51 protein-coding genes and 1 riboswitch (2 of these 52 cut by a window edge) are annotated in these 55,979 nt (G+C 72.7%); of the genes, 18 read left to right on the forward strand and 33 right to left on the reverse strand.

The annotated features are described in order from the left end of the window. The 5 genes from ggt to ACIP37_RS09990 form a co-directional block, all read right to left on the reverse strand. Positions 1-511, reverse strand: the 5' portion of a protein-coding gene (gene ggt, locus ACIP37_RS09970) for a gamma-glutamyltransferase (RefSeq protein WP_400805039.1). The gene continues 1,283 nt to the left of window position 1, outside the view; the window shows 511 of its 1,794 coding nt (coding positions 1-511); it begins with the start codon at positions 509-511; its stop codon lies off the left edge, out of view. 114 nt (positions 512-625) lie between these two features. After that, positions 626-1,732 (reverse strand): ROK family glucokinase, encoded by a 1,107-nt coding sequence (locus ACIP37_RS09975; RefSeq protein WP_400805037.1) that lies wholly within the window; start codon positions 1,730-1,732, stop codon positions 626-628. Continuing rightward, entirely contained in the window at positions 1,729-2,595 is an 867-nt protein-coding gene (locus ACIP37_RS09980) for an ATP-binding cassette domain-containing protein (RefSeq protein WP_400805035.1), read from the reverse strand. The genes ACIP37_RS09975 and ACIP37_RS09980 overlap by 4 nt, the downstream gene beginning before the upstream one ends. Continuing rightward, the gene (locus ACIP37_RS09985; protein WP_363579215.1) at positions 2,592-3,623 is read right to left on the reverse strand and encodes an ABC transporter permease; all 1,032 of its coding nucleotides are present in this window, start codon (positions 3,621-3,623) and stop codon (positions 2,592-2,594) included. The genes ACIP37_RS09980 and ACIP37_RS09985 overlap by 4 nt, the downstream gene beginning before the upstream one ends. Then, positions 3,620-4,639, reverse strand: coding sequence for a sugar ABC transporter substrate-binding protein (locus ACIP37_RS09990; protein WP_400805033.1), 1,020 nt, complete (start codon positions 4,637-4,639; stop codon positions 3,620-3,622). Before ACIP37_RS09990 ends, ACIP37_RS09985 begins: the two co-directional genes overlap by 4 nt. A 312-nt stretch (positions 4,640-4,951) precedes the next feature. Between ACIP37_RS09990 and ACIP37_RS09995 the strand changes: the two genes are divergently transcribed. After that, the gene (locus ACIP37_RS09995) at positions 4,952-6,097 is read left to right on the forward strand and encodes an alpha/beta hydrolase-fold protein (RefSeq protein ID WP_363579219.1); all 1,146 of its coding nucleotides are present in this window, start codon (positions 4,952-4,954) and stop codon (positions 6,095-6,097) included. 104 nt (positions 6,098-6,201) lie between these two features. Here the strand turns inward: ACIP37_RS09995 and ACIP37_RS10000 are convergent, their stop codons facing one another. After that, positions 6,202-7,794: a PucR family transcriptional regulator gene (locus ACIP37_RS10000; protein WP_363579221.1), complete on the reverse strand. Its 1,593-nt coding sequence runs from the start codon at positions 7,792-7,794 to the stop codon at positions 6,202-6,204. Between the two features lie 450 nt (positions 7,795-8,244). On the opposite strand from ACIP37_RS10000, the gene ACIP37_RS10005 reads away from it, so the two are divergent. The 5 genes from ACIP37_RS10005 (at position 8,245) to ACIP37_RS10025 (ending at position 15,211) form a co-directional block, all read left to right on the forward strand. Continuing rightward, positions 8,245-9,132 carry a xanthine dehydrogenase family protein subunit M gene (locus ACIP37_RS10005; protein WP_371520765.1) on the forward strand — a complete coding sequence of 296 codons (888 nt, stop codon included), beginning with the start codon at positions 8,245-8,247 and terminating at the stop codon, positions 9,130-9,132. Further along, a complete protein-coding gene (locus ACIP37_RS10010; protein ID WP_350875362.1) occupies positions 9,129-9,617 on the forward strand; it encodes a (2Fe-2S)-binding protein in 489 nt (162 codons plus the stop codon). Before ACIP37_RS10005 ends, ACIP37_RS10010 begins: the two co-directional genes overlap by 4 nt. Continuing rightward, complete coding sequence (gene pucD, locus ACIP37_RS10015; protein ID WP_400805030.1) at positions 9,614-11,983, forward strand: xanthine dehydrogenase subunit D; 2,370 nt, start codon at positions 9,614-9,616, stop codon at positions 11,981-11,983. The genes ACIP37_RS10010 and pucD overlap by 4 nt, the downstream gene beginning before the upstream one ends. Positions 11,984-12,335: 352 nt before the next feature. After that, positions 12,336-13,838 (forward strand): NCS2 family permease, encoded by a 1,503-nt coding sequence (locus ACIP37_RS10020; protein ID WP_363579227.1) that lies wholly within the window; start codon positions 12,336-12,338, stop codon positions 13,836-13,838. Between the two features lie 116 nt (positions 13,839-13,954). Further along, entirely contained in the window at positions 13,955-15,211 is a 1,257-nt protein-coding gene (locus ACIP37_RS10025; RefSeq protein ID WP_400843593.1) for an XdhC family protein, read from the forward strand. Between the two features lie 9 nt (positions 15,212-15,220). On the opposite strand, the gene ACIP37_RS10030 is transcribed toward ACIP37_RS10025, so the two are convergent. The 13 genes from ACIP37_RS10030 to ACIP37_RS10090 all read right to left on the reverse strand — a co-directional run bounded on the left by ACIP37_RS10030 (position 15,221) and on the right by ACIP37_RS10090 (position 30,369). Continuing rightward, complete coding sequence (locus tag ACIP37_RS10030) at positions 15,221-15,841, reverse strand: LysE family translocator (RefSeq protein WP_400805026.1); 621 nt, start codon at positions 15,839-15,841, stop codon at positions 15,221-15,223. A 34-nt stretch (positions 15,842-15,875) separates the two neighbouring features. Then, complete coding sequence (locus ACIP37_RS10035; protein ID WP_400805024.1) at positions 15,876-16,214, reverse strand: PIN domain nuclease; 339 nt, start codon at positions 16,212-16,214, stop codon at positions 15,876-15,878. Positions 16,215-16,288: 74 nt separating this feature from the next. Next, positions 16,289-18,109: an SDR family oxidoreductase gene (locus ACIP37_RS10040; protein WP_400843596.1), complete on the reverse strand. Its 1,821-nt coding sequence runs from the start codon at positions 18,107-18,109 to the stop codon at positions 16,289-16,291. Next, complete coding sequence (locus tag ACIP37_RS10045; RefSeq protein ID WP_400805020.1) at positions 18,106-18,969, reverse strand: M24 family metallopeptidase; 864 nt, start codon at positions 18,967-18,969, stop codon at positions 18,106-18,108. The genes ACIP37_RS10040 and ACIP37_RS10045 overlap by 4 nt, the downstream gene beginning before the upstream one ends. Positions 18,970-18,996: 27 nt before the next feature. Then, positions 18,997-20,082, reverse strand: a complete 1,086-nt coding sequence (locus tag ACIP37_RS10050; protein WP_363579241.1) for a PDR/VanB family oxidoreductase — start codon at positions 20,080-20,082, stop codon at positions 18,997-18,999. A 116-nt stretch (positions 20,083-20,198) separates the two neighbouring features. Then, positions 20,199-21,131 carry a metal-dependent hydrolase gene (locus ACIP37_RS10055; RefSeq protein WP_363579243.1) on the reverse strand — a complete coding sequence of 311 codons (933 nt, stop codon included), beginning with the start codon at positions 21,129-21,131 and terminating at the stop codon, positions 20,199-20,201. 266 nt (positions 21,132-21,397) lie between these two features. Further along, positions 21,398-22,177, reverse strand: a complete 780-nt coding sequence (locus ACIP37_RS10060; RefSeq protein ID WP_063350013.1) for an IclR family transcriptional regulator — start codon at positions 22,175-22,177, stop codon at positions 21,398-21,400. A gap of 326 nt (positions 22,178-22,503) precedes the next feature. Next, positions 22,504-23,964, reverse strand: a complete 1,461-nt coding sequence (locus ACIP37_RS10065; RefSeq protein WP_363579244.1) for a catalase — start codon at positions 23,962-23,964, stop codon at positions 22,504-22,506. Positions 23,965-24,065: 101 nt separating this feature from the next. Further along, positions 24,066-25,325, reverse strand: a complete 1,260-nt coding sequence (alc, locus tag ACIP37_RS10070) for an allantoicase (protein WP_363579246.1) — start codon at positions 25,323-25,325, stop codon at positions 24,066-24,068. Between the two features lie 9 nt (positions 25,326-25,334). After that, the gene (gene allB, locus ACIP37_RS10075) at positions 25,335-26,738 is read right to left on the reverse strand and encodes an allantoinase AllB (protein WP_400843599.1); all 1,404 of its coding nucleotides are present in this window, start codon (positions 26,736-26,738) and stop codon (positions 25,335-25,337) included. 198 nt (positions 26,739-26,936) lie between these two features. Beyond that, positions 26,937-28,079, reverse strand: coding sequence for a glycerate kinase (locus tag ACIP37_RS10080; RefSeq protein ID WP_363630688.1), 1,143 nt, complete (start codon positions 28,077-28,079; stop codon positions 26,937-26,939). A 425-nt stretch (positions 28,080-28,504) separates the two neighbouring features. Next, on the reverse strand, positions 28,505-29,392 hold the full coding sequence (locus ACIP37_RS10085; protein ID WP_400805016.1) for a 2-hydroxy-3-oxopropionate reductase: 888 nt from the start codon (positions 29,390-29,392) through the stop codon (positions 28,505-28,507). A 125-nt stretch (positions 29,393-29,517) separates the two neighbouring features. After that, positions 29,518-30,369, reverse strand: coding sequence for a TIM barrel protein (locus ACIP37_RS10090; RefSeq protein ID WP_400843602.1), 852 nt, complete (start codon positions 30,367-30,369; stop codon positions 29,518-29,520). Between the two features lie 224 nt (positions 30,370-30,593). On the opposite strand from ACIP37_RS10090, the gene ACIP37_RS10095 reads away from it, so the two are divergent. From ACIP37_RS10095 to ACIP37_RS10125, 7 genes are all read left to right on the forward strand, one after another. Then, positions 30,594-30,839, forward strand: a complete 246-nt coding sequence (locus ACIP37_RS10095) for a thiamine-binding protein (RefSeq protein ID WP_079136014.1) — start codon at positions 30,594-30,596, stop codon at positions 30,837-30,839. Continuing rightward, positions 30,836-31,216, forward strand: a complete 381-nt coding sequence (locus tag ACIP37_RS10100; protein WP_363579254.1) for a helix-turn-helix domain-containing protein — start codon at positions 30,836-30,838, stop codon at positions 31,214-31,216. The genes ACIP37_RS10095 and ACIP37_RS10100 overlap by 4 nt, the downstream gene beginning before the upstream one ends. Positions 31,217-31,466: 250 nt before the next feature. Further along, the gene (gene uraD, locus ACIP37_RS10105; RefSeq protein ID WP_400805011.1) at positions 31,467-31,970 is read left to right on the forward strand and encodes a 2-oxo-4-hydroxy-4-carboxy-5-ureidoimidazoline decarboxylase; all 504 of its coding nucleotides are present in this window, start codon (positions 31,467-31,469) and stop codon (positions 31,968-31,970) included. Positions 31,971-32,088: 118 nt separating this feature from the next. Beyond that, positions 32,089-32,424 (forward strand): hydroxyisourate hydrolase, encoded by a 336-nt coding sequence (uraH, locus tag ACIP37_RS10110; RefSeq protein WP_363579258.1) that lies wholly within the window; start codon positions 32,089-32,091, stop codon positions 32,422-32,424. Between the two features lie 32 nt (positions 32,425-32,456). Further along, the gene (gene pucL / locus ACIP37_RS10115; RefSeq protein WP_400805009.1) at positions 32,457-33,377 is read left to right on the forward strand and encodes a factor-independent urate hydroxylase; all 921 of its coding nucleotides are present in this window, start codon (positions 32,457-32,459) and stop codon (positions 33,375-33,377) included. Positions 33,378-33,651: 274 nt separating this feature from the next. Next, positions 33,652-35,115, forward strand: coding sequence for a nucleobase:cation symporter-2 family protein (locus ACIP37_RS10120; protein ID WP_363630695.1), 1,464 nt, complete (start codon positions 33,652-33,654; stop codon positions 35,113-35,115). 68 nt (positions 35,116-35,183) lie between these two features. Then, positions 35,184-36,569: an 8-oxoguanine deaminase gene (locus tag ACIP37_RS10125; protein WP_400805007.1), complete on the forward strand. Its 1,386-nt coding sequence runs from the start codon at positions 35,184-35,186 to the stop codon at positions 36,567-36,569. A 287-nt stretch (positions 36,570-36,856) separates the two neighbouring features. On the opposite strand, the gene ACIP37_RS10130 is transcribed toward ACIP37_RS10125, so the two are convergent. Together ACIP37_RS10130 and aceB are read right to left on the reverse strand one after the other, a co-directional pair. Further along, entirely contained in the window at positions 36,857-37,243 is a 387-nt protein-coding gene (locus ACIP37_RS10130) for a gamma-glutamylcyclotransferase (protein ID WP_363579264.1), read from the reverse strand. Positions 37,244-37,396: 153 nt separating this feature from the next. Beyond that, a complete protein-coding gene (aceB, locus tag ACIP37_RS10135; RefSeq protein WP_400805006.1) occupies positions 37,397-39,049 on the reverse strand; it encodes a malate synthase A in 1,653 nt (550 codons plus the stop codon). 188 nt (positions 39,050-39,237) lie between these two features. On the opposite strand from aceB, the gene ACIP37_RS10140 reads away from it, so the two are divergent. Both ACIP37_RS10140 and ACIP37_RS10145 read left to right on the forward strand, forming a co-directional pair. Then, positions 39,238-40,035, forward strand: a complete 798-nt coding sequence (locus ACIP37_RS10140; RefSeq protein ID WP_363579268.1) for an IclR family transcriptional regulator — start codon at positions 39,238-39,240, stop codon at positions 40,033-40,035. A gap of 349 nt (positions 40,036-40,384) precedes the next feature. Further along, positions 40,385-40,870 (forward strand): hypothetical protein, encoded by a 486-nt coding sequence (locus ACIP37_RS10145; protein WP_400805004.1) that lies wholly within the window; start codon positions 40,385-40,387, stop codon positions 40,868-40,870. A gap of 19 nt (positions 40,871-40,889) precedes the next feature. Here ACIP37_RS10145 and ACIP37_RS10150 read toward each other — a convergent pair whose 3' ends face one another. Both ACIP37_RS10150 and ACIP37_RS10155 read right to left on the reverse strand, forming a co-directional pair. Continuing rightward, positions 40,890-42,242 carry a hypothetical protein gene (locus ACIP37_RS10150; RefSeq protein ID WP_400843606.1) on the reverse strand — a complete coding sequence of 451 codons (1,353 nt, stop codon included), beginning with the start codon at positions 42,240-42,242 and terminating at the stop codon, positions 40,890-40,892. A gap of 2 nt (positions 42,243-42,244) precedes the next feature. After that, positions 42,245-42,411: riboswitch (cyclic di-AMP (ydaO/yuaA leader) on the reverse strand. A gap of 234 nt (positions 42,412-42,645) precedes the next feature. Further along, on the reverse strand, positions 42,646-43,983 hold the full coding sequence (locus ACIP37_RS10155; protein WP_400805000.1) for an esterase/lipase family protein: 1,338 nt from the start codon (positions 43,981-43,983) through the stop codon (positions 42,646-42,648). 209 nt (positions 43,984-44,192) lie between these two features. Here ACIP37_RS10155 and ACIP37_RS10160 point away from each other — a divergent pair, with 209 nt between their 5' ends. Then, the gene (locus ACIP37_RS10160) at positions 44,193-44,522 is read left to right on the forward strand and encodes a MoaF-related domain-containing protein (RefSeq protein ID WP_063349998.1); all 330 of its coding nucleotides are present in this window, start codon (positions 44,193-44,195) and stop codon (positions 44,520-44,522) included. Between the two features lie 93 nt (positions 44,523-44,615). Here the strand turns inward: ACIP37_RS10160 and ACIP37_RS10165 are convergent, their stop codons facing one another. Together ACIP37_RS10165 and ACIP37_RS10170 are read right to left on the reverse strand one after the other, a co-directional pair. Further along, positions 44,616-45,758 carry an alpha/beta hydrolase-fold protein gene (locus ACIP37_RS10165; protein ID WP_363627546.1) on the reverse strand — a complete coding sequence of 381 codons (1,143 nt, stop codon included), beginning with the start codon at positions 45,756-45,758 and terminating at the stop codon, positions 44,616-44,618. 204 nt (positions 45,759-45,962) lie between these two features. Further along, complete coding sequence (locus tag ACIP37_RS10170; RefSeq protein ID WP_400804997.1) at positions 45,963-46,583, reverse strand: TetR family transcriptional regulator; 621 nt, start codon at positions 46,581-46,583, stop codon at positions 45,963-45,965. A gap of 142 nt (positions 46,584-46,725) precedes the next feature. On the opposite strand from ACIP37_RS10170, the gene ACIP37_RS10175 reads away from it, so the two are divergent. Continuing rightward, positions 46,726-47,490 carry an SDR family oxidoreductase gene (locus tag ACIP37_RS10175; RefSeq protein ID WP_363579279.1) on the forward strand — a complete coding sequence of 255 codons (765 nt, stop codon included), beginning with the start codon at positions 46,726-46,728 and terminating at the stop codon, positions 47,488-47,490. Between the two features lie 374 nt (positions 47,491-47,864). Here ACIP37_RS10175 and ACIP37_RS10180 read toward each other — a convergent pair whose 3' ends face one another. The 6 genes from ACIP37_RS10180 to ACIP37_RS10205 all read right to left on the reverse strand — a co-directional run bounded on the left by ACIP37_RS10180 (position 47,865) and on the right by ACIP37_RS10205 (position 52,667). After that, entirely contained in the window at positions 47,865-48,401 is a 537-nt protein-coding gene (locus ACIP37_RS10180; RefSeq protein WP_363627547.1) for a GNAT family N-acetyltransferase, read from the reverse strand. A 95-nt stretch (positions 48,402-48,496) separates the two neighbouring features. Then, positions 48,497-49,489, reverse strand: a complete 993-nt coding sequence (locus ACIP37_RS10185; RefSeq protein ID WP_363579283.1) for a phosphotriesterase — start codon at positions 49,487-49,489, stop codon at positions 48,497-48,499. Then, positions 49,486-50,070 carry a carboxymuconolactone decarboxylase family protein gene (locus ACIP37_RS10190; RefSeq protein WP_363627548.1) on the reverse strand — a complete coding sequence of 195 codons (585 nt, stop codon included), beginning with the start codon at positions 50,068-50,070 and terminating at the stop codon, positions 49,486-49,488. Before ACIP37_RS10190 ends, ACIP37_RS10185 begins: the two co-directional genes overlap by 4 nt. 17 nt (positions 50,071-50,087) lie before the next feature. Then, positions 50,088-50,714 (reverse strand): DUF4865 family protein, encoded by a 627-nt coding sequence (locus ACIP37_RS10195; protein WP_400843698.1) that lies wholly within the window; start codon positions 50,712-50,714, stop codon positions 50,088-50,090. Between the two features lie 126 nt (positions 50,715-50,840). Then, entirely contained in the window at positions 50,841-51,407 is a 567-nt protein-coding gene (locus ACIP37_RS10200) for a TetR/AcrR family transcriptional regulator (RefSeq protein WP_363579286.1), read from the reverse strand. A 240-nt stretch (positions 51,408-51,647) separates the two neighbouring features. Continuing rightward, positions 51,648-52,667, reverse strand: coding sequence for an LLM class flavin-dependent oxidoreductase (locus tag ACIP37_RS10205; protein WP_400804994.1), 1,020 nt, complete (start codon positions 52,665-52,667; stop codon positions 51,648-51,650). 381 nt (positions 52,668-53,048) lie between these two features. On the opposite strand from ACIP37_RS10205, the gene ACIP37_RS10210 reads away from it, so the two are divergent. Next, a complete protein-coding gene (locus ACIP37_RS10210; protein WP_363579290.1) occupies positions 53,049-54,038 on the forward strand; it encodes an aldo/keto reductase in 990 nt (329 codons plus the stop codon). A gap of 115 nt (positions 54,039-54,153) precedes the next feature. Here ACIP37_RS10210 and ACIP37_RS10215 read toward each other — a convergent pair whose 3' ends face one another. Then, the gene (locus ACIP37_RS10215; protein WP_363579292.1) at positions 54,154-55,227 is read right to left on the reverse strand and encodes an LLM class flavin-dependent oxidoreductase; all 1,074 of its coding nucleotides are present in this window, start codon (positions 55,225-55,227) and stop codon (positions 54,154-54,156) included. A gap of 3 nt (positions 55,228-55,230) precedes the next feature. Continuing rightward, positions 55,231-55,979, reverse strand: partial view of an ABC transporter substrate-binding protein gene (locus ACIP37_RS10220; protein ID WP_400804992.1) — the 3' portion only. Its footprint extends 157 nt past the window's final position; only the last 749 of its 906 coding nucleotides appear in the window; its start codon lies beyond the right edge, outside the window; it ends in the stop codon at positions 55,231-55,233.

The raw sequence follows: 55,979 nt of genomic DNA on the forward strand, positions 1-55,979 counted from the left end.
GCTCGGCGGGTTCGAGGGCGTCGGCGAGCGTGCGGGTGCCCCACTGGCGCAGGGCGGTGTCCCAGGTGGCGGCGGTGCCGGGGACGCCGACGGACAGGCCGCTGGTGACGGCGTCGGCGAAGGCCAGCGGCTTGCCGTCCTCCAGGAACAGCCCGCTGTCGGCGGTGCGGCCGGCCACCTCGCGGCCGTCGATGGTGTGCACCCGGCCGCTGGCGTGGTCGTAGTAGACGAAGTACCCGCCGCCGCCGATGCCGGAGGAGTAGGGCTCGGTGACGCCGAGGGCGGCCGCGGTCGCGACCGCCGCGTCGACCGCGTTGCCGCCCTTGCGCAGCACCTCGATGCCGGCCGCGGTGGCGTCGGCGTCGACGCTGGCCACCGCTCCGCCCCGGCCCACCGCCTCGGGGGCCTTCGGCGGCGGGGCCGCCCCCGCCGCCCCGGCCGGCCCGGCGCAGGACCAGACCAGGGCGGTGGCGAGCAGCAGCGGTGGTGCGATACGGGCCAGAGCCCTCATCCGAGTCCTCCTGAGTCGACGTCAACTCCGTTGTCTCACAGGAGGCATGATCCCGACAATCACACCGCACCGCTACCAACCGGTAGTTGACGGAACCGAATCAGGCGAAAGGGCTCAGACGCCGCTGCGCTCGACCCGGCGCCGCTTGATGGTGCGGAACCGGCGGGCGACCTGCCGGGCGAGGTCGGCGGCGCCGACCAGGCCGGCCTCGTTGCCGAGTGCGGCGTGCACGATGCTGGCCTCGGGCCGGAAGCCGCGCCCGGTGAGGGTACGACGGAAGGTGTCCCGGGCCGGGCCGAGCAGCAGGTCGCCGGCCTCGGAGACGCCGCCGCCGATGACGAAGCGGCCCGGGTCGAGCGCGGCGGCCAGGTTGGCGATGCCGACGCCGAGCCAGGTGCCGACCTCGTAGAGCAGTTCGGTGGCGGTCGGGTCGCCGGCCCGGGCGGCCTCGGTGACCAGCGGTCCGGTGATGCCCTCGACGGTGCCGCCGGCCCGGGCGAGCAGCGTCTGCACCACCGGGGACTCCTCGGCGACGAGTTCGCGGGCGTCGCGCACCAGCGCGTTGCCGGAGGAGTACTGCTCCCAGCAGCCGCGGTTGCCGCACGGGCAGCGGTGGCCGCCGGGCAGCACCTGCATGTGGCCGAACTCGCCCGCCAGGCCGTACTTGCCGCGGTCGACGTAGCCGTCGCGGACGACGGCGCCGCCGATGCCGGTGCCCAGGGTGAGCATCACCATGTGGTCCTCGCCGCGCCCGGCGCCGAAGCGCCATTCGGCCCAGGCGGCGGCGTTGGCGTCGTTCTCGACGATCACCGGGAAGCGCAGCCGCTCGCTGAGCGCCTGCTGGAGCGGCTCGCCGCGCCAGTTCAGGTGCGGGGCGAACAGCACCGTGGAGCGGTCGGCGTCGACCCAGCCGGCCGCGCCGATGCCGACGGCGTGGACGTCGTGCCGGTCGGCGAGCTCCAGCACCAGGTCGACGATGACGTTCTCGACGACCTTGGCGCTCTTGCTCTTGTCGGGGGTGTCGGTGCGCAGCTTCTCCAGCACCTTGCCCTCGCCGTCCACCACTCCGGCGACCACCTTGGTGCCGCCGATGTCGACGCCGATGGTGGGCAGTCGCAGTATCCCGGCGGGCAGGGCGCGGCGGCGGCGCTCGGCACGGGGGCCGAGGCCGAGCAGGGTGGGCAGGACGGCCGGCCGGGTGCTGCCTTGGGGGCTGGTCACGGCTGCGGACGCTCCTCACGGGGCTCGGGGTCAGGACGGGGCTGGGGGTCGGTGCGGGGCTGGGGTTCGGTGCGGGGCTGGGGTTCGGTGGGCCGGGCCAGCTCGTGCGAGAGCTCGGCGAGGTCGGAGCCACCGGCCATCTCGGTGGTGAGCTGTTCGAGGCCGATCTCGGCGCGCGGGTGGCTGCCGGCCATCCGGCCCCGCTTGAGCAGGGTGAAGTGGTCGCCGACCAGGTACGCGTGGTGCGGGTTGTGGGTGATCAGGACGACCCCGAGCCCGGCGTCGCGGGCGGCGGTGACGTACTTGAGCACCACTCCGGACTGCTTGACGCCGAGCGCCGCGGTCGGCTCGTCCAGGATGAGCACCTTGGCGCCGAAGTGCACGGCCCGGGCGATCGCCACGCACTGGCGCTGGCCGCCGGAGAGGGTGCCGATCGGGCGGTCCACGTCGTGCAGGTCGATGCCCATCCGGGCGAGCGCCTCGCGGGTGGTGGCGCGCATCGCCTCGGCGTCCAGGCGCAGGCCGCCCCAGCGGCGGTGGCCCTGCTCGGAGCCGAGGAAGAAGTTGCGCCAGACCGGCATCAGCGGGACGACGGCGAGGTCCTGGTAGACGGTGGCGATGCCGCGGTCCAGGGCCTGGCGCGGGGAGTCGAGCCGGACCTCCTCGCCGCCGACGGTGTAGGTGCCCTCGTCGTGCTGGTGCAGCCCGGAGATGATCTTGATCAGGGTGGACTTGCCGGCGCCGTTGTCGCCGAGCACGCAGCTGATCTCGCCGGCGTGCAGGGTGAGCGAGACGTCCTGGAGGGCGCGGACGGTGCCGTAGCTCTTGCCGACGCCCTCCAGGGCGAGCAGTTCGGTCTTCATCGGGGCCCCCGTTCGGCCTGGCGCTTGACGTACGCGTTCAGCAGGGCGGCGAGCAGCAGCATCGCGCCGAGGAAGAACTTGAACCAGTCCGGGTTCCACTGGGCGTAGATGATCCCCTTGCTGGCCATGCCGAAGATCAGCGCGCCGAGCGCGGAGCCGACCACCGAGCCGTAGCCGCCGGTGATCAGGCAGCCGCCGATGACGGCCGCGACGATGTAGATCAGCTCGTTGCCGACGCCCTCGCCGGACTGCACGGTGTCGAAGGAGAACAGCAGGTGCTGGCCGAGCACCCAGGCGCCGAAGCCGACACCGAGGTAGAGCAGGGTCTTGGTGCGGGCGACCGGCACGCCGACCGCGCGGGCGGCGTCCGCGTCGCCGCCGACGGCGAAGATCCAGTTGCCGAAGCGGGTGCGCAGCAGCACCCAGCTGCCGACCGCGAGCAGGCCGAGCCACCACCAGACGGTGGCCTTGATCGTCAGTCCGCCGACGGTGACCTCGGAGGCGAACAGCCAGCGGCAGGAGGCGAAGCCCTCCATGTCGGAGATCGGCCTGGTGGAGACGGTGCCGGAGACCAGCTTGGTGACGCCGAGGTTGGCACCGGTCAGCATCAGGAAGGTGCCGAGGGTGACGATGAAGCTGGGCAGCCGGGTGCGGCCGAGCATCCAGCCGTTGAAGGCGCCGACGGCCAGGGTGACGGCGAGCGAGACCAGCACGCCGACCCAGGTCACCGCGGTGAACTGGTAGGAGACCATCGAGGAGGTCAGCGCGGCGGTGGTGACCAGCACGCCCGCCGACAGGTCGAACTCGCCGCCGATCATCAGCAGCGAGACCGGGACGGCCATGATCCCGATGGTGGACGCCGCGTAGAGCACGGTGCCCAGCGAGGAGACCCGCAGGAAGGGTTCGGCGGCCACCGCGAAGACGGTGAACACCGCGACGGCGGCGATCAGCGAGCCGAGCTCGGGGCGGGCGAGGAGGCGGCGCAGCGCGGCCGGGCGGTCCTGGGCGAGGACGTCGGTGGTGCTCACCTGGTCCCCCTCGCGACGTACTCGGCGAGCGCGTCGGCGTCGTCCTTGGTCAGGATCTGCGGGCCGGTCGCGACGGGCTTGCCGCCGCCGAGCATGTCCAGGTTGGACTTGTACAGCCAGAGCAGGTCGACGCCCTCGTAGCCCTGGAGGTAGGGCTGCTGGTCGACGGCGAAGCCCACGGAGCCGGACTTGAGTCCGGCCACCACCTGCGGCCCCAGGTCGAAGGTGTCGAGCTCGACGGCGCGGTGGACGTCCTGGACGGCCTGGAGGCCGGTGGCGGCCACCGGGCCGGAGAGGGTGAGCACGGTGTCGATGGCCGGGTCGGCCTGGAGCTTGGCGGAGATCGCGGCGCGGGCGTCGGGCATGTTGACGCCGTCCACGTACAGCACCTGGAAGGCGCCGCCGGCCTTGGACTGGGCGCCGGAGCAGCGCTGCTCCTGGCCGATGTTGCCCTGCTCGTGGATGACGCAGAGCACGTTCTTGCGGCCGCGGCCGGCCAGCTCGGCGCCGGCCGCCTGGCCGGCGGTGGACTCGTCCTGGCCGATGTGGGTGAGCGCGCCGAACTTGGCGGAGTACTCCTGGCCGGAGTTGACGGTGATCACGGGGATGCCGGCGGCCTTGGCCTTGCCGAGGACGTCGGCCATGGCGTCGCCCTTGGCGAGGGTGACCAGCAGGCCGTCGACCTTCTGGTCGATGGCGGCCTGGACGAGCTGGACCTGGTTCTGGGTCTGCGCGTCGTTGGAGTACAGGAAGGTGATGTTGTCCTTGGCGGCGGCCTGCTCGGCACCCTTGCGCACGCTGTCCCAGAAGGCGTCGCCGGCCCCGGCGTGGGTCACCATGGCGACCTTCCAGCGCGGGGTGGTGACGGCGCTGCCGCCGGCGGCCGACGCCTTGGCGCGGGCCTCCTCGGCGCGGCGGCCTCCGGTACTGCTGCAACCGGCCGCGGTGACCGCGAGTGCCAGGAGGGCGCAGACGGGCCAGAAACGGCGGGACGGGCGAAAGCGGGTTGTGCTCATCCCCATAGTCTCTCTGGCCGGGCGGCACGTGGATGACACCGCCTCGCCCGGCGGCGCCCGCGACGCGGGAGGTAAGGTGCCCCGGGGGACCTTCCTGGAAGTTCGCTGGACATCTCGTCCGGACGACGGCCGTCCGGGTGGCAGACTTAGCGCCGACCCGAAACAGGAACATCACAGGAAACGTGATGTTCCTCTCAGGTTCCGCACAGATTCGGATGGCAACCGATCATCGGTTCCGCGCCGTCCAATGCCATTGGAGTGCGTTCGGGCGAGTGGGGCCCGGGCGGCCAGCAACCCGGATACGAGAACTCGATGCAACTGACAGGTACGCCATTCTTCATCCTCACCGTCATCCTGGTGCCGGTGTCCATCGCGGTGGCGCTCCTGTACTGGAGCAAGGTCCGCGGGCCGAACCCGGTGCGGATCCTGTCCAGGCTCGTCATGATCATGTTCTGCCAGATCACGGCCGTGCTGATGGTCTTCGTGATGGTCAACAACGCCAACCTGATCTACGGCAACTGGGACGACCTGCTCGGCACCGGTGACCACGTCCGGGCCGTGCCGCAGGTGGCGCCGGCCGACCAGGGCGCTTCGGGCAAGGAGGGCGCCGGCCAGGGCGGCGGCGACGCGGCCAAGCAGCCGCCGAAGGCGCTCCAGAAGTTCGCCGGCGTGGGCGACCCGGCGGTGCCCGGCGACGTCCAGAAGACCGAGCTCAAGGGCCAGGTGTCCGGGGTCGACGGCGAGGTGCTGGTCTGGCTGCCGCCGCAGTACAACGACCCGGCGTTCAAGGACAAGAAGTTCCCGGTGGTCGAGCTGATCCCGGGCTACCCGGGCTCCTCCTCCACCTGGTACGGCACCCTCAAGGTCTCCGAGCAGCTCAAGCCGCTGATGCAGCAGGGCAAGGTCTCCCCGTTCATCCTGGTCTCGCCGCGCACCCTGCTCCTCGGCAACCACCAGGACGCCGGCTGCACCGACATCCCCGGCAAGATCAACGCCGACGCCTGGCTCACCCGGGACGTCCCGCAGATGATCATGGACAACTTCCGCGCCGACCCGTCCCCGGACCGCTGGGGCATCGCCGGCTACTCGGCCGGCGCCCACTGCGCGGCCAAGCTGTCCCTGGCGCACCCCAACCGGTACCGGGCCGCGATCTCGATGTCCGGCTACAACGACCCGGCGTCCGAGAGCGACTCCCTGGTCGGCAAGGACCCGAAGCTGCGCGAGGCCAACAACCCGGTCAACATCCTCAAGAGCGCCCAGCAGCCGCCGAAGGTCAGCCTCTACATCAGCGGCAAGAAGGGCGACGGCCTGGAGGACGGCCAGGCGATCGCGGCGGCAGCCAAGGAGCCGACCAAGGTCCAGGTCCAGGAGAGCAACGGCCCGCACACCACCGAGCTGTGGAAGACCATGGTGCCGAGCATCTTCGAGTGGATGACCTCGGTCATCCCGCCGCAGTAGTCCCACGCAGTAGTCCCAAGCAGTAACGATCATGCAGGAGGGGCCCGCCGCGAGTGCTCGCGGCGGGCCCCTCCTGCGTGGGGCACGGCTCTCAGGCCCGGCCGTCAGGCCAGTTCGAGCGCCAGGTAGAAGTCCACCCGGTCCTCCAGCCGGGAGAGGTCACGGCCGGTCAGCTCCTCGATCCGGCCGATCCGGTAGCGCAGGGTGTTGACGTGGACGTGCAGCTGCGCGGCGCAGCGCGTCCAGGAGCCGTCCGAGCGCAGGAACGCCTCCAGGGTGCGGACCAGGTCCGCCTGGTGCTCGATGTCGTACGCGATCACCTTGTCCAGCAGCCGGCCGCGGAAGGCGCGGCGGACCTCGTCCGGGACGGCCGCCAGCAGCAGCACGTGCGAGGCCAGCTCCTCGGGGCCCGCCACGCAGACCCGGCCGACCCGGGCGGCGGCGATCCGGCGGGCGTGCCGGGCCTCCTCCAGGGCGCCGCGCAGGCCGCCGGCCTCGGAGGCGGGGGCGGAGACGCCGAGGGTGATCCGGCCCTCCGAGCCGAGGCCCGCCTCCAGCGGGGCGAGCAGGTCGCGCAGGGTCTCGGCGGGCACCGGGCCGTCCAGGGCGGGCAGCACCACGACGGCGCCGGCGCCGGCCCCGGCGACCAGCGCGCGGTCGGTGGTGCCGCCCAGCGCCTCCTCCAGGACGGCGCGCACCACACCCTCGGGCAGGCCGGTGCCCTCGGCGCTGAGCACCAGCCAGGACCCGTCCTGGGCCTGGGGTTTGGGCTCGACGCTCTCGTAGCGGGCGGCCATCGCCGAGGAGGCGTACAGGGTGCGGCTGATCTCGGCCGGATCGGCGTCGCGCTGGAGCAGGGCCAGCACCTCGTCGGCGAGGCGACGGCGCAGCCGGCGGCCCTCGTCGCGGCGGTGGCGCTCGGCGGCGACCAGCCGGGCCAGGTTCTCGGCGAGCTGCTGGCGCTTGGTGGTCCACTCGGTGACGTCGCCGGCCACCGCGAGCACCCAGTCGGCCAGCGGCGCCTGGTGGTCGGCCGAGGCCGGGGCGGGCAGCAGCGAGTAGGAGCCGCCGGCCAGGCGGGCCCGGTGCGGGGGGCGGCGGCGCTGGCGCTGGGCGCCGAGGTGGGCGCGGACCAGCTGGTCGCGGTCCTCGGCCGGGAGGCGGTCGGCGGGGCCGGCGATCACCGCGCCGGTGGGGGTGAGCACCCAGCAGTCGAGGTCGAGGTCGCCGCCGAGCAGGTCCAGCACCGCGTCCAGGCCGCCGCCGCCGGCCGCCGAGACCAGCAGGCGGTGCCGGTCGACGAGGGCGGCGAGGTCGGCGGCGCGGTCGGCGGAGACCTGGCGGCCGATGAACTCGGTGACGGTGCCGAAGGCGATGTCGTCGGGGACGGCCAGCAGCGGCATCCGGTGCCGTCGGCAGGCCTCCACCAGGTCCTCGGGCACCGGACCGACCTCGGCCTCGCCGGCCGCCAGGGCGACCGCGCCGCCGGCCACGATGGTCCGCACGAACCGCTCGGAGTCGGCCGGGGCGGTGCGCCACAGCATGCCGGTGAGCACCAGCTCGCCGCCGTGCAGGTAGCGGCCGGGGTCGTGCAGGTCCGTGGTCATGACACCGCTGACCTGCCGGTCCAGCTCGTCCTCGGCCGCGAGCAGGCGCAGTCGCGGGGCGCCGGGGGCGAGCAGGTCACGGACACGCATCCGCGGACTCCTAACGGGGGCTGAGGGTGGGACGGGGCTGGGGGTGGGCCGAACGGGGGAGGCCCGGGCGTTCGGTCGGGGGTCACAGTGTGCCCGAACATCCGTACTTGTCGTCACGTCCGGGCGGGCGACCGGATCACGGGCCCGTCGCTTGCGAATCACGGCCGGATTACGGTCGTAGGTAGCACCTGGTGAACACCTGGGCTGCGCATTCCTCTCCTTAGAGGAACGTACAGGATGCCGGGCGGGAGCACAGCCGGGGCTTCATGCCATCGGTGACTGCCAGTGGGCCCCGTCCCGGCGGTTCACTGGGCGACACGCCGCCGGACGCAGCCCGGTGACCGGGGCCCGACGCGGAGGCGACGAAGCGGTTGGTTGAGAGGTCCGAACACCGAGTTCCGGGCACTGTGCCCACCCGTCCGGCAGGCGACGACTTGAGGAGACACCCGCATGGAGTTCCTTCGGCCCGCTACCTGGGACGAGGCACTCGCGGCGAAGGCCGAGTACCCGACCGCGCTGCCCATCGCGGGCGGTACGGACGTCATGGTCGAGCTGAACTTCGACGTGCACCGGCCATCCGCGATTCTCGATCTGAACCGCATCACCGAGCTCACCCAGTGGTCGAACGACGACGGCGTCGTCAGGCTCGGCGCCTCCGTCCCCTACTCCCGGATCATCGACGAGCTGTCCGGGCCGCTGCCCGGGCTCGCGCTGGCGGCCCACACCGTCGGCTCCCCGCAGATCCGCAACCGCGGCGGCGTCGGCGGCAACCTCGGCGCGGCCTCCCCGGCCGGCGACTCCCACCCGGCGCTGCTGGCGGCCGGCCGGGACGTCCTGGTCGAGGCCGCCTCCGTGCGCGGCACCCGGCTGATCCCGATCGACGACTTCTACGTCGGCGTGAAGCGCAACAGCCTGGAGGCCGACGAGCTGATCCGGGCCGTGCACATCCCGGTGGCGGACGGCCCGCAGCAGTTCTCGAAGATCGGCACCCGCAACGCCATGGTGATCGCGGTCTGCGCCTTCGGTTTCGCCCTCCACCCGAAGAACGGCACCGTCGGCACCGGCATCGGCTCGGCCGCCCCCACGCCGCGCCGCGCCGTCGAGGCCGAGGAGTACCTGGCGGGCGTGCTCGCCGAGCGCGGCCTCTGGGAGTCCGGCGACCTGCTGGGCGCCGAGGTGGTCCAGCGCTTCGGCGAGCTGGTCAAGGCCGCCGCCTCGCCGATCGACGACGTCCGGGGCACCGCCGACTACCGCCGGCACGCGCTGGCCGTGATGGCCCGCCGCACCCTCACCTGGACCTGGAACGACTACAGCAAGCAGATCAGGAGCGCGGCATGAGGGTGACTTTCACCGCCAACGGCAAGCCGGTCGAGGCGGACGACGTCTGGGAGGGCGAGAGCCTCCTGTACGTGCTGCGCGAGCGGGTCGGCCTGCCGGGCTCGAAGAACGCCTGCGAACAGGGCGAGTGCGGCTCCTGCACGGTCTACCTGGACGGCGTGCCGGTCTGCAGCTGTCTGGTCGCGGCCGGCCAGGTGCAGGACCGCGAGGTGCGCACGGTCGAGGGCCTGACCGGGGAGAACGGCGAACTGGGCCTCGTCCAGCAGGCGTTCATCGATGCCGGCGCCGTCCAGTGCGGCTTCTGCACCCCCGGCCTGCTGGTGCAGACCGACGCGCTGCTGGAGCGGGACGCCCAGCCGAGCGACAACGACATCCGCGAGGCGCTGTCGGGCAACCTCTGCCGCTGCACCGGCTACGAGAAGATCATGGACGCGGTGCGGCTGGCGTCCGCCCGCACGTGCGCCGGAAAGGCCGTGTCGCAATGACCACCCGCACCATCCAGGGTCAGAAGAACCTCCAGGACATCCGGCAGGCCAGCAAGGACGGCATCGGCGGCTCGCCGCTGCGCCCGGACGGCCACCTCAAGGTCAAGGGCGAGTTCGCGTACTCCTCCGACATGTGGCACGAGGACATGCTCTGGGGCATGGCGCTGCGCTCGCCGCACCCGCGCGCCACCATCCTGTCGGTGGACATCTCCGAGGCGCTCAAGGTGCCCGGCGTCTACGCCGTCCTCACCCACCAGGACATCCCCGGCGCGAAGTACTACGGGCTGGAGATCCAGGACCAGCCGGCCCTGGCCATCGACAAGGTCCGCTACCACGGCGAGGCGATCGCCCTGGTCGCGGCCGACCACCCGGAGACCGCCCGCCGCGCGGTGAAGAGGATCAAGGTCGAGTACGAGGTGCTCACCCCGATCGTCACCGAGGAGCAGTGCCTCGACCCCGCCACCCACGGCTACGTGCACGAGCCGCACGAGTACAAGTCGCACGGGTACGGCAACATCTGCCACGAGCAGCGGCTGGTCTCCGGCCTCGGCGTCACCGACGAGGTCCGCGCGCTCGCGGACGTCATCGTCAGCGGCGACTACGAGGTCGGCATGCAGGACCAGGCCTTCCTCGGCCCCGAGTCCGGCCTCGCGGTGCCCGCCGAGGACGGCGGCATCGACCTCTACATCGCCACCCAGTGGCTGCACGTCGACCGCCAGCAGATGGCCCCGGTCCTCGACCTGCCCGAGGAGAAGGTCCGGCTCACCCTGGCCGGCGTCGGCGGCGCCTTCGGCGGCCGCGAGGACCTGTCGATGCAGATCCACGCCTGCCTGCTGGCCCAGCACACCGGCAAGCCGGTCAAGATCGTCTACGCCCGCGACGAGTCCTTCTTCGGCCACGTGCACCGCCACCCCGCCAGGATGCACTACGAGCACGGCGCCACCCGCGACGGCAAACTCGTCTTCGCCGACTGCCGGATCGTGCTCGACGGCGGCGCGTACGCCTCCGCCTCGCCCGCCGTGGTCGGCAACGCGGCCTCGCTCGGGCACGGCCCGTACGTGATCCCCAACGTGCGGATGCACGCCATCGCGCTCTACAGCAACAACCCCTCCTGCGGCGCCATGCGCGGCTTCGGCGCCGTCCAGGCCGCGTTCGGCTACGAGTCGCAGATGGACAAGCTGGCCGCCGAACTCGGCATGGACCCGGTCGAGTTGAGGCAGCTCAACGCCATGTCGGAGGGCGACCGCATGCCCACCGGCCAGCAGATCGACTCGCCCGCCCCGGTCGCCGAACTGCTGCGGCGCGCCAAGGAGATGCCGCTGCCGCCGCCGCTGGACACCGAACACCCGGACGTGCGCCAGCTCCCCGGGGCGCTGTCCAACACCTCGCACGGCGAGGGCATCGTGCGCGGCGTCGGCTACTCGGTCGGCATCAAGAACGTCGGCTTCTCCGAGGGCTTCGACGACTACTCCACCGCCCGGGTGCGCCTGGAGGTGATCGGCGGCGAGCCCGTCGCCATAGTCCACACCGCAATGGCGGAGGTCGGCCAGGGCGGCGTCACCGTGCACGCCCAGATCGCCCGCACCGAGCTGGGCGTCGAGCTGGTCACCATCCACCCGGCCAACACCGAGGTCGGATCGGCCGGTTCGACCTCCGCCTCGCGCCAGACGTACATGACCGGCGGCGCCGTGAAGCTGGCCGCCGAGGCGGTCAGGCGGGCGCTGATCGAGAAGGGCCGCCGCCGCTACGGCTGGACCCACGGCGACATCACGCTGATCGCCGGGAAGGTCGTCTCGGAGAGCGCCGGCGTGCTGGTCCCCATGGTCGACCTGCTCGGTGACGAGGCCATCGACCTCACCCGCGAACACCACCACCGCCCGACCGTCCCCTTCGACAAGGAGACCGGGCAGGGCTTCGGCCACGTCCAGTACACCTTCTGCGCCAACCGCGCGGTGGTCGACGTGGACGTCGAACTGGGCCTGGTCAAGGTCGTCGAGCTCACCGCCGTCCAGGACGTCGGCAAGGCGCTCAACCCGCTCTCCGTCGTCGGCCAGATCCAGGGCGGCTGCACCCAGGCGCTCGGCCTCGCCGTGATGGAGGAGATCATCGTGCGGGACGGGAAGGTGCGCAACGCCTCCTTCACCGACTACCTGATCCCCACCATCCTCGACACCCCGCCGATCCCGGTGGAGATCCTCGAACTGCCCGACCCGCACGCCCCGTACGGGCTGCGCGGCGTCGGCGAAGCCCCGACCGTCTCGGCGACGCCGTCGATCGTGGCCGCCATCCGCAACGCCACCGGCCTGGCCCTCAACCGGATCCCGGTCCGGCCCGAGCACCTCACCACGGAGGCCCCCGGGGCCTGACGCCCCCGGAGCCCGCGAGCTCCCCGGGCTTCAGGCCCCGGGGAGCAGGAGAACCTCCCCGGGCTCCAGCGACGGGGAGCAGGAGAACCTCCCCGGGGCGGCGACCGTCTTCCCCGCCGCCCCGGGGCCGCTCCACCGCGCCCCCACTCGCGTGCACCGCCCAACGGCACGCGACCGCACCATCCCGCTGCCTCTCCCACGCCGGGGTTCTGCAGCGGTGCGCACCACCCACGCACCGCAGGCACCGCCACAGTGCGCCCAGTGAGTCGAGCAGTCCCCCTGCGCCAACCTCGTTGACTGGCAGTCAGGTCGGCTCGCCCACCCCAACCCCCTTTGACACTTGGGAGTGGACATGACCCGGATCCCCACGGAACACAGCCCCACGGAACCCGGCCCCACGGAAGAAAGACCCGCCGAGGACGACACCGCCACGCCGGCCCCGGCCCCGGCCCCCGCACCGAAGAACGCACTGGACGCGTACTTCAAGATCACGGCCCGGGGATCGACCTTCGGCAATGAGATCCGCGGCGGCCTCACCACCTTCATGGCGATGGCCTACATCGTGCTGCTCAACCCGATCATCCTGAGCGGCGCCGACGTCAACGGCCTCAAGCTGGACCACGCGCAGCTCACCACCGCGACCGCGCTCGCCGCCGCCGTCACCACGATCCTGATGGGCGTGGTCGGCAACGTCCCCCTGGCGGTCGCCGCCGGGCTCTCCGTCTCCGGCGTGATCTCCGCGCTGGTGGTGCCGCACACCACCTGGCCCCAGGCCATGGGCCTGTGCGTGATCTACGGCCTGCTGATCGTCCTGCTGGTCGTGTCCGGGCTCCGCGAGAAGATCATGAACGGCATCCCGCTGCCGCTCAAGCACGCCATCACCATCGGCATCGGCCTCTTCGTCTCGCTGATCGGCCTGGTCAAGGCCGGCTTCGTGCACACCGGCGGCCCCACGCCGCTCGCGCTCGGCCCCTTCGGCGAGCTGGCCGGCTGGCCCGTCCTGGTCTTCTGCCTCACCGTGCTGACGATCTTCGTGCTGCTGGCCCGCAACGTCCGCGGCGCGATCCTGATCGGCATCGCCGGCGGCACCGTGGTGGCCTTCGTCATCAACGCGGTCGCCGACCTCCCCGCGAAGACCTGGGTCAGCTCCGCCCCGGTGTGGCCGGGCAGCCCGGTCTCCGCGCCCGACTTCGGCCTCTTCGGCCACGTCGACCTCTTCGGTGCCTTCGGCAGCCACGGCCTGGGCGCCATCAGCGCCTCGGTCGCCGTCTTCACCCTGGTGCTGGCCGGCTTCTTCGACGCGATGGCCACCATCATCGGCGTCGGCACCGAGGCCGGGCTGGCCGACAAGCAGGGCCGGATGCCCGGCCTCTCCAAGGCCCTGTTCATCGACGGGGCCGGCGGCGCCGTCGGCGGCCTGTCCGGCGCCTCCGGCCAGACCGTGTTCGTCGAGTCCGCCACCGGTGTCGGCGACGGCGCCCGCACCGGCCTCGCCTCGACCGTCACCGGCGGCGTGTTCGCGCTGATGCTGTTCTTCTCGCCGCTCGCCGCGATCGTCCCGACCGAGGTGGCCTCCGCCGCCCTCGTCGTGATCGGCTCGATGATGATGAGCCAGGCCCGGCACATCGACTGGTCCGACCGCGAGGTCGCCATCCCGGCCTTCCTCACCTGCACCCTGATGCCGTTCACCTACAGCATCACCGCCGGTGTCGCCGCGGGCGTCATCTCGTACACGGTCATCAAGGCGGGCACCGGCAAGTGGCGCGAGCCCGGCCCGCTGATGTGGATCCTCACCGGGGTCTTCGTGGTCTACTTCGCGCTCACCCCGATCAAGTCCTGGCTGGGCGTGCACTAGGACGTGTCTGACCCTCTCGGCCGGAGAGGACCTGGCCGCACCGCCGCCGTGCGGGAATCGTTTCCCGTACGGCGGCACCTCCCGTCTACCCTCGCTTGTGTAAGGAGCTCCCCGACATGCAGGACATCGCCGAGCAGTTGCAGGCCTGGCACGCGGCCGGGCGCTCCTTCGCCGTGGCCACCGTCGTCGGCGTCTCCGGCAGCGCGCCCCGCGACCCGGGGGCGGCCCTGGCCGTCGACGCGGCCGGCGAGGCGATCGGCAGCGTCTCCGGGGGCTGCGTCGAGGGCGCGGTCTACGAGCTGTGCCAGGCTGCCATCGAGTCCGGCGAACCCGTGCTGGAACGGTTCGGCTACAGCGACGAGGACGCCTTCGCCGTCGGCCTGACCTGCGGCGGCGTCCTCGACGTGTTCGTCCAGCCGATCCGGCCCGGGGCCGACGACGGACTCGACGCCGGCATCGCCTACATCGCCTCCGGCACCCCGGTCGCGCTCGCCCGGGTGATCGCCGGGCCCGGCGGGCTCGTCGGCGCCACCGTCGCCGTCACCGCCGACACCCACCACGGTGCCCTCTCCCCCGCCCTCCCCCCCGCCCCCTCGAAGGCCCAGCCGTCGCCCGCCACCACCCTTCCGGCGACGCGCCCCCCGCGACACCTCCTGACCGCGCTGGAACGGGCGGTCGTCACCGAGGCCCGGGCCATGCTCGACGCCGGACGCACCGGCCGGATCGTGCTCGGCCTCGACGGACGCCCCTGCGACGACCGCGACCAGGGCACCGTCACCTGCTTCGTCGAGTCCTACGTGCCCGCACCGCGGATGCTCGTCTTCGGCGCCATCGACTTCGCCGCCGCCGTCGTCCGGATCGGCCGCTTCCTCGGCTACCGCGTCACCGTCTGCGACGCCCGGCCCGTCTTCGCCACGAAGCGGCGCTTCCCCGAGGCCGACGAGGTCGTCGTCGACTGGCCGCACCGCTACCTCGACTCCCAGCTCGACCGGATCGACGGGCGCACCGTGCTCTGCGTGCTCACCCACGACGCCAAGTTCGACATCCCGCTGCTGGAACGCGCACTGCGGCTGCCGGTCGGCTACGTCGGCGCGATGGGCTCGCGCCGCACCCACCGCGACCGCGAGGCGCGGCTGCGCGAGGTCGGGCTCACCGAGGCCGAGATCGGCCGGCTGCGCTCCCCCATCGGCCTCGACCTCGGCGCCCGCACCCCCGAGGAGACGGCGGTCTCCGTCGCCGCCGAGATCATCGCCCACCGGCGCGGCGGCAGCTGCCTGCCGCTCAACACCGGGGACGGCCCGATCCACCACGAGGCACCGGCCACCCCCGAGGAGCCCCGGGCACGACGCACGCGACGGACGCACGCCGCCTGAGGCCGGCGGTCAGTCGCTCAGCGCCAGCTTCACGCCGAAGCCCACCACCACCGCGCCGGTCACCCTGTCCATCAGCCTCCGGGCGGCCGGGCGGCGCAGCCAGCCGCGCAGCGCCCGGGCGAAGCCGACCAGGACGGTCGACCACAGCACGCCCTCCACCACGTGGACGCAGGTGAGCGCCACCCCGGCGGCGAAGTGCGGGGCCCCGGTGGGGATGAACTGCGGCAGCACGGCCACGTAGAACACCCCGACCTTGGGGTTCAGCAGATTGGTCAGCGTGCCGCGCCGCCAGCCGTACCCGAAGCCGCCCACGGCCGGCTCCTCCTCGACCGCCGCCTCCCCGCCCCGGCTGCGCAGCATGCCGACGCCCATCCACACCAGGTACGCGGCCCCGCCCCAGCGCAGCACCTCGTACGCCACCTGCGAGGCGGTCAGCAGCGCCGTCACCCCGGCCGAGGTCAGCGTCCCCCAGACCAGCGTCCCGGTCTGGATCCCCAGCACCACCCCCCACGCCTGGCGCCGCCGCCCGAGCGCGGACGTGCGCAGCACCAGCGCGGTGTCGAGCCCGGGTGTGAGCGTGAGCAACCCCACGACGAGGGCGAAGGACCACAGAGCCGTTGTCATCTCCATGGGCCTCGATGCTCTCACAGGCCCGATGGGGCCCTCAGTCCGCCGTCCCCGGCTGGACGACCCACTCGGTCGGCTGGCCGGTGACGGCGGCGATCATGTCGTAGTCCCCGTCGTAGTGCAGGACGGTGACGCTGTGGCGCTCGGCGGTGGCGGCGATGACGAGGTCCGCCACGGACAGCACCCGCCAGTTTCCGGCGGCGGTGAGGAGTGCCTGCACTTCGATGGCGCGGTCCCACACCTCATCGGGCGTAGTCAGCCAGTCGAAGCCACGCAAGCCCTCCCGGATGCGATCGGCGTCGGCCTTGGACCGGGCGCTGTGCATGATCTCCAGCTCGACGGCTCCACAGAGCGCGAGCCGCCCCTCGTTGAACAACCGGTCGGTCTCGGCCTGAACCGCCGACTTGGAGTATCAAAGGCTGTCCGATATCGCAGACCCGCAGGGGCCGCTCAGGTGACGTTGAGGCGGGCGGCCAGGCGCAGGAGGCCGGGGCTGAGGCGGGAGAGGAAGCGGGCGGCCTTGGCCTCGGGGGTGACGGGGACGACCGGCTTGCCGGTGCGGACGGCGGTGAGGATGGCGGTGGCGACCTTCTCCGGGGGGAAGCCGCGGCGGGCGTAGAGCCTGGCGGCGCGGGCCCGCTTGGCGGCCTGCTGGTCGGCGGTGGTCGCGGAGAAGGTGGAGGTGCGGGTGATGTTGGTGTTGACGATGCCCGGGCAGATGGTGGAGACGCCGATGCCGTGCCCGGCGAGTTCGGCGCGCAGGCAGTCCGAGAGCATGAACACCGCGGCCTTGCTGGTCGCGTACGCGGTGAGCGCCTTGGACGGCAGGTAGGCGGCGGCCGAGGAGACGTTGACCAGGTGACCGCCCTGGCCGCGGTCGGCCATCAGCGTGCCGAAGGCGCGGCAGCCGTGGATGACGCCCCAGAGGTTGACGTCCAGGACGCGCTGCCACTCCTTCTCGGTGGTCTGCAGGAACGTCCCGGAGTGGCCGATGCCGGCGTTGTTGACCACCACGTCGGGCACCCCGTGCTCCTCCGCGACCGCCTGTGCGAAGGCGTCCACCGCCGCGCCGTCGGCGACGTCCACCCGGTAGGCGTGCGCCTGCGGGCCGATCAGCGAGGCGAGTTCGGCGGTGCGCTCGGCGGCGGCGAGGTCGAGGTCGCAGACCACGACGCGGGCGCCGTCCTCGGCGAAGGCGAGCGCGGTGGCCCGGCCGATGCCGCTGCCGCCGCCGGTGACGACGACCAGCCGGCCGTCGCCCTGCTCCCGGGTCGGCTCGGCGCTTCCGCGTTCGATGCGGGTGGTGAACTCGCGGACCATCTCGGCCACGGTGGCTCCCTTCTCCAGCAGCGCCGACCAGTGGCCGGCGTGCAGCGTCCGTCGGGTCAGCTCGGGCACCCAGCGTTCCAGCCCCTCGGAGAGGAACGGGGCGACGTAGCGGTCCCGGGTGAGGGTGATCAGCTGGACCGGCACCTGCGTCGGCCGCTCGCGCGGACTGCGCAGCGTGGGGCGGAAGTTGGCCCGGTACAGCTCGATGCCGCGGACGGCATCGCGGCGCAGGCCGGGCTGCGGGTGGTCGGGCCGCGGGGTGACCTGCTCCAGGTCGCGCAGCACCCGCGGCCAGGCCCGGGCCAGGCCCAGGCGCCACACGGCGGGGGCGAGGAAGGGCAGGTGGAAGGCGGTGATGTACCAGGAGTGCAGGCCCTGGTGGAGGAGTTGGCGCAGGTGGCGCGGGGTGGGCCGGCGCATCCGGTGGCGCAGCCAGTACCCCATGTGGTCCAGGCAGGGGCCGGACATGGTGGTGTACGAGGCGATCCGCCGCTCGGAGCCGGGCGCGGTGACGGCCTCCCAGGACTGCAGCGAGCCCCAGTCGTGGGCGACCACGTGCACCGGGCGGTCGGGGCTGACGGCGTCGGCGACCGCGAACAGGTCGGCGGCCAGGCGCTCCAGCCGGTAGCCGTCCCGGGTGGCGGGCACTCCGGACCGGCCGGCGCCGCGCACGTCGTAGCGGACCACGTGGTGGTCGCGGGCGAGGTCGGCGGCGACGTCGTCCCAGACCGCGTGGGTGTCCGGGTAGCCGTGCACCAGGAGGACGGTGGGTGCGGCCGGGTCGCCCTGTTCGAAGACGGCGAGCGGGAGGCCGTCGGAGTGCACGGTGCGGCGGCGCACGGGCGGGGCGGCCAGCGCCTTCGGGGCAGCTGCGGCGTCCGGGGCCTGCGAGGCAGCCGGGGCGTCCGGGGCGTCCGGGGCGTCTGCGGCGGGGGTGGTCATCGGGCGGCCTCCAGGGCAACGTCGTGGGCGGCGCCCGCCGTCCAGCGGCGGACGTGCGGCAGGTCGTCGTCGAGCCAGTGGGCGTCGTCCTCGGTGACCACCAGCAGTTCCTCGAACTTGATGCCCACGCCGCGGAAGCCGATGTGCGGCTCGACCGCCCACAGGCCCGGGGTGGGCACGTGCCGGGACGACCGGCCGTCCGCCCAGAGCGGTGAACGGCCGTGCAGGCGCTCGGAGATCAGTTCGCGCCCGAGGGTCTGCAGGGTGCGCACGCCGAAGCCGAAGACGTTGACCCCGGCCGGGCCGCGCACGGTGGTGCGGGTGACCTGATGGCCGATCACCCGGCCCGGGTAGACCTGGTGGCGGTTGTCGTAGCCGTGCGCGGCGATCTGCGCGTCCACGGCCGCGTACACCTCGTTGAGCGGACGGCGGGCGCGCACCTCGGCGAGGATCAGCTCGCGGTACACCTGGAGGTCGGCGGCCAGGCGGTCCCAGACCCGGTTCTCGCCGACCTTGCCGCCGTAGCCGATGTCGGCGGTGTATCCGTCGACGATGGGCGCGCAGTCCAGGACGTACGGCATGCCCTCCTCCAGGCGGCGGTTGCCGGCGAAGAACTGGAGCGGGGTGTGGAAGTGCCGGAAGGCCGTGCGGTCGCCGAACCAGGCGAACGGGACGTGGAAGAAGTCCTGCACCCCGGCGGCGACCAGGCGGCGGCGCAGCTCGGCCGTGGCCTGGCGCTCGGTGACGCCCGGTTCGATCCAGGCGGCGACCTGTTCGGCGCAGTGGTAGGCGAGTTGCTGGGTCTCGCGGAAGCGGGCGAGGTCGCGCTCGTCGTAGGGGAAGGTCGGGGGGTTCGCCATCGGGGCTCCTTCTACAGGTCGAGCACGCTACAGGTCGAGCACCAGGGTCTCGCCCTCGGCGGCCCGGGAGACGCAGGGCAGCACGGCGCCGGCGGCACGCTGCTCGGGGGTGAGCCGGCGGTCCCGGTGCTCGGGCGTGCCGGCCAGCAGGCGGACCTCGCAGGTGCCGCAGAAACCCTGGTGGCAGGAGTACGGGAGGTCGGGACGGGCTTCGCGCAACACGTCCAGGGCGGAGCGGTCGGCGGGGACGTCCAGCGCCGGGCCGTCGGCGCCCAGGCGCAGGGCGAAGGGCGCGCCACCGATGATCGGGGCGGCGCCGAAGCGCTCGAAGTGCAGCGCGGTGGAGGGGGATTCGCCCAGGGAGCGCTGCACGGCGGTGAGCATCGGGGCCGGGCCGCAGCAGTAGACGGCGGCGCCGCGCGGGGCGTGCGCGAGCAGGTCGGCGCCGGTCGGCACGCCGTGCTCGTCGTCGGTGCGCAGCACCACCCGGCTCGGGTCCAGGGCGCGCAGCTCGTCCGCGTACGGGAGGGTGTCGGCGCTGCGGCCGACGTGCACCAGGCGCCAGTCCAGGCCGTGCCGCTGCGCCTCGCGGGCCATCGGGAGCAGTGGGGTGATGCCGATGCCGCCGGCGAGCAGCAGGACGGCGGGCTCGGCGCAGAAGGCGAAGCCGTTGCGCGGGCGGCGGGCGGTGAGGCGGCTGCCGGGGTGCAGGGTGTCGTGGATCTCGACGGAGCCGCCGCCGCCCTCGGGCAGTCGCCGAATGGCGATCCGGTAGGCGGCGCGGTCGACGGGGTCGCCGCAGAGCGAGTAGTGGCGTTCGCGGCCGGAGGGCAGGGCGAGGCGCAGGTGGGCGCCGGGCTGCCAGCCGGGGAGCGGGCCGCCGGAGGGGTCGGCGAGCCGCAATTCGACGACGTCGGGGGTGAGTTGGAGGCGGGCGGCGACGACCAGCTGGAGCGGCGGGGTGGGGCGGCTGAGCGGGCGGCGGGGGTTGCGGCGCAGCAGGGGGCTGCCGAGGGCCGGGGTGTAGCGGTCGCCGAAGGCGGTGAGCCGGCGCATGAACGCGTCGGCGCGGGGGCGGCCGTAGAGGTCGGGGGGCGGGTTGAGCAGGTCCATCCGGCGGTCCTTGGCGTCTGGGAGGGGGCGCGAGCGACAGGTGACAAGTTTCGGATTTCAAAGTTCAGATAACAGATAACAGATAACGTCTTCTGTTATCTGTTATCTGAACTCCGTTACTTGACCCCTTGCCAGTGGCCCACTGCTGCCGCGCGGGCGGCCGGGGAGGCGGCGAGGTAGCCGAGGGCCTGACTGGAGGAGCCCTCCTGGGTGGGGTGGTAGCCGGGCCGCAGGTAGCGTAGGCCGGAGCGGATCGACCGGACCGGGTCGGGCAGCAGTCCGCGCCTGGCGATCCTGCCGGCCTCGCGCCAGGTGGGCTTGAGCCGTCCGTCGAGGGTGGGGTCGGCGGCGAGCAGGAAGCGGGCGCCGCGCACCCAGAGGTGGACCAGCAGCGGCCCGGAGACCGCCATGCCGCGGACCCGGCGCAGGTAGCCGGGGTCGAGGTGGACCATCAGGTCGAAGGCGACGCTGCGGTGTTCGACCTCCTCGGCGCCGTGCCAGCGCAGCAGGTCGAGCATCGTCGGGTCGGCCTTGGCGCGGTCCAGGCCCGGGGAGTTGAGCGCCCAGTTGCCGAGGAAGGCGGTGAAGTGCTCGATCGCCGCCACGAAGGCGACCCGCTCGATGATGTTCTCGCGTCGCCGCGCGGGGCTGAGCCCGGGCTTGTCGCCGAGGACGCGCTGGAACAGCCAGGCAATCTGCCGGACGTACGGACGCGGGTCGAGCCCCTGGCCGAGCAGGTGGTCGAGGACCTCCTGGTGCGCCTCGGCGTGGATGGCCTCCTGGCCGATGAACCCGAGGACCTCCTCGCGCAGTTGCTCGTCGCGGATGAGCGGCAGCGCCTCCTTGAAGACCTTGACGAACCAGCGCTCGCCCTCGGGCAGCAGCAGGTGCAGCACGTTGATGACGTGGGTGGCCATCGGCTCGTCGGGGATCCAGTGCAGCGGCAGCCGGTCCCAGTCGAAGCGGACGTCCCGGGGTTCGAGGACGAGGCTGTCGTGGACGCGCGCGGCGGGGACGGCAAGGGCGGGTACGGGGGTGGAGCGGGGCACGGCAGGCCCTCCTGACCTCGGGGCGGCGGCTCGACTCAGGGAAACGTACTCGCGGGTAGCGGCTGGGACAAGGGGTTCGGCGACTCTTATCGACATCGAGTCTAATAAGTGACACCCTCCGGGACCGTCACCGGAAACACTTGCGAACGGACGCGCCCGTGAACGAACACGCCCGCGAACCGATGCGAGCCGACACGCCCACGAACAAACAGGCGAGCCCCGCCGGATCACTCGGATCCGGCGGGGCCCACGGGAACGACCGGCCGTCAGACCGCCATCGCCAGCATCAGCGGCGCCGCCCGGGCCGCCAGCAGCTCGGCGGCGGCCTTCAGCTTGTGCACGTTGTCCACCGGCATCGACGTGGCCAGGCAGCCGACCGTGCTGCCCGCCGTGATCGGGACGGCCGCGCACACCGTGCCGAGCGCGTACTCCTGGATGTCCAGAACCGGCACGGTGGCCGGCTGCCGCTCCAGCCGGTGCATCAGCTGGTCGGCGTCGGTGACGGTCCGGGAGGTGAGCCGGGCCACCGGGTGGCGGGAGAGGTGGTCCCAGCGGGCGTCCGCGTCGAGCTGGCCGAGCAGGCACTTGCCGATCGCGCTGGCGTGCGCGGTGGCCCGGAAGTCCACCCACTCCTGCACGGCCGGCGCGTACTCGGCCGCGGACACCGCCTCCACCGACAACTCGCCGTCGTGGTAGCGGGTGAAGTACACTGCCGCGCCCAACTCGTCCCGCAGCTCGGCGAGTTTGCGGTTCAGCCGGGCCTTCACCAGCTGCTCCCGGTTGTGCTGGCCGAGCAGGGCGAAGGTGCCGCCGAGCACCCAACCGCCGTCCTGGCACTGGAGGTAGCCCTCGATCTCAAGGATCTCGGCGAGCTGCCGGACGGTCGGCAGGCCGAGCGAGGTCTCCCGCGCGAGGGCGACCAGGGTGGCGCCGTCAGGGTGCCGGTCGACGGCCTCCAGCAGTCTGAGGGCGTGCTGCAGGGAGGTGAACGGGCCGGCGAGGCCCTGGTCCAGCGCGGCGTGGCGACCCGGGGCTGGTGTCGACATGTCGTCCCCTTCCGATGTCCCCCCACGGAGCGACCGCGGGCGCCTTCCAGCCTATCGACCCGGCGGGCCCGGCGACTGCCGTCCGTGAATATCCGTGAACATTCCGTGGAGCACCCACCGATCGCCTGGAGGAACGGTAGTGGAGGACAACGCGACGGTCCCCTCCCCCACTGCCCCGGGGGGAGGGGACCGTCCCGCGGCCGCCGGGTTGCGGGGCCCCGGCGGCCGGTGAGGGCGGGTCAGTCGGTCAGCGGGGCGTCACGCGCGGCGCGCCACGGCGGGGTGGCTCGGCCCTCGTTGCGCGTGGCGCGTCATGGCGGAGCGACTCAGCCCTCGTCGCCCGCCCGCAGCTTGGCGACGGCCGCCTCAAGGCGGGCGCCGTACTCCTCGTCCGCGGCGTGGAAGTGGGCGAGGTTCTTCTCGACCACGTCGTCGCGGCTCACCTGGGCGAGGAAGCCCGCGATGTTGTCGATCAGCCGGGTCTTCTCGCCCGCGGACATCAGCCGGTACAGCTCGCCTGCCTGGAAGAAGTCGTCGTCCTTGGTGTGGGCCGGCGTGGTGTAGGTGCCGGTGTAGCCGTCCAGCCGGACCGGCGCGGCGAGCGCGGTGTCGGTCTGGGCGGGGCCGTCGTACGAGTTGGGCTCGTAGTTCTTGCCGCGGCCGGACTTGTTGACGGCGTGGAGGCCGTCGCGGCCGTAGTTGTCCGCCTCGGTGGCGCGCGGGGCGTTCACCGGCAGCTGGGTGTGGTTGACGCCGAGGCGGTAGCGCTGGGCGTCGGCGTAGGCGAACAGGCGGCCCTGGAGCATCTTGTCCGGGGAGGGGCCGATGCCGGGCACGAAGTTGTTCGGCGAGAACGCGGACTGCTCGACGTCGGCGAAGACGTTCTCCGGGTTCCTGTTGAGCACCAGGCGGCCGACCTTGACCAGCGGGTAGTCGGCGTGCGGCCACACCTTGGTGAGGTCGAACGGGTTGAAGCGGTAGTCCACGGCCTCGGCCACCGGCATCAGCTGGACGTAGAGGGTCCAGGACGGGAACACGCCGCGCTCGATGGCCTGGTGCAGGTCGCGCTGGTGCGAGTCGGCGTCGGCGCCGAGCACCTCGGCGGACTGGTCACCGTCCAGCGAGCGGATGCCCTGGTTGGTCTTGAAGTGGTACTTGACCCAGTAGGCGTCGCCGTCGGCGCTGACCCACTGGTAGGTGTGCGAGCCGTAGCCGTTCATGTGGCGGTAGGAGGCCGGGATGCCGCGGTCGCCGAACAGCCAGGTGATCTGGTGGGTCGAGGCGGGCGAGTGGGCCCAGAAGTCCCAGACGTTGTCCGCCTCCTGCACGCCGGTGTACGGGTCGCGCTTCTGCGAGTGGATGAAGTCGGGGAACTTGAGCGGGTCCTTGATGAAGAACACCGGGGTGTTGTTGCCGACCAGGTCGTAATTGCCCTGCCCGGTGTAGAACTTCAGCGCGAAGCCGCGCGGGTCGCGCACCGCGTCGCTGGAGCCCAGGTTGCCGGCCACGGTGGAGAACCGCAGGAAGACCTCGGTGCGCTTGCCGACCTCGGCGAGGAAGTCCGCGCGGGTGTACTGCGACACCTCGTCGGTGACCTCGAAGTAGCCGTACGCGCCGGAGCCGCGGGCGTGCACGACGCGCTCCGGGATGCGCTCGCGGTTGAAGCGGGCCAGCTTCTCCAGCAGCTGCTGGTCCTGGATCAGCAGCGGGCCGTACTCGCCGGCCGAGGCCGAGTTCTGGTTGTCGGCGACCGGGGCGCCGGACTCCGTGGTCAGGATCTTGGACATGGAGGGTCCTTCAGGTGTCGATAAAAGCGTTGCGTGGAGAGTGATGTGACGTGGCATCAGTTCTCGGCGGGCGCGGGCTCCGCCGAATCACCGAACGGGCGTCAGACGCCCAGCAGGCGCCGGACCGCCGAGCGGCGGCGGGAGGAGTGCTCGCCGTCGGGGCCGTCGGCGGGCCGGAGCGCGGCGACGGCGCCGGCGGCCGCGGCCTGGTCCGCCAGCGGGCGGGCGGCGGTCAGCGCGGCGGCCTCGTCGGCGGTCAGGCCGGCCTCGGTGAGGGCCGCGGCGGCCTCGGCGGCCGGGACGGCGTTGAACCAACGCAGCGCGAGGGCCGCGCGGCCCGCCTCGGTGAGGCGGCCGGTGAGCCGGAGGCGGGCGAGGCCGCCGTCCGGGTGGACGTTGATGCGCACGTGGGTCACCGGGCGGCCCGCGTCGAGCCGGAAGCGGTGCCGGGTGTCGGGCTGCAGGCGGGTGCGGGGCAGGATCTCGAACCACTCGCCGTCGGCCGGGTCCGCCCCGGTCGAGGCGTCGAAGCCGACGAGGTCGGCCCAGCCGGGGGCATTGGCGACGAAGTGGGTGGTGTCCACCTCGGCGGCCAGGGCCTCACCGCCCCCGGCCAGGGCGATCTGCACCCAGTCGTTGGCCTTGTCGCGCCGACGCCGGGTCTCCCAGCCCTCGCCCATGACGGAGGCGCGACCGGGAGCGTTCAGGTTGTGCGGGGAGGAGAAATAGCGGTCGGACGCCGCCTCGGCCACGCCGCCGTACTCCTGGGCGGCCAGGTCGAAGGTGAGGCCGTCCAGTTCGCGCGGGTCGGGCAGCACCTCGCCGTGGACGCGCAGCCGGGCGACGCCGCCGTCCGGGAAGATGTTGAGGCGGATGTGGGTGTAGCGGTTGGCGTCGTCGACGGCGAACTCGTGGGCGGTGTCGCCCTGGAGCGGGGTGCGCGGCACCAGCGTGGTCCACTCGGCGTCCGCCACTTCCTCGGGCGAGGGGTGGCCGGGCACGGAGGCGGCCTCGACGGAGGCGCTCTCCGGGTAGTTGCCGGTGAAGTGGGCGGTGTCCACCACCAGGCCGCGGACCACACCGGCGGCACCGAGCCGGACGATCGCCCAGTCGTGGTCCTGGTCGGTGGGGTGGGGCTGGTCGGCGGAGACGCCGCGGCGGCGCTTGGACTCCCAGCCGTCCATGATCTGGCCCTTGTGGCCGAAGGTGTGCGGGCGGAACTCGGCGGGCTTGGCGACCAGGAGGTTCTCGGCGTCGGCGAAGGTGTCCTCGTTGGTGGCGACGACGCCCGCGCCGAGCAGCCGCGAGGCCAGGTTGACCAGCTCGGTGAAGGGAGCGCTCGGGGTGTCGGCAGTGGTCACGAAGTCTCCTCAGGACGGGCGATCGGACGGGGTGGTGGGGGCGGCGGCGGGCCGGGTAAGCCGGCGGCCGAAGGGCTCGGCCGAGACGTCCACCGCGCGGCCGCGCAGCCAGGTGGTGCGGACCGCGCCGGTCAGCGTCCGGCCCGCGTACGGGGTCACGGGGTTGCGGTGGCGCAACTCGCGGGGGTGGACGGCGAATTCGCCGTCGGGGTCGAAGGCGACCAGGTCGGCGTCGCAGCCCGCCGCGATGGCGCCCTTGACCCCGGTGAGGCCGACGAGTTCGGCCGGTCCGGCGGACATCCAGCGGACCACGTCGGCGAGGCCGTGGCCGCGGCGGCGGGCTTCGGTCCAGATCGCCGGCAGGCCCAGCTGCAGGGAGGCGATGCCGCCCCAGGCGGCCGCGAAGTCACCGCTGCCGCCGTACTCGGGCAGCAGCTTGAGGTCGGGGGTGGAGGGCGAGTGGTCGGAGACCACGGCGATGAACTCGCCGTCCGCCAGGGCCTGCCAGAGCAGGTCGCGGTTGGTCTCGTCGCGGATCGGCGGGCAGCACTTGAAGGCGGTGCCGCCGTCCGGCACCTGCTCGGCCGCCAGGGTCAGGTAGTGCGGGCAGGTCTCGGCGGTGACCTGGACGCCGTCCTCGCGGGCCTGGCGCAGCAGCGGCAGCACGGCGGCGGAGGAGACGTGCAGGATGTGGACGCGGGCGCCGGTGCGCCGGGCGGTGTCGAGCAGGACGGCGACGGCGACGGTCTCCGCGTCGGCGGGGCGGGAGGCGAGGAAGTCGCGGTAGTGGACGCCGGGTTGCTGCGGGGCGGCGGCCAGCACGGCCGGGTCCTCGGCGTGGATGATCGCCAGCGCCCCGAGCCGGGCCTGCTCGGCCAGCGCGGCCTCCAGGTCCGCGGCCTCGACGTGCGGGAACTCGTCGACGCCGGAGGGGGCGAGGAAGCTCTTGAAGCCGAACACGCCGGCCTCGTGCAGCGGCGCGAGGTCCGGGACGTTGCCGGGGACGGCGCCGCCCCAGAAACCGAGGTCGACCCAGGCCTGGCCGTCCGCGGTCTTCCGCTTGGCGGCCAGGCCCTCCAGCGTGGTGGTGGGCGGGACGGAGTTGAGCGGCATGTCGATGATCGTGGTGACGCCGCCGGCCGCGGCGGCCCGGGTGGCGGTGGCGAAGCCCTCCCACTCGGTGCGGCCGGGCTCGTTGACGTGCACGTGGGTGTCGACCAGGCCGGGCAGCAGGGCGGTTTCGCCGAGGTCGGCGAGGCCGCCGTCGCCGTCGGGCCGGTCGCCCGCGAGGAGCGAGCCGTACGCGGCGACCTGCTCGATCTTCCCGTCCCGGATCAGCACGTCGGCGGGGCGCTCACCGTCGGGCAGGACCACCCGTCGGGAGCGGATCACCGCTGGCTGGCTGAAAGGCATGGGAGACCTCCGAAACCTGGAAGTTGGGGGTGGGCGCCGGGCAGGGACCGGGAGGGGAACCGGGCGGGAACCGGGCGGGGAAGCGAAGGATTGCCGGGAGCCTAGGCCCGCCTTCAACAAAACGTCAATGGAGGAACGTGCGAGGGAAACGCACGGGGGATCCGCGCGCCCCGTCGGCACGGGGGATCGGCCCGAAGATCAGCCGGACAGCAGCTCGCCCGCCAGCCGCTCCCCCGCGACCTCGGCCAGCTCGCCGGCCTTGGTCATGCTGTCCCCCGGCTGCTCCGCGAGGTCGGTGAGGGCGATCGCGGCGGCGAACCCGGCGGCCCGCCACTCGGGCTCGGACAGCTCCAGCCGCCCCGCCACGGCGGCCACCCGAACCCCCGCCCGGGTGGCCGCCGAGGCAACGCCGGCGGGGGCCTTGCCGTGGAGCGTCTGCGCGTCCAGACAGCCCTCACCGGTCACGACGAGGCGTGCCCCACGCACGGCCTCGTCGAAACCCAGCAGTTCGAGCAGCAGCTCGATACCGGGTCGCATGGTGGCGCCGAGCAACGCGAGGGCGGCGAAGCCCACCCCGCCGGCGGCCCCGGCACCGGGGGCGTCGCGCACGTCCCGTCCGGTGGCCAGGGCGACCTGGTCGGCGAAGCGGGTCAGGCCCTCCTCCAGGATCACCAGGTCGGCGCCGTCGGCGCCCTTCTGCGGGCCGTAGACGGCGGTGGCGCCGCGCGGGCCGAGCAGCGGATTGTCCACGTCGCAGGCCACGACGATCTCGACGCCGGCCAGTACGTCGGCCAGCGGGCCGGGCTCGATCCGGTCGAGCCTGCGCAACGCGGCTCCGCCGGGGGGCAGTTCGGCGCCATCCGCGTCGAGCAGGCGGGCCCCGAGAGCCTGGACCATGCCCGCGCCGCCGTCGGTGCAGGCGCTGCCGCCGAGGCCGAGCACGATCCGCTTGGCGCCGAGCGCCACGGCCCGGCCGATCAGCTGGCCGACGCCGTAGGAGCCGGCCGCGAGCGGGGCGGTGCGTCCGCCGGGGAGCCGGGCGAGACCGGAGGACTGCGCCAGCTCGACCACGGCGGTGTCGCCCCGCACGGCCAGCGCGGCGTCCACCGGCAGGCCGGTCGGGCCGGCCACCTTGGCCGGGACGCGGGTGAAGCCGGCCGCGAGCGCGGCGGCCAGGGTGCCCTCGCCGCCGTCGGCGACGGGCAGTTCGCGCACCTCGACGCCGGGCGCGGCGCGCCGGACGCCGGCGGCGATCCGGGCGGCGACCTCGGCACCCTCCAGGGTGCCCTTGAACTTGTCGGGAGCTACGACCACATGGCCCTGGTGGGGGGTGACGGGCATGGTGCGGTCCTCACTTCCGTACGGGGTCTGGCGATGTTTCGACAGCCTGTGCCAAGCATGGGCCCGGGTGCACCTGGGGTGCGACCCCCCGTCAGGAGAAACGCCCCCGGCCGGGAGGGTGCGACTCCCGCCGGGAGGGTGCGACTCCCGCCGGGAGGTGCGACCCCCTCCCCGCCGTTCCCCTCGTCCCGCTTCCGACGTACGAGAGGCTCCCCTCGGCGGGGAGGGGGCCAGGCGAGGCGTACCGGCACGACCGAAGTGCCCCCGACAGGGGAGTACGCATCACCGGCTGGATCGACCGGCGGGCGGGCGGATGAGCCCCGGCCCGCACGCCGGTCGGGTCTGGCCTCCTGGTGGCGCGGGCACGACCGGATGAGGTACACGCCACCAGGAGGAGTTCACGGGGGCCCGAGGAGCCCCGGGGCCTACTTGACCTCGCGGCCCGAGAGGCGCTCGACGCCGCGCAGCAGCGCCGAGTGGTCGAGCGAGCCGTCGCCGTTGGCGCGGGCGGAGGCGACCAGCTGGGCCACCACGGCGCCGACCGGCAGCGCGGCGCCCACGGCGCGGGCGGCATCGGTGACGATGCCCATGTCCTTGTGGTGCAGGTCGATCCGGAAGCCGGGGGCGAACTCGCGGTCGACCATGTTCGCCTTCTTGCGGTTCAGCACGGTCGAACCGGCCAGGCCGCCGCCGAGCACGTCCAGCGCGGCGGGCAGGTCGACGCCGGCGTTCTCCAGGAACACCACGGCCTCGGCGAGCACCTGGATGTTGACGGCGACGATCAGCTGGTTGGCGGCCTTGACGGTCTGGCCGGCGCCGGACGGCCCGACGTGGATGACCGTGGTGCCCAGGACGTCGAACAGCGGCTTGGCCTCGGCGAAGTCCTCGGCGGCACCACCGACCATGATCGACAGCACCGCCTCGACGGCGCCGGCCTCGCCACCGGAGACCGGGGCGTCCAGGGTGCGCACGCCCTTCTCCTTGGCGGCCGCCTCGACCTTCTGGGAGGTCTGCGGGGTGATCGAGGACATGTCGATCACGAGGGTGCCGGGCCTGGCGTTCTCCAGCACGCCGCCCTCGCCCAGGATGGCCTGCTCGACGTGCGGGTCGGCCGGGACCATGGTGATGACGACCTCGGCGTCCTCCACCGCGTCCGCGATGCTGGTGGCGCCGTGACCGCCGGCCGCGACCAGGGCGTCGATCGGCGGCTGGGTGAGGTTGTAGCCGGTGACGTGGTGGCCGGCCTTGACCAGGTTGGCGGCCATCGGGCTGCCCATGATGCCGAGGCCGATGAAGGCGATCTTGCGGCTCATCGCGTCGTTCCTTACGTCGTTCGTGGGGTGGGGAGGGTGGTGGGCCGGGCTTGCTCGGCGGCGTGCGGCCCGCCTGCTCGGCGGCAGCGCAGGGCCCGCCTGCTCGGCGCCTGCTCGGCGCCTACTCAGCGCCTACTCGGCGGCGCGGTGCTCGCGCGCAGCCACCCGAAGCTGTCGGCGCTGACGCCGGTGGAGGGGCGGTACTCCAGGCCGATCGGGCCGGTGTAGCCGGCGGCGGTGAGCCGGGCGAAGAGGTCCTCGAAGTCCAGTCCACCGGTGCCGGGCTCGTTGCGGCCCGGGTTGTCGGCGATCTGCACGTGGCCGAACCGGTCGGCGTAGGCGTCGATGACGGCCGGCAGGTCCTCGCCGTTCCTGGCCAGGTGGTACAGGTCGCAGAGGAACTTCGCGTTGCCCAGGCCGGTGGCCGCGTTGACCTTGTCGACCACCTCGACCGCGGCGGCCGCGGAGACCAGCGGGTAGTCCGGGGACTCCGCCGCGTTGAGGGCCTCGATCAGCAGGATCGCGCCGATCTCGTGCGCGGCCCCGGCGGCGAGCACCAGGTTCTCCAGCGCGAGGGCGTCCTGCTCGGCGGCCTCGACGCCTTCGATCCGGTTGCCGTACAGCGCGTTGAGCGCCTTGGCCCCGAGCGAGGCGGCGAGCCCCGCGGCGACCGGGACGTTGGCCCGGAAACGGTCCTGCTCGGAGGGCACCGAGACGGTGCCGCGGGCCCCGAGGGTGAGGTCGTCCAGGAAGTTGAGGCCGGTGAGCCGTACACCCGCGTCGCCGAAGGCCTTGCGGAGGGTGTCCAGCTCGGCCTCGGACGGGACGGGCTCGGCGCCGAAGGGCCACCACAGCTCGGCGGCGGTGAAACCGGCGGCAACGGCCGCGGCGGGACGCTCCAGCAGCGGCAGTTCGCCGAACAGGATCGACAGGTTGACCGTGAAGCTGTGCCGGGAAGCGGCCGTCACGTCACTCACCTCTCACTCTCTTCCGAGATCCGCAACTTCCACGATCCGGAAGAGGGATTCTGCGTGGTGGAAGCATCTCCGGCTCGGCGAGCAGGTGTCAAGACCGCCGCAACGTTTTGTTGAAGAAGTCCGGACGTGAACCCGGAACCCCCTCCCGCCGGCACCGCGGGCGCCGGATCGACCGACCCCCGCCCGCCCGCACCGGCGCTCGCTACAGTGAGCACGTGCGATTGATGGTGGAGTTCACGACAGAACCGTTCGAACTGGACACGTTCCCCGAGCACGCCGCGGCGGCCCGCCAGGTCGTCGACGAGGCCGGCCTGGCCGTCTCGGTCGGCCCCTTCGGGACCGGCGCCGAGGGCGAGGCCGACCAGGTGCTCGCCGCGGTGACCAAGCTGCTCCGGGAAACCCTGACCGCGGGTGCGACCCGGATCTCGGTCCAGGTCAGCGTGCTCGGCGAGGAGGGCGGCACGCCGTGACCGAGCACGTGGAACACCCGCTCGCCCTGGCGATCAAGCCGCTGCTGGACGCCGTCGGCGCGACGCCCGTCCGACTGGACGAGGCGAAGTCCGAGGACGTCGTCCTGGAGTGGGAGGGCACCCCGGCGCTCGCCGTCCGGCTGCCGCACCTGAGCAGCGCCCTGGACCGCCTGCTGGCCGAGATGGCCCGCCAGTTCGACGGCCGCCCGCTGGCCGAGCTGGACCGCGGGGAGAAGCAGCGGGTCGTCGCCCTCCTGGAGGAGCGCGGCGCCTTCACCGTCCGCCACGGGGTCGAGACGGTCGCCTCGGCGCTCGGCGTCAGCCGGTTCACGGTGTACAACTACCTCAACCGCCAGGACGGCTCGAAGCCCTCCTGACCCCGGTCGATCCCCCGGTCGACTCCTCCAGGACCTCCTCCCGGCGGAAACCTTCCGGACAGGCGGACCCCGCCGGCGCGGCCAGTCCGAACCAGCCCCCGGCGGGGCGCACTTGGCGAATCGCACACGAATCGCGCCGGCAACGGCGGCCGGTTCAAAACGTAACCACCAACCGTTCAACAAAGTGTTGACGGCCGGGTGGGGTGGATCTAGCTTGTGCGGGTGGCACCACTCTTCAGGAGGTCCACCCGTGACCAACCACCCCCACACCCTTGACGCCCTGGCCGCGGCCGACACCGCGGACCTGGAAGCCGTTCTGCTGGAGGTCTGCTCCAGCCCCCACTGGGCCGCCGACGTCGCGCGGGCCAGGCCCTGGCCCGACCGGGAGTCCCTGCTCGCCGCCAACGCGGCGGCCGTGGTCGGGCTGACGGTCGCCGACCTGCACGACGCGATGGCCGGCCACGCCCGGATCGGCAAGCCCAGGACCGGCGACGCCACCTCGCAGCGGGAGCAGGCCGGCATCCGGGGCGTGGACCAAGCCCTCCTCGACGAACTGCACGAGGCCAACGCCGCCTACGAGGCCAAGTTCGGCCACGTGTTCCTGATCTGCGCGACCGGCCGCACCGCGGCCACCATGCTCGCCGCCCTGCGCGAGCGCCACCCCAACGACGCCGCCACCGAGGCGGAGATCGTCCGGGGCGAACTGCGCAAGATCAACGACATTCGGCTCAATCGCCTGCTCGACGCGTCCTGACAGGCCCTGGCGGGTCCTGGCGGGCCCCGACGGGCAGATCCTGACGGGCAGATCCTGACGGATCGTTAGCATGCGTTGACGAATGATCACTTCTGCCATCAGTAAGGTCACTTCACCCATGACTGGCATCTCCACCCACGTGCTCGACACCAGCCTCGGCCGCCCGGCCGAGGGCGTCCCGGTCGAGCTCGCACTGCACACCGAGGGTGGCTGGCAGGTGCTCGGCACCTCCGCCACGGACTCCGACGGCCGGGTCAAGGACCTGCCGGCCGTGGAGGCGGGCTCGGTCGTCCGGCTGCTCTTCGACACCCGCGCCTACCACGCGCTCAAGTCCGCGGAGCCGCCGTTCTTCCCCGAGGTCTCGATCGTCTTCACGGTCGCGCCCGCGCAGCACCACTACCACGTGCCGCTGCTGCTCAACCCGTTCGGATACTCGGTCTACCGCGGAAGCTAGTAGACCGACCTGGAAGCCCTAGGAGCCACGTCATGGCCCACGTGCTCGGTCAGAACCAGTACGGCAAGGCGGAGAACCGCATCGTGCGGGTCTACCGCGACTCCACCCGGCACGAGATCAAGGACCTGAACGTCTCGGTCTCCCTCCGGGGCGAGTTCGAGGACGTCCACCTCACCGGGTCGAACGCCAACTGCCTCCCCACCGACACCACCAAGAACACCGTGTACGCCTTCGCCAAGGAGCACGGGATCGAGTCGGCCGAGGCCTTCGGCATCATCCTGGCCCGCCACTTCGTCGACGACACCGAGCGCGGCGTCGTGCACAGCGCCCGGATCCGGATCGAGGAGTACGCCTGGGACCGGATCAAGACGCCGGACAACTCGGCCCGCTTCATCGGCTCGGAGGAGGTCGGCCACTCCTTCGTCCGCAACGGCCAGGAGACCCGCACCGCCGAGATCGTCTACGACGGCGAGACCGTCCAGGTCATCTCCGGCCTCAAGGACCTCGTCGTCATGAACTCCACCAACTCGGAGTTCTGGGGCTACATCAAGGACAAGTACACCACCCTGCAAGAGGCGTACGACCGCATCCTCGCCACCCAGGTCACCGCCCGCTGGAAGTACGGCTACGACGGCCGGGACGGCGAGGCCCAGCCCAACTGGAACCGCTCCTACACCCACGTGCGGCGGCACCTGCTGGAGGCCTTCGCCGAGACCTACTCCTACTCGCTGCAGCAGACCCTGCACTCGATGGGCACCCGGGTCCTCAACAACCGCGCCGAGGTGGACGAAGTCCGCCTGGAGCTGCCCAACAAGCACCACTTCCTCGTCGACCTGGAGCCCTTCGGCCTCAAGAACGACAACGAGGTCTACTACGCCGCCGACCGGATGTACGGCCTCATCGAGGGCACCGTGCACCGCGAGGGCGTCGTCCCGGTCATCCCCGTCGCCTGACCGCCCCACCCCAATGGGCACCGCCCGGAGTCGCCGCACCCGCCGGCCCCCGAACGCCGGCCGCGTCCGGGCGGACAGCAGTACCCGCACCACCAGCACCATCGGTTCCACCAGTTTCTCCACCCCCACCCACCGGAGTTCGTGTCTGCCTCGCGGCGGCCGGCCCGGGGCACTGGAGAAGCGCCCCGAGGGACTCCTGCACCGCCGTCCCGCCCTCGGGGCACCTCCAGCGCCGCGGGCGCGCCGGGAGTCACGGGCACAAGAGGGGCTCGACATGGCACCCAGCGACACCAGCAGTAAAGACGGCGGTTCCACCCCGGAAAGAACCTCTGGCCCGGACGGCACGTCGGCGCACCTCCCCGGTGAGCCGTCCGGGCCCGGAACCCACCCCGTGGACGAGTTGCTGCCCCCGGTGAAGCTCTTCTCCACCGGACTCCAGCACGTCGCCGCGATGTACGCGGGGGTCGTCGCACCCCCGCTCATCGTCGGCGCCGGCGTCGGGCTCTCCCCCGCCGAACTCGCCCTGCTCATCTCGGCCAGCCTGTTCACCGCCGGACTGGCCACCCTGCTCCAGACCCTCGGCATCTGGAAGATCGGCGCGCGACTGCCGTTCGTCAACGGCGTCTCCTTCGCGGGAGTCGCGCCCATGATCGCCATAGCCAAGGAGCACAGCCCGAAGGACGCCCTCCCGGTGATCTTCGGAGCGGTGATCGTCGCGGGGATCCTGTGCTTCCTCGCGGCACCGTACTTCTGCAAGCTCATCCGGTTCTTCCCCCCGGTCGTGCAGGGCACCGTGATCACCCTCATCGGGGTGTCCCTGCTTCCGGTGGCGGTCAACTGGGCGCGCGGCGGCTCGCCGGGCGCCCCCGGATACGGCTCCATGCGGGCCGTCGGGCTCGCCGCGATCACCCTCGTCGCGGTGGTGCTCTGCAACCGGCTGCTGCGCGGCTTCTGGCAGCAGCTCTCGTTGCTCATCGGCCTGGCGCTCGGCACCCTGATCGCCTTCCCGCTGGGCCTGGCCGACTTCGGCGCGGTCAAGGACGCGAAGGTCTTCGCGCTCCCCTCCCCGTTCCACTTCGGCGCGCCCGTCTTCGACGCCGCCGCGATCGTCTCGATGTGCATCGTCATGGTGGTCGCCATGACCGAGTCCACCGCCGACATGCTCGCCCTGGGCAAGATCGTCGAGCGCGAGGCCGACGAACCCACGCTCGCCGCCGGCCTGCGGGCCGACGGACTGGCCACCGCGCTCAGCCCCGTCTTCAACGGCTTCGCCGCCAGCGCCTTCGCCCAGAACATCGGGCTGGTGGCGCTGACCAAGATCCGCAGCCGCTTCGTGGTCGCGGCCGGCGGCGGCATCCTGATCCTGCTCGGGCTCTTCCCCGTGCTCGGGTCGCTCGTCTCCCTGGTACCGCAGCCCGTCCTGGGCGGCGCCGGGATCGTGCTCTTCGGCACCGTCGCGGCGAGTGGCATCCGCACCCTCGCGGAGGCTGGGATGGAGTCCAGCTCGAACACCATCCTGGTGTCCGTGTCGCTCGGCGTCGGCATCATCCCCATCGCGGTACCGACCTTCTACGACTCCTTCCCGGAGGCCGTCCGGACCCTGATGCACTCCGGGATATCGGTCGGCTGCGTGATGGCCGTCCTGCTCAACCTGCTCTTCCACCACGCCGGAGCCGCCCGCCGGACCAGGTCCGGCAAGACCTCCGGCGCGACGGTGCCGACGGCGACACCGTCCTGACCGGCCCGGGAGGGGCGCACGCCGCGCGGCGCACGCCCCTCCCGGCCCTCCCCCATAGGAGTGACACCATGGCAGTCCAGCCCCCACCCGCCGACCAGCGGATCGTCATCGAGAACGTCGCGATCGCCACCGTCGACGCCGACGACACCGAGTACGCCCGCGGCCACGTGGTCGTCCTCGGCAACACGATCGAGTCGGTCGGCGACGGACCCGCCCCGCAGTGGCTGGACAACGTGGTGCGCCGGATCAACGGCGAGGGCCACCTGATCACCCCCGGCCTGGTCAACACCCACCACCACTTCTACCAGTGGATCACCCGCGGCCTCGCCCAGAACGACATCCTGTTCGACTGGCTCGTCGCCCTCTACCCGACCTGGGCCCGGATCGACGAGAAGCTCGTCCACGCCGCCAGCCAGGGCTCCGCCGCCGCCCTCCTCAAGTCCGGCTGCACCACCGCCTCCGACCACCACTACGTCTTCCCCAAGGACGGCGGCGACGTCCTCGGCGCCTCCATCGAGGCCGTCCGGGAACTCGGCCTGCGGTTCACGGCGCTGCGCGGCTCCATGGACCGCGGCAAGAAGGACGGCGGCCTCCCGCCGGACCACGCGGTCGAGGAGCTCGACGACATCCTCACCGCCTCCGAGGCCGCCGTGGACACCTACCACGACTCCTCCTTCGGCTCGATGCTGCACATCGCCATCGCGCCCTGCTCGCCGTTCTCGGTCTCCACCGACCTGCTCCGCCGGTCCGCCGAACTCGCCCGCCGCAAGGGCGTCCGGCTGCACACCCACGGCTCGGAGACCGCCGAGGAGGAGCAGTTCTGCAAGGAACTGTTCGGCATGGGCCCGACCGACTACTTCGAGTCCGTCGGCTGGCTCGGCGAGGACGTCTGGATGGCGCACTGCGTCCACATGAACGACTCCGACATCGCCAAGTTCGCCGAGACCGGCACCGGCGTGGCCCACTGCCCCTCCTCCAACGCCCGGCTGGCCGCCGGGATCGCCCGCGTCCCCGACATGCTCAGGGCCGGCGTCCCGGTCGGCCTCGGCGTCGACGGCACCGCCTCCAACGAGTCCGGCGAACTCGGCACCGAGCTGCGCAACGCCCTGCTGATCAACCGTCTGCACGGGTCCCCGGCCGCCCTCACCGGCCGCCAGGCGCTGCGGCTGGGCACCATGGGCGGCGCCCGGGTGCTCGGCCGCCAGGACGAGATCGGCTCGATCGAGGTCGGCAAGCTCGCCGACCTCGCGCTGTGGAAGATCGACGGTGTCCTGCACTCCTCCATCGCCGACCCGGTCGCCGCCCTCACCTTCGGCGCCCTGCCGCCGCTGGCCGTGCTGTTCGTCAACGGCAACGCCGTCGTCGAGAAGGGCCAGCTGACCACCGTCGACGAGGACCGGATCGCCCGCGCCTGCGCCCGCGCCGCCAAGGAGCTCGCCGCCCGGCCGCTCTGACGCCCCGCTCCTCCTCCACCCCTGAACTCCGGGCCGCCCAGGGACGGTGCGTGACCCGGACTCCGCAACCCGGCCTTCCCGGCCGGCGCGCGGACCGCAGCCCCGGACCCACGGCGAGGGTCCGGGGCTGCGGCGTGCCCGGGGGCGGGTGGCGAGTGACGGATAACAGCGAACAGATGACAGCTGACGAAAGTTGTCATCTGTTATCTGTTCGCTGAAATCTGTTCGCCGTGATTCGCTTGCTGTGATCCGTTCGCCGTGGTGCGTCCGCCGCTACGCGCCCGGTCTCAGGCGGTGCGCCCGAGCGAGCCGAGGTAGGCGCGCCAGCCCCCGTGGTGGGTGATCTCGCGGTGCACCCCCCGCTCCACCTCGCCGCGGGCGAGCAGCATCGACAGGCAGGCGGAGCCGTCGTCGAGCTTGATGACGCCGAGCTCCAACTCCCGCGGCTCGCCGGGGAGGATGACGTCGCGCAGGTGCTCCAGGGTGATCTCGTAGAGCTCGCCCTCGATGGCGGTGTCGACCGCCGGATCGGCGAGCAGGCCCGGGCAGACGTCGTCGATCGAGAAGAAGCGGTAGCCGGGGGCCGTCCGGGCCGGGCCGACCAGCGAGTCGGCGACCTTGGCGTGGAACGGTCCGCCGACCATGGCCTGGCCGTTGAAGAAGATGCGGGGCACGGTTGAACTCCTTACCGGGTACCGGGAAAAAGCCGTTCCGCACGGCGACGAGAGGACAGGTGGAATCGTCGCCGTACGGAACGGAGCAATGGGCCGGCGGGACCGCTACAGCCTGGCAGGCGGCAGCGGCGGCGCCGGCGGATGGATTGGGACTCAGCCCAGCAGGGGAAGCGCGGGGAGGGTCAGGAAGTCCGCGAACTCCTCGGCCAGGGCGACCTGTTCGAAGAGCTGGGCGGCCTCGCGCCAGCGGCCGCCGGCGTACGCGTCCGCACCCAGCTCGGCCAGGAGTTCGGCCAACTCCGCGGCGACCAGGGCGCGGACGAGGTCCGCGGTGGCCTTCTCACCGGTGTCGGACAGGACGACGCCGTTGTGGATCCACTGCCAGATCTGCGAGCGGGAGATCTCCGCGGTGGCGGCGTCCTCCATCATGTTGAAGATGCCGACCGCACCGAGGCCGCGCAGCCAGGCCTCGATGTAGCGAATGCCGACCTGGACGGCGTTGTGCAGCCCCGCGTGGGTGCAGCTGCCGTCGGCGCCGGCGATGTCGAGCAGCTGGGTCGCGGTGACCGGCTCGGAGGGCCCGGGGTGGTCCTTCTGGTGGGGGCGCTCGCCGAGCACCGCGTCGAAGGAGGCGCGGGCGACCGGCACCAGGTCCGGGTGGGCGACCCAGGAGCCGTCGAAGCCGTTGCCGGCCTCGCGGTCCTTGTCCGCCTTGACCTTCTCCAGGGCGGCGGCGTTGACCTCCGGGTCCCTGCGGCTGGGGATGAACGCGGCCATGCCGCCGATCGCGTGGGCGCCGCGTTTGTGGCAGGTCTGCACCAGCAGGCGGGTGTAGGCGGCCATGAACGGCGAGGCCATGGTGACGCTGTTGCGGTCCGGCAGGACGTACTGCTCGCCGGCGTCGCGGAAGTTCTTGACGATCGAGAACAGGTAGTCCCAGCGCCCGGCGTTGAGGCCGGCCGCGTGGTCGCGCAGCTCGTAGAGGATCTCGTCCATCTCGAACGCGGCGGTGATGGTCTCGATCAGCACGGTGGCGCGGACGGTGCCGTGCGGGATGCCGAGCGCGGCCTGGGCGTGGGTGAACACGTCGTTCCAGAGCCGGGCTTCGAGGTGGCTCTCGGTCTTCGGCAGGTAGAAGTACGGGCCGGAGTTGGGGTCCTCGGCGCCCTTGGCGAGCAGCCGGGCGGCGTTGTGGAAGAAGTACAGGCCGAAGTCGAGGAAGGCTCCGGCGACCGGGGAGCCGTCGACGAGCAGGTGGTTCTCGTCCAGGTGCCAGCCGCGCGGGCGGACCACGACGGTGGCGAGTTCGGCGGCGGGCTTGAGGGCGTACGCCTTTCCGGCGGAGGTGGTGAAGTCGATCCGGCCCTCGAAGGCGTCGATCAGGTTGATCTGGCCGCTGACCACGTTCTCCCAGGTCGGGGAGGTGGCGTCCTCGAAGTCGGCGAGCCAGATCCGCGCGCCGGAGTTGAGGGCGTTGATGACCATCTTGCGGTCGGTGGGACCGGTGATCTCGACCCGGCGGTCCTGGAGCGCGCGGGGCGCCTCGGCGACCTTCCAGTCGGCGGCCCGGACGTCGGCGGTGTCGGGGAGGAAGTCCAGCGTGCCGGCTCTGGCGATCTCCGCCCGGCGGGCCTTCCGCCCGGCCAGGAGCTCCTGTCGGCGCCCTTCGAAAGCGCGATGGAGGCCGACGACGAAGGCGACCGCCTCCGGAGTGAGCACCTCCTCCGCCCGGTGAACGCGCGGACCGGCGACAGTGACGACCGGAGCAGCGGGGGAGGCGCCGACGGGTCCCTGTTCTGTAGCCATGGGCAGGACACTCCTAAGCGGTTGAGCCTGGCGAAGGGAGCTCCGGTGGGAACTTCCTTGATCGGAACCCACCTGTCGGCGGGTTCGATTCTGTAAGGTGGAGACTAGTTTCCGCGATACAGAATTTCAACGGTTTGTTGATGTGATCGCCGGGACTCTACTCCTCCCCGACAGCGAAGGGAACGCCGGTGGTTTCGACCCCCGACACAGCATCGACGACCAGCCCGGACCGCGCGACCGGCGGCGTGCAGTCCGTCGAGCGCGCCTTCCAACTCCTGGAGGCGCTGGCCGACTCCGGCGGCGTGGCCACCCTCAGCGAGCTCTCCGCCAGCTCCGGCCTGCCGATGCCGACCATCCACCGCCTGGTTCGTACCCTCGTCCAGCAGGGCTATGTACGCCAGGACACCGCGCGTCGCTACACCCTCGGCCCCCGGCTGATCCGCCTCGGCGAGACGGCCGGCCGGCTGCTCGGCAGCTGGGCCCGCCCCTACCTGGCCGAACTCATGGAGGCCACCGGCGAGACCGCCAACCTGGCGGTGCTGGAGGGCGGCGAGGTGGTGTACGTCGGGCAGGTGCAGTCGCGGCGCTCGATGCGGATGTTCACCGAGGTCGGCCGACGGGTGCAGCCGCACTGCACGGGCGTCGGCAAGGCGCTGCTGGCCCAGCTCCCCGAGGACGAGGCGCGCGCCGTCCTGGGCCCCAACCCGCTGCCCGCGCACACCGAGTACACCGTCACCGACCCGCAGGAACTGCTGCACCAGCTCGCCGAGGCGCGCGAGCGCGGCTACGTGGTCGACGACCAGGAGCAGGAGATCGGCGTCCGCTGCATCGCGCTCGCCGTACCGGGCGCGCCGACGCCCACCGCCCTGTCGGTGTCCGGCCCGGAGGCCCGTATCCGGGCCCTGGAGGAGCAGGCCGGCACGTCCTCGCTGGTGCCGGTGATGCACCACATCGCGACCCGGCTGGGGCAGGTCCTCGCACCCTGACCCGTCGCCACCGCCCGCTTCACGCACGGGAAGTCGATCCGGTCGACTTCCCGTACGTACGCTCCCCCGTTCGGGCGGACGCCGAGCGGGTTGCACCGGCCCCCGGCGCAGGCTCCGCCACCCTGGTGCGGACGCGGCCCGCAGCGGCGCGGGCGGCCGGGGCCCCGGGACAGGGTGGACGACGATGACGTACAGGCGTTCGACAATGCGAGGCGGGTCCGGGCAGGGCGGGTCCGGGCAGGGCGGGTCCGGGCAGGGCGGGTCCAGGCGGGGCGGGTCCGGGCAGGCCAGCAGGCTCCGCGGATTCCGCGCGGCCTCGCTCGTCGCCGCGATGGCGGCCGGCTGTTCGGTGGCGACGCTGACCGCCGGCCCGTCCTGGGCGCTGCGGCGGCCCGAGCCCCGGCCGGCGGTGGACACGGCAGCCCCCACGGCGTCCCGCTCCGATCTGGAGGTGGTCCGGCTCGACCCGGACGCCGCCCCGCCCGGCGGCACCACCACCGTCCACGCCTTCATCGCCAACCGCGGCCCGGACACCACCGCCGCACCGTTCACCGTGCTGGTGACGCTGCCTCCCGGGGTCTCCCCAGTGGGCCCGTACTTCCCCGAGGACTGCGAGGTGCGGCTCAACGGCCGGCAGGTGCGCTGTGTCTTCCCGGCCGGACTGCCCCCGCTGCGCAGCGCGACCGCGCTGGTACCGGTGCACCTCTCCCCGGACCTGCGGATCGGCAAGCTCACCGGCGGCTCGGTCGCGGTGCGCGGCGTGGACGACCCGGACGAGGGGAACAACCGGCAGCCGTTCGACATCACGGTGGTCGAGACGGCTCCCGGTTCCTGACCCGGAAGCCCCGAAGGCCCTACCGGTACACGCGGACGTAGTCGGCGGCGAAGGTGATCGGGGCGGTGCCCTGCGGCGCCGGGTGGTACTTCCCCGCGCCGACCGACAGGTTGAGGATCAGGTACGCCGACCAGTTGGCGCCGACGCCCTTGCCGTCCGAGAACACCTTGGCGCCGTTGACGTACCAGTCCACCGAGGTGGCGCCGTAATAGGTGCCGATGGTCACCCACTGGTCCTTCGCGACGGCACCGGCGTCGGTGTAGTACTTGGGGTTGCCGGGGTTGACGTGGTTGGTCAGCTCCAGCAGGTTCGGGTTGTCGGGGTGGTACTCGAAGGAGTCGACCTCCCCGTTGCCGTTCTTCCAGGTCCAGAAGGCCGGCCAGGCGCCGGAGCCGGACGGCAGCTTGACCCGGGTCTCGGCGTAGTCGCCGGTCCTGACCTGGAAGCCCTCGCTGGAGCCCTCGGTGGTCAGGAAGCCGGTGTTCCAGGCCTGCTTGCCGTTCTCCAGCGTGGTGGTGCCGGGCGCAGCGGTGAAGGTGGCGACCCCGTTCGCGACGCTGACGTTGTTCTTGTTCAGCAGGTCGAGCTTGTTGTCGTCCGGGTTGTGGTTTCCGTACTTGTACGCGGTGCTCTTGTCGCCGACCCAGCGCGAGCCCCAGCTGATCGGGCCGTTGAACTCGTCGGACCAGGTCAGCGACTTGCCGGCGACCGGGGATACGGGGGTGCCGGCCGACGGGCTGGCGGTGGCGCTCGGGCTGCTCGGGCTCGGGCTGCTCGTCGGGGTCGGCTTCGCGGTGGGGGGCGCCGTCGGGGTCGGGGCGGGAGTCGGGGTCGGGGCGGGAGTCGGGGTCGGGGCGGGAGTCGGCTTCGTGGTGGGCGTCGGGGTCGGGGGCGGAGTCGGCGCCGGGGTGCTGGAGACCACCAGCTGCTGCGAGGCCAGGTTGTGCCAGGCCCCGCCGAGGTCCTGCCAGAAGCCGAACTGGGTGTACGTCCCGGCCGGCAGGGCGCGTGCGCCGCTGGTGAAGGACAGGCCGCTCGGGCAGATCTGCACATTGGAGGCGTTGCCCGGGAAGTCGAGGTTCGCACCGGCCGCGTTCCGGGCGCCCACGCCGACGGTCTTCGCGGTGAAGCAGGCCGAGGAGTGGAGGGTCAGCGAGGCGGTGGCGGCCTGGTTGGCGACCATGGTCGCCGGGGCGAGCCGGTCCTGGGTGACGGTCGGGGCGGTGGCGGCCTGGGCGCCGGAGACGGCCGGCAGGCCGAGCAGTCCGGCGCCGGTGACGGCGAGCGCTCCGGTGACGGCGAGGGCGGCGTTGCGGCCCCGGTGGGAGGGACGGGCGTGGCGCGGCGCGCGGCGCCGGGCAGGCTGGTGCATGGCAGTGTCCTCTGCGACGCCTGCGAGGTGAGCTGTCGGATTCGGGCTGAGGCAGCCCGGCCGCCGGTGGAAGCGGCTTCACCCCTAGCCACGGCCCGCACGCGGGAGCGTACGGGCCGGGCGCTGACCTTGGTTCCCCCGCTCCCGTCCGCTGTGGTGCTCGGTTGCCGGCCGGCGGGTGGACAGGACTCGGCGTCCCGGCGGCGGGGGTCCGCGAGGGCGGACGACGGTTGCAGGCTAGGCAGGCCGTCCGTGAACGGACAACCTGCTCGGGCCGGTTGTCGCACAGGTCACAGTGGTGTCGATCAACGACGCTGCGTGGTGGATCAGTTGGGACGGATCAGCGGAGCCGTCGAGCTGCCGAACGGCGAATCGGCGAATCGGCGAATCGGCGGTCCACGGGTCAAGCGAGCCAGTTGTCGACCTGGCTCTCGGCCTCCGGTGCCCAGGCGAGTTCCAGGTGGTTGAGGCCGGTGAGCAGCCGGGTGCCGCCGATCGTCGCGATGCCGGTGGTGTCCAGGGCGCTCGCGGTGAACACGATGCCGTCGCTGGGCCCCCGGTTCTCGTTGAGCACGCCCGGGATGTCGGCGGACCCGCCCGCGAGCAGATAGGTGCGCACCGACGCGGGGACGCCCGCCTGTTGCAGCGGCGCGATCAGCGAACCGGCGTCGATCGCCGCCTGGATGCCCTGGCCGGAGGTGTAGAAGCCCTGGCCGCCGTAGTAGGTGGTCCACCAGTCCTGGGCGGTGCCGTCCACCCCGTACCGGCCGTCCCAGCGGGCGAGCAGCTGGCGCTGGCCCGGGTAGCAGTCGTAGCCGCCGGTGGGCAGCACGCCGAGGCAGGGCTGCGCCGTGTAGGTGCCGTAGCAGGTCATGTAGAGGTTCGGGGACGGCGCGTTGGCGGTGCCGCCGCAGGCCGGCCAGCTCGCGAGGTCGAACGACCAGCCGTGCGCGTACACGTAGTCGAGCCCGCCGTTCGGGCCCCCGAGGGTGATCAGGCGGCGCACGTCGCCCGCGTAGGCCCGCCCCCAGGACGGGCGCACCGAGGACACGTACGCCCGGGCGGCGACCTCGCCCTTGCTCCAGGCCACCACGTCCACCTGCGGGACGCCGAGGCGGGCCCGGATCAGCGCGACGGCGTCGCCGACGGCCTGCGCCTGGAGCAGGTTGTCGCCCTGCTTGTGGGCGAAGCCGATGGCGAACACCCGGTGGCCGGTGCCGGCGAGGTACTGGGCGAGGCCGGTGGACGGGCAGGCGGAGGCACCGCAGGTGCCGCTCTCCCCCGGGTGCGCCCAGGCGCGGTCGGCGTTGTCGTTGGCGCCGTGGACCAGCAGCACGGGGGTCGGACGGCTACCGGTGTCCCAGCCGGTCGCCGAGTACAGCAGGAAGCGGCTGGAGGAGGGCTGGCCGGTGCCGCCGAAGTACGTCCGGCGGGCGCCGTCCTGGTCGCCGCGGCCGTCGGCCGGGTACTGCTCGGTGCGGAAGCCGGGGGTGGTGTCGAGGTAGCGCTCGACCTTGGCCCAGCCGTTGCCGGGGGCGGGGAAGGCGGCTTCGAGGGTGAGCGGGGCGGTGGCCGCCTGGGCGGTGGTCTGGGCAGTGACGGTCTGGGCAGCGGTGGGCTGGGCGGGAGTGGGGGTGCCGAGGAGCAGCGCGGCGAGGGTGAGCAGGAGGGCGGACAACGCGGTGGGGGTGCGTCTGACGGCGGTGGGGGTGTGCCGCATGGGGGTGGGGGTGCGTCTCATGGGGGTGGACGGTAGGACCGGCCGCCGGCGGGCGCCCAGGTGCCCGCCGCACACCGCGCCGGCCTGCGCGGTGGCGGCCGGTGCCGTGGCGCACCGTCCACGGGTGCGCCCACCCGGCTCACCGGGTCGGATAAATTGGAGGTCCGACATCTTCCGCAGTGCACAAGACCGCCGTGCACGGCCCCACAGGAACGAGGTACCGCCCCACCATGACCGCGCCCCTGCCCGCCTTCGCCGGCCGCACCTACCTCTTCCGGGCCGACAACGGCGCGGCCTTCCGCAACACCTACTCGGCCGACGGCAGGCGGCTGCGCTGGGAGGGCCTCGGCGAGTCGGCGGGCCAGTGGGAGGACGTGCGGCTGCACGTCGCCGAGGTGGCGCCGGAGATCTACTTCATCAGCTGGACCGAGGAGAGCGGGATCACCGTCAGCCACGTGATGGACCTCGGCCGGCTGACGGTGCGCGCCTTCTGGACGTACGAGGGCGAGGGCGGCCGGGTCGGCGAGCTGCACACCGGGACGCTGGAGCGGGTGGCCTGAGCCTCACCGCTCCCGCGCCCCCTCGCTGTCCGTCGGCTTACTCAGACCGTCTGAGCAGACTGCCTGCTCAGACAGTCTGCTCGGGCGGCCTGCTCAGGCAGCCTGGTTCGGGACCTTGAGGTGCTGGGACATCCACTCCAGCGAGGACGGCAGCAGCGCGCTCCAGGTCTCGAAGTTGTGGCCGCCGTTCTCCAACATGCTGTAGGAGACCTTCATCGGGGACTGCACGGCGTCGACGAAGGCCTCGGTGTCGCGCCGGTAGTCGCCGTCGCCCTTCTTGGTGCCGGCCAGCAGCACGGACACCTTGGGCTGCGGCAGGTTCTTCAACCGCCACATCAGGTTGGCCTCGTCACGACGCTGCTTGCTGCCGCCGAACAGGTCGCCCGTGGTCGGGTCGTCGGCGGCGTCGTAGTAGGCGGAGAGCGCGACGGCGGTCGGAAAGACGTCCGGGTGGCGCATGGCCAGCTTGAGGGCGCAGTAGCCGCCGGTCGAGTTGCCCATGAAGGCCCAGGCCTGCGGGTCGGAGGAGACCCGGAAGCTCGCCTGGATCGCTGAGGGGACGTCCTTGGTGAAGTACGTGTCGGACTGCGCGCCGCCCGGAATGTCCTCGCACTCGGTGTCCTGCGGCAGGGCCGGCGAGGGGCGCATCAGCACCATGACGGTCGGCTGCATGTTGCCGTCCTGGAGCAACTTGAGCGCTGCGCCCGGGTAGTTGAACCGGGTGATCAGGTTCTCGGCGATCCCGGGGAAGCCAGTGCTGACGATCACCGCCGGGAACTGCCGCTGCGCGTACTCCGGTTGGAAGTACTGCGGCGGCAGGAAGACGTACCCCTCGGTGGACAGCCGGCTGGCCGCGCCGTCGATCCGCACCTTGCGGATCTCACCGGACTGGCTGGGCTCGCGGCCCATCGCGCCGCCGCCCTTGACGGAGGCGTGGCCGATCGTCTCCACGAGCAGCCGGCCGGACGCGTCCGCCTTGTTGTGGATCACCACCGGGCCGGTGTCACCGGTGCCCAGCAGGTCGTCCCAACTGCTGTAGAAGGCGAAGTAGTTGTTCGCCACCAGGCCGAGCGCGGCCAGCACCGCGAGCTGGGTGGCGAGCAGGGAGCCGATCCGGCCGAGCACCGCCTGCCAGGTCTGCTTGGCGAGTCTTGGCCACAGCCAGACCGTGCCGGCCGTCATCACGACGGCGATCAATACGGCCAGCGCCAACACCTTGTGGCTCGTCAGACCCATGTCCTACTTGCTCCCACGCCTCGAACTCCCCGCCCCCTCCGTCCAGGACATCCGAGGTGGTCACCCCGGTTCCCCCACCGGGGCGCGCGATCACCCACCCTAACGGGGCCGGGGAGGAGGAACAGGTGACAGATGACAGATAACAGATAACAGATAACGAAATCTGTCAGCTGTTATCTGTCACCTGTACGCGGCCGGGCGGGCTCAGCCCTCCCGCCCGTAGAGCCGCAGCCCCGCCGTGAGTTCGCGCATGCAGCGCGCACCGAGCTCCCGCGGGGAGCCCGGGCCGGCCGTGGGCGCGTCCGAGGCGGCCCACTCCTCCAGCGCGACCCGGATCGCCGCCGTCGCCGCAGCTGCGGCCAGTCGGATCTCCAGCGGGTCGGTGCCGCCCAGGCAACGCTCCGCGAGGACCGCCCGCAGCCGCTCCTCGGAGTCGGCGTGGACGCGCTGCCACGTGCCGTCGAGGCGCGGGTCGCGCAGCAGGCTTCGCGTCCACTCCATCGCCTCGACCGCCTCCTCGTCGGGCGGGGTCAGCGAGGCGACCGCCGAGCGCTCCAGAGCCTCGCGCAGCGGCAGATCGGCCGGGGTCTCGGCGAGCTGGTCGACCCAGCGACGCCCACCGGCCGCCAGCAGCGGCGCGACGGCGTCCTCCTTGACGGAGAAGTACCGGTAGAAGGTGCGCAGCGAGATGCCGGCCGCGAGGGCGATCTCCTCGGCGGTGGTCGCCTCGGCCCCGCGCTCGGCGAAGAGTGCGGCGGCGGTACGGGCGATGTCCAGCCGGGTGGCGTCGCGGCGGCGTTGATTCAGGGTGGGGCGTCCGGTCACAGGGTCAGCGTACGCGGGCCGGTGCCACTGTGGCGCGTTGCGCCGAAGTGACACCCAGAGGACTTATTGGCACGTTATGCCATTAAGGCGTACCGTGCCTCTTGAGGTCGAGAGGCCACGAACGAACGAACGGAGTACCACCATGGAGCGCTTCAGCGGACGGAACGTCCTGATCACCGGCGGCGGCTCTGGCATCGGCCAGGCCACCGTGCACCGGATCCTCGCCGAGGGAGGGAAGGTCGTCGCCGTCGACGTCGACGAGGACGGCCTGAAGGCGACCCTGGACCGCGCGACCGCCGACGGCACCGCGGACCGCCTGGCCATCCAGGTCCTGGACATCTCGGACGAGGCGGCCGTCGTCACCGGCGTCGCGGCGGCGATCACGGACCTCGGCGGGCTGGACGCCCTGGTCAACGCGGCCGGCATCCTCCGCTCCTCGCACACCCACGAGACCAGCCTGGAGTTCTGGAACAAGCTCCTCGCGGTCAACCTGACCGGCACCTTCCTGATGACCCGCGAGGCGCTCCCCTCGCTGCTCGCGGGTGGCAGGGGCGTGGTGGTCAACTTCAGCTCCACCTCGGCGAGCTTCGCCCACCCCTACATGGCCGCGTACGCCGCGACCAAGGGCGGCATCCAGTCCTTCACCCACGCCATCGCCTCCGAGTACGCGAAGCAGGGCCTGCGTGCGGTCTGCGTCGCGCCGGGCAGCATCGACAGCGGCATGACCCACAACCCCGGGCTGCCCGCCGACGCCGACTTCAGCCTGCTCGCCAAGCTCGCCCCGGCCCTCGGCCAGGGCTTCGCGGGTCCGGAGACGGTGGCCGGGGTGATCGCGATGCTGGCCTCCGACGACGGCGCGTTCGTCACCGGCACCGAGCTCCGCATCGACGGCGGCACTCACATGTGAGCCGCCGGACGGCCGCGCGACGGCGGGGCCCCGGCCACCCCCCCCCCCGGTGACACGGGCCCCGCCGTCGCGTCGCGGACGGCGGGGCCGGGCTCGTGACGGCAGCCGGGCTCGTGACGGCAGCCCGGGTCAGCCGAGGCCACCGTTGCGGGCCGCGGCGAGAACGGCGGCGGCGGCTCGGTCGGCGGTGTCGCCGTCCACCCGCTCGGCCGTGATCAGGACCCGGAAGTACAACGGCGCGGCGAGGTTCTTGATGACCTCGGCCGGGTCGGTGCCGGGTGGCAGCTGCTCGCCTTCGGCGCGTTCGCGGCCGTCGAGCGGGTGGCGGGGTGGATCGGCGGGTGACCGGCCCGCCCGGCCGTCAGCTGCAACCGTCAGCGCAGCGGCTTCGCCATCACGAGCTCCCGGGCGACCCCGCCGGCGAGCGGCCCGCCGGGCCCGCCGGGCTCGGTGAGTGCGGTGAGTGCGGTGAGTGCGGTGAGCTCGGTGAAGCCGTGCCGGCGGTAGAGCGTGATCGCGGGTTCGTTGCCGGGGAGCACCGCGAGGCGCAGCGTGCTGCCGCCGGATGCGCGGGCCCAGCGCTCGACCTCCTCCAGCAGGCGGTCGGCGACGCCCCTGCCGCGCGCCTTCGGTCCGACCCACACCGAGCGCAACTCCCGTACGCCGTCGGCTCCGGGGAGACCGTCCGCCAGGCCGACGGGCGTGGCGTCCGGACCGTCCGGACCGTCCAGCAGCGCCGCAACGTGGTGGGCGCCCGGAAGGTGCAACCGGGCGCGCCACCGTTCCTCGCCGCCGTGGTGCCAGTCCGCCAGGCGGGCCTTGAAGGCGTGCGGCGCGTCGGAGAGGGCGGCGAGGCGCAGGTCGCGCCAGAGCGGCCAGTCGTCGGTCGTGAGGATGCGCAGGGTCACCATGGCCGTCACGGTAGGGCGTGGGCGGCGGGCCTTCACCGAGGACCCTGGTTCGGCCTGCGGCCGGTCGAGACCGGGGCGGGCCGAGCGGGAACGGTTCAGGGCGTGCGCCACTCGGTGGCGAAGGCGGCGGCCGGGTTGGCGGTGAGGAGGAGGCCGGGCAGTTCGGGGCCGAAGGTGCGGGCGAGCCGTGGGGCGAGGTCGTCGAGCAGTGCGGTCGGGCCGTCGGCCCGACGGGCGGTGCGGGTGGTGGTGTCGGCGCCGAGGAGGAGGCGGGAGGCGTGGCCGGCCTCGACGAGGTCGGCGATGACGTCGAAGGCCTGGTGGTCGGCCGGGTGGCCGGCCCGGGAGGGGCTGTCCAGCGCGAAGTAGACGCCTTCCGCGGCGAGTTCGCGATGCACCCGCACATCCGGCAGCCGGGTGAGGTGACCGAGGATGATCCGGTGGGGCGGGACGCCGTGTCGAACGTGCAGCCGGTTCAGGACGAGGTGCGGGTCGGCTCGGGGTTCGAGGTGGACGGCGATCGGGGCACCGGTGGCGTGGTGCGCGTCGGCGGCCGCGGCCATCACCCGGCGGGTGTGCGCCGTGATGGCCCCGGGGTCGCAGGCGATCTTGATCAGGCCCGCCCGGACGGCCTCGGGCGACGCGGGTGCTTCGGGGACCTCGGCGGCTACGGGGGCCTCGGCTGCTACGGGCGGTCCAGGCAACTCGGTGGCCGGTTCGGCCGTCAGCCCGGTGGTGAGTTCGGCGGTGAAGCGTTCGGCCAGCCCGTCGTACACGGCAGGGAGGGTGTCCGGGTCGTAGTGGGCCGCCTGGTGCAGGCCGGTGGCGGCGACGACGTGGACTCCGGTCGCACGGGAGAGCTTCGCGAGGGAGTCCGCTCCGCGACCCATGCCGTACGGGGTCCACTGGACGAACGACCGTCCGCCGGCCGCCGCGAAGGCGCGCAGGACACCCTCGGCGGCGGCCGGGTCGTCCAGTTCCTCGCCGGGGAGCAGGGGGCTGCGGATGAAGAGGTGGTCGTGGGAGTCGGTGGCACCGAGTTCCGCGGGGTCGAGGTCGCCGAGAACGGTACGGATCGTGGGGGTCATGCCCGGTCCGCCTCGGCCGGGGATGCGGGGGTCGGGGATGCGGGGGTCGGGGACGTCTCGGTCGGGGGTACCTCGGTCGGGGGTACCTCGGTCGGGGGTACCTCGGTCGGGGGTACCTCGGCGAAGGTGGCGGTGGCGACCCGCAGGCCGGCCAGAGCCTTGGGGACGCCGACGTAGGGGGCGAGGTGGACGATGACCTCGGTGATCTCCTCCCTGGTCAGGCCGATCCGCAGACTGTTGCGGACGTGGTCGGCGAGCTGCGGCTCCACGCCGCCGAGGGCGGTGAGCGCGGCCAGGTTGGCCACCTGCCGGTCGCGCAGGGCGAGACCGGGGCGCTGGTAGGTGCCGCCGAAGAGACTGGTGACGATCCAGTCGGGGAAACCGGGTGCGAGACCGTCCAGGCCGCCGAGGGTCGCGGCGGCGACCGGGCCGGCGAGGTCGGCGAGCAGGGCGTAGCCGGCTTCGCGGTCGAGCGGCGCGGGGGTCAGGTCGGCCGGTGTCATCGGGGCGGGGGGTGGGACGGCGGGGGCGGTCGCGGGGGTGACGGGGGCGGTCGCGGAGGCGGGCGTGGGGCTGGTCATGGGAGTGGCGAAACCTTTCACCAGTGCCGGCCGCCAGGCAGCCGGTCGAGTTCGGGACGGGACAGGTGCAGCACCTGGTAGCGGCTGCCCGGCACGTCGTCCGGGGCCGGGCCGTGCCAGAGGGCGAAGCGGACCAGCTCCCAGCGGCTCGGGTCCACCGCGACGGCGGCGGTGTGCAGAGCGGGGTGCGCGGGGAACTCGGCGAGGGCCCGCTCGACCGCCTCGGCGGGATCGTCGGACTCGGGGAGCCTGACGGTGTGGCGGGTAGCCGTGGTCGCGGTCGTGGTCACGGTCGTGGTCACGGTCGAGGTCGAGGTCGAGGTCGCCGGAGCATCCGGCACGGCGCCGTGGGCCAGACCGGCGCCGAGCCAGTGACGGACGACCGGGCGGCCGAAGTCGGCGCTCAGGCCGCGGAAGCCCGGTCCCCAGAGGAAGCTGTTCATGCCCTCGACGGTGCGCCAGAGGTAGAACGGCGCGTACTGGTTGACGGGCGACCCGTCGCGGCCCCGCTCACGGACCAGGTACGCCTTGAGCCCGAGGCCCGGGTGCGCGTCGAGCAGATGGCCCTTGTCGGCGACGCGCTTGCGGATGATCCCCAGGTCGTAGTCGGCGGGGAGGGTGATCTCGTACTGCATGGCGTGCACGGCGGGTCTCCTCGGTCGGATCGTCGAGCGGGCGTCGCTCGGCCAGTCGGTCACGCGCTCGGTCACGCGGTCACTCGGTCACTCGGTCAGTCGGTCACGCGGCCGCTCAGCCGTGCGAGGCGCGGGTCAGGCGGTGCGTTGGGCGGCGAGCAGGCCGAGGGCGCCGCGTACGGCCTGATCAAAGGGCTCGGCCCGGCCGGCCGCGCGGGCCAGAACGTAGCCGCCCTGGACGACGGCGACCACGGCAGCGGCGGTGTCGGCCGGGTCGACACCGGGGGCGAGCTCGCCCGCCGCCTGGCCCTCGGCCACCAACTCGGCGATCCGGGCGCGCAGCCAGTCGAAGGTCTCCTCGACGGGGGCGCGCAGTTCGGGGTCGGCGATGACGTCCGGGTCCTGGGCCATCCGGCCGATCCGGCAGCCGCGCAGCACGTCGCGGTCGCGGCGCAGGTAGGCGGCGATGCGGTCGTACGCGCTGCCGGGGGCGGACAGGTCGGCGGCGGCGACTCCCCGCAGCTGCTCGGCACTGCGGCGCAGCGCGGCGGCGGCGAGGTCGGGCTTGCCGGCGAAGTGGTGGTACATGCTGCCCTGGCCGACGCCGGCGTGCTGCTGGATGGCCTTGGGGCTGGTGCCGACGTAGCCACGCTCCCAGAGGAGTGCCTGGGTGCTCTCGATGAGGCGGTCCTGGGTGGTCATGCGAACCACTGTACATACCAGTAGGTACAGAAGGCCAGGGATTGCCCGGCTCGACGCGGACGCGAGGCGGGCCGACGCGGTCCGCCCCGTGGACAAGGCGGGCGGACGGGTACGCGCCGGGGACGACTGAGGGCCGTGCGCCGCCCCCCGGCGGCCACGGCCCCTCGCCCGCTCGTCTCCCCCTCCCCGACCGGCGGCACTCCACCGCGGCCGGTGGCGCGCGTCACGTCGGGCGGGCGCTCACGGAAGCTCGCGCCTGACCACCGGGGCTACCTCCGCCGCGAACAGCTCCAACTGCTCCCGCTGCGCCCCTTCCGTCAGAGCGTCGACTCCGATCCCGACCACCTCGTTGCCGAAGGCCTCGTGATAGCGGTGGATCTTCTCGATCACCTGCTGCGGGCTTCCGACCAGGGCCGAACCGTGCTCCAGCGCGTCCTCCAGCGAGGTGAACGGCGACTTGTTGTGCCGGCCGGCCGCCGAACCGAACATCGCGTCCCAGTACGGACGGAAGCCCTCGACCGCGTCCTGCGAGCGCTTGGCGACGTACAGCCCGCCGAAGCTCGCGCCCACCCTGGCCCCCCTCGGATCGCGCCCGTAGTGCGCCCAGCGCTCGCGGTAGTGCTCCACCAGGGAGCGGTACTTGGCCAGCGGGTGGAAGGAGTTGGCGGAGAAGAGCGGATCACCGTAGCGGGCGGCCAGGTCGGTGGACTGGGTGCTGGTCGCGCTGCCGTGCCACACCGGGATCGGGTCCTGCAACGGGCGCGGCGCGACGGCCGCGTCCTTGAGCGGCGGGCGGGTCGAGCCCTCCCAGGTCACCGTCTCCTCGCGCCAGAGCCGGCGCAACAGGCCGTAGTTCTCGGCGAGCGCGTCCCACTGGCGCTCCTCGGGCAGGCCGAACAGGTCGAAGTGCCGCGGGTCGTTGCCCTTGCCGATGATCAACTCGACCCTGCCTCCGGAGAGCTGGTCGAGCAGGGCGTAGTCCTCGGCGACCCGGACCGGATCCAGGATGCTCAGCACCGTCACCGTGGTGAACAGCCGGATGGTGGAGGTGCGGGCCGCTATCGCGCTGAGCAACACCGGCGGCGCCGGGGAGAGGAACGGTTCACCGTGCCGCTCCCCCACGCCGTAGCCGTCGTAACCGAGTTGCTCGGCCACGACCGCCTGGTCGATGACGTTCCACAGCTTCTCCTGCGGGGTGCGCTGGACGCCGGTCACGGGATCGGGTCCGTTGGCGACGAGGGACGAGACGGTGAACCGCACGGCGGGTCTCCTTGGGGGCGCTCGATGGGGCCTCGGCGCGACGCCCTGACCCGAGGCGCGGGCAGGGCTGCCGAGGAGGGGTGGCGGCGGCCCGCGCGGAACGCCCCGGTACGGGCTGCGCTCACGCGGGCGGCACCGGGAGGGGATCGCGGCGGAGCGGCTCTGGGGCGGCGTCAGCGCGAGGTGCGGCGGCGACGACAACAGCGGGGCGCGGCGGTCACGGGTGCGGTCGCGGTTGGGGTCGCGGGTGCGGTCACAGCCTGGACGGTCATCGCGACTCCCCCTTCGCCTCGCACGCGTACGATCCTCCGCGAGCATAAGCACCGGTCAGAAACAGGGCAAGGGCTTGATCCGCCCGCGGCGACTGGCAAGATGTCCGGCATGAGCTACCTCGCCGCGGATGACCGCTATGCCTCGATGACCTACCGCAAGGCCGGCCGCAGCGGCGTTCAGCTGCCGGCCGTCTCCCTCGGCCTCTGGCACAACTTCGGTGACGCCCAGCCGCTGGAGGTCCAGCGGGCGGTACTGCGCCGCGCCTTCGACCGGGGGATCACCCACTTCGACCTCGCGAACAACTACGGTCCGCCGTACGGCAGCGCCGAACGCAACTTCGGCTACCTGTTCGCCCAGGACTTCCGCCCGTACCGCGACGAGCTGTTCATCGCCAGCAAGGCCGGCTGGGACATGTGGCCCGGCCCGTACGGCAACGGCGGCAGCCGCAAGTACCTGCTGGCCAGCCTGGACCAGTCGCTGGGCCGGATGGGGCTGGACTACGTCGACGTCTTCTACTCCCACCGCTACGACCCGGACACCCCGCTCGAGGAGACGATGGGCGCGCTGGACAGCGCGGTGCGCTCGGGCAAGGCGCTGTACGCGGCGATCTCGAACTACCCGGCGGAGCAGCACCGGGAGGCGGTGGCGATCCTGCGCGAGCTGGGCACGCCGGTGCTGCTGAACCAGTCGGCGTACTCGATCCTCAACCGGTACGTGGAGGAGGGCGTGCTGGACGCGGTGGGCGAGACCCGGACCAGCCTCATCGCCTACTCGCCGCTCGCCCAGGGCCTGCTGACGGATCGCTACCTGTCAGGTGAGGTGCCGGCCGGTTCGCGGATGTCGGTCGGGCGGTTCCTGACCGAGGAGGCACTCAGCGGGCCGAAGCTGGAGCAGCTGCGGGCACTCAACAAGGTCGCCGAGCGGCGCGGGCAGACGCTGGCGCAGCTCGCGCTGTGCTGGGTCCTGCGGGACCCGCGGGTGGTCTCGGTGATCATCGGGGCGAGCAGCGTCGCCCAGCTGGACCAGAACATCGACGCGCTCGCGGGCGGTCCGCTGACCGCGGAGGAGCTGGCGGAGATCGACCGACTCAGCCTCTGAGCGGGGAGGGGGGCGGGCGGGGCTTGCCGGCGGAACGGGCGAACAACTGACAGCTGACAGATTTCATCATCTGTCAGCTGTCAGTTGTCGGCTGTCAGCTGTCAGTTGTCATCTGTCAGCGGCGGATGCCCAAGGCGGGCAGTACCGTTTCTGCAACCCGGTGGGCCTCCTCCAGCAGGGGGTTGCCGGAGAGGATGAAGGTGTCGACGCCCAACGACTCGAACTCCTGCAACCGCTCGACCACCTGGGCAGTCGAGCCGACCACCGCCGTACCGGGGCCGGGGCGGAACAGGCTCATTCCTGGCCAGAGGTTCGGGTAGGCCTCCAGCTCCCGGGCCCGTGCGGGCACCTTGCCGCCGTGCTGGCGGAACTGCCGCTGCCAGCCGACCCCGTCCTCCCCCTTGGCGCCGCCCAGTTGACGGGCGTACGTGGCCTCGCTGGTGACGTCGAGCAGGCGGTCGGCGGCCGCCCAGGCCTCATCCTCGGTGTCGCGGACGATCAGGTGCAGCCGCAGCCCGATCCGCAGGGTCCGGCCGTGGGCGGCGGCCCGCGCCCGGACCAGGTCCAGCTTCTCCTTGAGCAGGTGCGGCGGCTCGCCCCAGGTCAGGTAGACGTCCACGTGCTCGGCCGCCATCTCGATGCCGGCCGCCGAACTGCCGCCGAACCAGAGCGGGATGCCGCCGGGCTGGACCGGCGCCAGCTCCCTCAGGCTCGCGCCCGCGTTCTTCAGATCGTAGAACTCGCCCTTGTGGTCGAAGACTTCGCCGGCGGTCAGGCGCTTGACGATCGACCAGTACTCGGCGCTGAGCCGGTAGCGGTCGTCGTGCTCGACGTCCAGTCCGTACTCGCGCAGTTGCGCGGTCGAGCCGTTGACCACGTTGAACCGCAGTCGGCCGCCGTGCATCCGGTCGAAGCTGAGCGCCATCTTGGCCAGCAGGGTGGGCGAGACCAGCCCCGGGTGGACGGCCAGCAGCGGCTTGAACGCCGGGGTGGTGGCGGCCGCGAGCGCGCTGCCGAGCGTCCACACATCGTAGAGGTCGGTCGCGAGCAGGGCGCCGGTGTAGCCCAACCGCTCGACGCTCCCCGCCAGTTGCTGCAAGTAGCGGAGATCCACCGGGCGGCGTCCGGCCGGCTCCCACGGGTAGCGGCCCTCGCGCGGGATGATGTACCAGAGGACTTCGGAGGCCATGGTTCAGACCGCCTTGGCGAGCGCGGCGGCCACCGGGGCCTCCAGCTCGGGCAGATGGGCGTCGGCGACGGTCAGCGCCCGGTCGATGAACCCGACCCCGTGGAAGATGTCCGCGGCCTCCTGCTGCTCGGCGATGAACCCGGCGGTGGCGGGCTCCAGTTGCCACGGCAGTGCGGCCAGCGCCGCCTGCCAGTCGACGGCCGAGCCGCCCAGCTGCTCCGCCGCGATCGCAGCCGCCTCGGCCGGGTGGGCGGCCACCCAGGCGTCGGCCCGGCGCAGCGCGGCGGCGATCGCGGCGACCACCTCGGGGCGCTCGGTCGCGAAGTCCCGGCGGGTGAAGAACACCGAGCGGTCGGTGATGACGTCGCCGGTGCGGATCAGCTCCCGGAAGCCCCCGCTCCGGCGGGCGGCGGCCAGTTCGGCGCCCTGGGCGATCCACCCCACGATCTCGCCGTCGCGCAGCCGCTGGGCCTGGTCCTGGCCGGCCGCCGGGCGCACCGGGGTGACGTCCTCGGCGTACGAAAGTCCCTGCGCGTGCAGGGCCTTGGCGAGCAGATGGGTCTGCCAGGATCCGATGCCCAGCACGACGGTGCCGCCCTTGAGGTCCGCCACCGCCTGGACCGGGCCGCCGTCCAGCACCAGCAGAGCGCCGTGGTCGGGCCGGGGTGCGGAGACCGCCGCGTACACCAGGTCGTGGCCGGCCGCCTGGGCGGTGACCGGCGGGGTCGAGCCCGTCCCGCCGAAGTCGATGG

It is taken from the genome of Kitasatospora sp. NPDC088861, assembly GCF_044750105.1.
Classification (GTDB): Bacteria; Actinomycetota; Actinomycetes; order Streptomycetales; family Streptomycetaceae; genus Kitasatospora.

What these genes read in the sequence shown, in the direction of transcription:
- ACIP37_RS10155 (WP_400805000.1), bottom strand. Translation starts at nt 43,983, where the DNA reads ATGAGACGCACCCCCACCCCCATGCGGCACACCCCCACCGCCGTCAGA.
- pucD (WP_400805030.1), top strand. Translation starts at nt 9,614, where the DNA reads ATGACCACCCGCACCATCCAGGGTCAGAAGAACCTCCAGGACATCCGG.
- ACIP37_RS10190 (WP_363627548.1), bottom strand. Translation starts at nt 50,070, where the DNA reads ATGACCAGCCCCACGCCCGCCTCCGCGACCGCCCCCGTCACCCCCGCG.
- ACIP37_RS10040 (WP_400843596.1), bottom strand. Translation starts at nt 18,109, where the DNA reads ATGACCACCCCCGCCGCAGACGCCCCGGACGCCCCGGACGCCCCGGCT.
- ACIP37_RS10095 (WP_079136014.1), top strand. Translation starts at nt 30,594, where the DNA reads ATGGTGGAGTTCACGACAGAACCGTTCGAACTGGACACGTTCCCCGAG.
- ACIP37_RS10125 (WP_400805007.1), top strand. Translation starts at nt 35,184, where the DNA reads ATGGCAGTCCAGCCCCCACCCGCCGACCAGCGGATCGTCATCGAGAAC.
- ACIP37_RS10150 (WP_400843606.1), bottom strand. Translation starts at nt 42,242, where the DNA reads ATGCACCAGCCTGCCCGGCGCCGCGCGCCGCGCCACGCCCGTCCCTCC.
- ACIP37_RS10030 (WP_400805026.1), bottom strand. Translation starts at nt 15,841, where the DNA reads ATGGAGATGACAACGGCTCTGTGGTCCTTCGCCCTCGTCGTGGGGTTG.
- ACIP37_RS10215 (WP_363579292.1), bottom strand. Translation starts at nt 55,227, where the DNA reads ATGGCCTCCGAAGTCCTCTGGTACATCATCCCGCGCGAGGGCCGCTAC.
- ACIP37_RS10065 (WP_363579244.1), bottom strand. Translation starts at nt 23,964, where the DNA reads ATGTCCAAGATCCTGACCACGGAGTCCGGCGCCCCGGTCGCCGACAAC.
- ACIP37_RS10175 (WP_363579279.1), top strand. Translation starts at nt 46,726, where the DNA reads ATGGAGCGCTTCAGCGGACGGAACGTCCTGATCACCGGCGGCGGCTCT.
- ACIP37_RS09980 (WP_400805035.1), bottom strand. Translation starts at nt 2,595, where the DNA reads ATGAAGACCGAACTGCTCGCCCTGGAGGGCGTCGGCAAGAGCTACGGC.
- ACIP37_RS10160 (WP_063349998.1), top strand. Translation starts at nt 44,193, where the DNA reads ATGACCGCGCCCCTGCCCGCCTTCGCCGGCCGCACCTACCTCTTCCGG.
- ACIP37_RS10000 (WP_363579221.1), bottom strand. Translation starts at nt 7,794, where the DNA reads ATGCGTGTCCGTGACCTGCTCGCCCCCGGCGCCCCGCGACTGCGCCTG.
- ACIP37_RS10025 (WP_400843593.1), top strand. Translation starts at nt 13,955, where the DNA reads ATGCAGGACATCGCCGAGCAGTTGCAGGCCTGGCACGCGGCCGGGCGC.
- uraH (WP_363579258.1), top strand. Translation starts at nt 32,089, where the DNA reads ATGACTGGCATCTCCACCCACGTGCTCGACACCAGCCTCGGCCGCCCG.
- ACIP37_RS09990 (WP_400805033.1), bottom strand. Translation starts at nt 4,639, where the DNA reads ATGAGCACAACCCGCTTTCGCCCGTCCCGCCGTTTCTGGCCCGTCTGC.
- ACIP37_RS10180 (WP_363627547.1), bottom strand. Translation starts at nt 48,401, where the DNA reads ATGGTGACCCTGCGCATCCTCACGACCGACGACTGGCCGCTCTGGCGC.
- pucL (WP_400805009.1), top strand. Translation starts at nt 32,457, where the DNA reads ATGGCCCACGTGCTCGGTCAGAACCAGTACGGCAAGGCGGAGAACCGC.
- allB (WP_400843599.1), bottom strand. Translation starts at nt 26,738, where the DNA reads ATGCCTTTCAGCCAGCCAGCGGTGATCCGCTCCCGACGGGTGGTCCTG.
- ACIP37_RS10060 (WP_063350013.1), bottom strand. Translation starts at nt 22,177, where the DNA reads ATGTCGACACCAGCCCCGGGTCGCCACGCCGCGCTGGACCAGGGCCTC.
- ACIP37_RS09995 (WP_363579219.1), top strand. Translation starts at nt 4,952, where the DNA reads ATGCAACTGACAGGTACGCCATTCTTCATCCTCACCGTCATCCTGGTG.
- ACIP37_RS10200 (WP_363579286.1), bottom strand. Translation starts at nt 51,407, where the DNA reads ATGACCACCCAGGACCGCCTCATCGAGAGCACCCAGGCACTCCTCTGG.
- ACIP37_RS10010 (WP_350875362.1), top strand. Translation starts at nt 9,129, where the DNA reads ATGAGGGTGACTTTCACCGCCAACGGCAAGCCGGTCGAGGCGGACGAC.
- ACIP37_RS10085 (WP_400805016.1), bottom strand. Translation starts at nt 29,392, where the DNA reads ATGAGCCGCAAGATCGCCTTCATCGGCCTCGGCATCATGGGCAGCCCG.
- ACIP37_RS10185 (WP_363579283.1), bottom strand. Translation starts at nt 49,489, where the DNA reads ATGACCCCCACGATCCGTACCGTTCTCGGCGACCTCGACCCCGCGGAA.
- ACIP37_RS10165 (WP_363627546.1), bottom strand. Translation starts at nt 45,758, where the DNA reads ATGGGTCTGACGAGCCACAAGGTGTTGGCGCTGGCCGTATTGATCGCC.
- ACIP37_RS10005 (WP_371520765.1), top strand. Translation starts at nt 8,245, where the DNA reads ATGGAGTTCCTTCGGCCCGCTACCTGGGACGAGGCACTCGCGGCGAAG.
- ACIP37_RS10080 (WP_363630688.1), bottom strand. Translation starts at nt 28,079, where the DNA reads ATGCCCGTCACCCCCCACCAGGGCCATGTGGTCGTAGCTCCCGACAAG.
- aceB (WP_400805006.1), bottom strand. Translation starts at nt 39,049, where the DNA reads ATGGCTACAGAACAGGGACCCGTCGGCGCCTCCCCCGCTGCTCCGGTC.
- ACIP37_RS10210 (WP_363579290.1), top strand. Translation starts at nt 53,049, where the DNA reads ATGAGCTACCTCGCCGCGGATGACCGCTATGCCTCGATGACCTACCGC.
- ACIP37_RS10120 (WP_363630695.1), top strand. Translation starts at nt 33,652, where the DNA reads ATGGCACCCAGCGACACCAGCAGTAAAGACGGCGGTTCCACCCCGGAA.
- ACIP37_RS10045 (WP_400805020.1), bottom strand. Translation starts at nt 18,969, where the DNA reads ATGGCGAACCCCCCGACCTTCCCCTACGACGAGCGCGACCTCGCCCGC.
- ACIP37_RS10050 (WP_363579241.1), bottom strand. Translation starts at nt 20,082, where the DNA reads ATGGACCTGCTCAACCCGCCCCCCGACCTCTACGGCCGCCCCCGCGCC.
- ACIP37_RS10020 (WP_363579227.1), top strand. Translation starts at nt 12,336, where the DNA reads ATGACCCGGATCCCCACGGAACACAGCCCCACGGAACCCGGCCCCACG.